Source organism: Pedobacter ginsengiterrae, from assembly GCF_039537385.1.
Taxonomy (GTDB): Bacteria; Bacteroidota; Bacteroidia; order Sphingobacteriales; family Sphingobacteriaceae; genus Pedobacter; species Pedobacter ginsengiterrae.
This window is the reverse complement of record NZ_BAABAK010000015.1, coordinates 230,687-288,357: the sequence shown is the minus strand read 5'-3', so window position 1 is coordinate 288,357 and position 57,671 is coordinate 230,687. Positions and strand designations below refer to the sequence as shown.

Below are 57,671 nucleotides of genomic sequence, written 5' to 3'. Positions count from 1 at the left end.
CGTTTTTAGTAATGTTACCAATGCGCAAAAGGCATTGTTAGGTGTATATTCATCACTTGGCGGAGATCAGGGTTATGGCATTCGATTGAGCATGTATTATCCTTACGATAATGATGAAATGATGGGGCAGGGCGGAACGCCTTATCCAGATAACGAACGTAGGGACATCGCTCACTTTAATGTTCAGCCAGCAAATACGCAGCTTGCAGGTCCGTTTAACCAGTTATATGTAGGTATAGAACGTGCAAATATTTGTATAGATAACATTCCGAAAATGGATGCTTATACAAATGGTAGTACAGCTGATCAAAAAGAACTGAAACGTCTTTATGGTGAAGCTTTGGCTTTAAGAGCTCAGTTTTATTTTGAAGTAATTAGAAATTGGGGCGATGTTCCTGCTCAGTTTACTTCATCTATAAATGTAAGCGATCCTTACAATTCAAGAACCGATAGAGATACAATTTACAATCATATAATTAGAGATTTAGCTGTAGCAGCGCCTTTAGTGCCTTGGCGTACAGAATCATCAGTTACAAGTGATCGACTTAGTCAGGGTGCTATCAGAGCCTTGCGTGCGAGGTATGCATTGTTTAGAGGCGGATATTCTTTGAGACAAGATAAAACAATGAAGCGTAATGCAGATTACAAAACATTTTATCAAATTGCTAAAGATGAGTGCGCAATTATTATGGCAAGAGCTGATCATAAACTTAATCCGAGTTTCCAATCTGTTTTTAAAGATGGTGTTAATGCACACAAATTTGAAGCTAACGGCGAGGTTTTATGGGAAGTTGGTATGACGGGTGGCAGCTCGGGTGTTGGAGATAGTAAATTAGGTTATTATAATGGACCACGTCAGTTTACGGTTGCTACACCAGGAACAACAGCGGTTGGTAATGCAGCCTTAACCATTCTTCCAACTTATTTCTATGCATTTGATGCGAATGATAAACGCCGTGATGTTACTTGTGCGCCTTACGATAATAACCTGGATTTAACCTTACGCCCACGTAGTATGGTTACCATGCTTGATGGTAAATTTAGAAGAGATTGGCAAAGTCCTTCAGTTTTAACAAGTGCTGCACAATATTTTGGTGTTAACTGGCCAGTTATTCGTTTCTCCGATGTTTTATTAATGTTTGCAGAAGCTGATAATGAGCTAAGCTCTGGGCCAACTGCAGCAGCGAAAAGTGCTTTTGAACAAGTTAGAACCCGAGGTTTTGGTGGTACTGCATCTTTAATAGGAACTACACCTTCTGATTATACTGGTTTCTTTAACGCTTTGGTAAAAGAACGTCAATTTGAATTTGGTGGCGAAGGTATTAGAAAGTACGATTTAATCAGATGGAATATGTTGGCTTCTAAAATTGCCGAAACTAAAGCGAATTTAGCATTAATGGCTGCAAAAGCTGCTCCTTATGCTACTTTACCAGCAACGATGTATTACACACCAAATCAAACAACTGTAGTTTGGCTAAATTCATTTTATACTGCATCTCCGGCAGCGCCAACAGGTTCTGCAAGTGTGGCTTGGGTAAACGCAGCAACAATAAACAGCACTTTATTAGCTTATTATGCCGTAGCCTTTACACCAAATAAAAGCGAATTATTGCCATTGCCTCAAACGGTTATCGATGCGAATCCAAAATTGGGTGGTCAGTGGTATGGTTACTAATTGGTGAAATATATTAATACAAACAACTATTTATTTGGAAAGGGCGATAACTTTATCAGCCCTTTCTTTGTTAAAAACTGATTCTGTTATTTATAATATTTGAAGTTGTTTAAATAAAAAACTTAAAATGAAAAGAACACTGCTTTTAGCTTTGGTCGTGTTGTCAGGTATTTTAGCATCATTTACCTTTATCCAAAAGAAATCTACAATTTATATTATCGGCGATTCTACAGCGGCAAATAAACAGCCTAAGGCTTATCCCGAAACTGGTTGGGGAATGGAACTGCAATCTTTTTTTAATTCAGAAATTGTTGTAGATAACAGGGCTTTAAATGGAAGAAGTACCAAATCATTTAAGGCAGAAAAACAATGGCAACCTATTTTGGAAAAGCTTGCACCTGGCGATTACGTACTTATTGAGTTTGGGCATAATGATGAAAAAATAGAGAAGCCAGGCATCGGGACATCATTAGCAGAGTTTAAAACTAATCTCATTAATTACGTTAATGAAACAAGAAGTAAAAAGGCAGTACCTGTTTTACTTACGCCAATTTCCCGAAGAAGTTTTAAGAACGGGGTATTATTAGATTCTCATGGCGATTATCCCAAAGTAACCAGAAAGGTCGCCGATTCTTTAAAGGTTCCCTTGATCGATATGTTGGTTAAAACCGAAAACTTGTTAAATAAACTTGGAGATTTGCCATCAATAAAATTATTTAACTATGTAGATTCGGGAAATGTAAATTATCCCATTGGAAAAAAAGACGATACACATTTAAGTCCAGAAGGAGCAAAGCAAATTGCGGCTTTGGTTGTAGATGGAATTAAAGAGCGTAAACTTGGTATTGCTAAGAAATTGAAGTAAAAACTTTCGTCATGCTAAACCTGTTTCAGCATTATAGTTTATAATATGAATCGTAATTTCGACCGAAGCGGAGAAATTTTTAAATAGCTATTAACCACTTGAAAAATTTCTCCGTTTCGCTTTACTCCAGTCGAAAAGGCGATATAATTTTAAAAAATATACTTCGTGCTCAAGAAATTCGAATCGTTATCGCTAACAATTTCGTTTAATAATTTCTTGTTGCTTTCGGTAAGTTTAGTTGCAACCAACGAACGTATAGAGAACGAACGCAATGCATCTACAACAGAAAGCGTTCCTTCTGCACTGTCTTTTCTGCCTGTAAATGGAAATGCATCAGGACCGCGTTGGCATTGACAATTTATATTTACACGACTTACCTGATTGACTAAAGGATCGATAAGCGATGAAATAACAGCTGCATTATTGCTAAAAATACTTACTTGCTGTCCGTGTGGTGAGCCGATTAAATATTCAATTGGTTCTTCCAAATCATCAAAAGGAACCACTGGAACAATTGGCCCGAACTGCTCTTCTCGATACAATTTCATGTTGCTGTTTACAGGGTAAACAATAGCAGGATAAACAAAAGTTTCTAAGGTTTGCCCTCCGTTTTTATTCACCACTTTTGCGCCATGAGCAACTGCATCATCAATACATTCTTTTAAGTATTCAGGTTTATTTAATTCAGGAAGAGGGGTTAAGGAAACTCCTTTTTCCCAAGGCATACCGAATTTTAATTTCTCAACTTCAGTAGATAAGCGTTTTAAAAACTCTTGTGCTAAACTGCGGTGCACGTAAACAATTTTAATTGCCGTACAACGCTGACCGTTAAAAGAAAGCGAACCTAAAACTGTTTCAGAAACTGCTAAATCTAAATCAGCATCTTTTGTAATGATGGCTGCATTTTTTGCATCTAAACCTAAAATTGCTCGTAAACGATTAACTTTTGGATGTAGTTTTTTTAACTCGTTGGCTACCTTGCTCGAACCAATAAGCGTTAATACATTAATTTTTCCTGATTTCATCAAACCTGGAACAATAGTATTTCCACGGCCATAAATTGTATTTACAACACCTTTTGGAAAGCTAGAACGAAATGCTTCTAACAAAGGATAGTGCAATAAGGTACCGTGTTTTGGTGGTTTGAATAAAAGCGTATTGCCCATTATCAGGGCTGGAATTAATGTTGTAAAAGTTTCGTTTAACGGATAGTTAAATGGCCCCATACAAAGCACAACGCCAAGTGGCGAACGACGAACCTGCGCCACAATACCCTGCTCAATTTCGAAACGTGAAGATTGACGATCAATATCTTTCAAGGCATCGATGGTTGCATAAATGTATTCAACTGTACGATCGAATTCCTTAAGCGAATCGGCATACGACTTGCCAATTTCCCACATAATTAGTTTGGCAACAATTTCTTTTTGCTCAAGCATTTTATGCGTGAAATTTTCTACGCAGGTAATACGGTCGGCAACACTCATGGTTGGCCATTGCCCTCGACCATTGTCGTACGCAGCTACGGCAGCATCTAAGGCCTCAGTAGATTCTTTTTCTGTACAAACAGGGAAACTACCAATGCGCTTTCGTTTCAAGCCATCTGCTGTTTTTACGCATACTGGAGAAAACACTTCATTAAAAGGTCCGCTCCAGGTTTTCATTTCTCCGTTAGAAAGAAATTCCTTTTGATTGATTTCTTCCTTGAGCCTGAATTCCTCAGGAATCTGGCTTTCATCAACGAAAATACCTTCGAGATTTAAAGTTGTGCTCAATTTGGTTTGTTTTAAAGGGTTTATAGTTAGGTAAATCTATAGTCTTAGTATAGATTTATTGTATTAATGTAAACTGATTTAACATTTGGAGCCTGGCGATAAGCCCCAAATGTTTGAAATCTATATTATTTTAGTTCTATTACTTTGTATTTTGGTACTAATGATTTCATTACTGTCCACCCGATTAAGTAGCAAACCGCACATATAGAGAATATGATAAAATATCCTGCCTCTTCGCCTTTAAAGCCCATGAAAACAATTTTGTTTTTACCAGTATAATCGAATAGTAATCCCGATCCCTTATTGATGATGAATGAACCGATCCCGCCAGCCATACCGCCAATTCCAGTAATAGTTGCGATTGCTTTTTTCGGAAACATATCGCCAACAGTAGAAAATATATTTGCCGACCAGGCTTGGTGCGCCGCACCTGCGATACCTATAATAATTACTGGAATCCAATAAGTAATGTGACCTAATGGTTGCGCAGCTAGCGCCAAAAGCGGGAAAAAAGCAAAAATTAACATCGCTCTCATTCTGCCCTCGTAAGGATTCATGCCCTTTTTATCAACGAAGTATGTTGGTAACCAACCGCCAATTATTGATAATAGCGTAATCATATAAAGTACAAATAATGGGAATGCACTCTGAGTAGAGTCCATCCCATAAACAGATTTTAAATAAGCTGGTGTCCAGAATAAGAAAAACCACCAAACGCCATCAGTCATAAATTTTCCGAAAGCAAAAGCCCAGGTTTGTTTAAATTTAAAGCAATCAACAAAAGATACTTTTTCTGTAGTTTCCTCTACATAATCAACAAGTTTTCTATCGTTAATAACATCTTGCTGAATGTAAGCTAATTCTTCAGCGCTAACTCTTTTATGTAGTTCGGGCTTGTTGTAAACGAAAACCCATAAACCCATCCACACAAAACCCAATGCACCAATAATGATAAAGGACATTTCCCAGCCATATGCTTTAGCAATAAAAGGAATTGTAATTGGTGCTGCTAATGCACCAACGGTTGCACCTGCATTAAAAATACTTGTTGCAAAAGCTCTATCTTTTTTAGGGAAATACTCTGCTGTTGCTTTAATTGCAGCTGGGAAATTTCCAGCCTCGCCAACGGCTAAAACAAATCGGGCGAAAATAAATAAGGTAACGCTAACAGAAACTACCATTCCTGTGTTGTTAATTTTTGAAATGATTTCTTTGGCACCTTCAAAGCCTACAAACCAGTTTCCGTTTATTATTCCTGCTGTTGCAATGCCACAGAAAGCGTGTAAACATGCACCAACTGACCAAACGCCAATTGCCCACAAGAAACCCTTTTTTGTATCAAGTTTATCAACCAAACGACCTGCAAAAAGCATCGATATTGCATAGAAAATAGAAAACAAGGCCGTAATATTTCCGTAGTCGTTGTTATCCCAATGGAATTCTGGTTTAATAAAATCAGTCCATGTTAAGGATAGTACTTGTCTGTCTAAATAATTTATCGTAGTAGCAAGAAACAAGAGTAAACATATTGTCCATCTGTATTTGCTTGTTTTGGGTTGGTTCATTTGGTTAGGTTATTAAAATCTTTTACTTACTCTGCTTAATTAAGTCAATTGCCAATTTTGTGTTGTCAAATAATTCGTCATAAAGCCCTTTGCTCATCACATCCTTACTGATTAATTTGCTACCCATTCCAACTGCACAAACCCCCGATTTAAACCAGGTTTTTAAATTTTCCAAGTTAATTTCAACGCCGCCTGTTGGCATAAAAAGCTGTCCTGCAAATAAATCTTTAATTGATGAAATAAACTCTGGGCCTAAAATATTTGCTGGGAAAATTTTAATTAGCATAGCTTTATGTTCTTGCGCAACACTAATTTCAGTTGGCGTCATACATCCAGGAATCCAAAGCATTCCAATTTTATTTGCAATTTCTGCAACCGCAGGATTAACAATTGGTGCAACAATAAAATCAGTGCCAGCTTCAATAAAAGCATTTGCATCAGCAGGTGTTTTTATGGTTCCTATACCTAAATATAAATCAGGCATTTCCGCATCGCGGATTTCTTTCAACTTTTTAAAATTCGGCAATGCCGATTTACCACGGTTGGTATATTCGAAAACACGTACACCTGCTTTGTATAAAGTACGAAGGATTTCCACGCTACCTTCTTCACTATCCTGGTAAAAAAGTGGTAACATACCTTGCTCTAAAATGGCATCTAAAATTTTATGCTTATTGCTTATCATCTTATTATTCTTTTTTCTATTTCGGCAACCGTACTTGTTGTTGCATCACTTGGAATATATAATTTATCGTATGCTGCTGCGGTAGCAAAATTTAAAGTTTCGCTAACAGGTAATCGATTGTAGAAACCGTAAATTAATCCTGCCATAAAACAGTCTCCACTGCCTACTTTATCTAAAATTTCGTCAGAAACATATTCTTCTGAAACCGTTAATTCGTTATTTGTATAAATTGTGGTATAATATCTTATACCTTTTCCATTATCGAAACGGAAAGTATTTGCAACAGCTTTGCATGCTGTAAACAAACTTAATATTTCTTTCGAAGTATCAGTAGCTTGTTGCAGTAACGTTTCCTTTGCGTAGCCTTCTGTTGGTTTTAAATCATCATGAAGCGCTGTTCCAAGCATTTTATTTGCAGCCCAAACATTTCCCATTATTAAGGTGCAATATTTGGCTAATTCGGGTAAAATATTGATAGGCTCTTTCCCGTATTTCCAAAGCTTCGCTCGATAATTAAGATCTAATGACACGGTAATGTTTTTTGAGCTGGCTACTTTTAAAGCCTCTACACAAATATCGGCGATTGATTGATTGATTGCAGGACAGATTGCGCTAAAATGAAACCAACTAACATCTTCAAATACTTCATCCCAGTTTATTTGGCCAACCTTCAAATCTGCATAGGCAGAGTTTGCTCTATCGTAAATTACACCAGCGTTTTTTAAATCTTTTCCTTTCGGAAGATAATATAAACCCAAGCGGTCGCCATGGAACACCATAGGCGTTGTATCAATATCTCTTTTATCGAGATAATCTATAATTTCTCTAGTAACTGAGTTATCGGGCACGGCCGAAAGGTAAGCAGATGGTACATTCCAAAGTGCCAAAGCTGTAGCTACATTTAGTTCTGCACCGCCAACATAAAAGGGTAATTTATTTTCTTTAAGCCATTCGCCATCCATATCTGGGCAAATGCGTAAAAGAATTTCACCGAAGCTTAAAACTTTTTTTCTATTTTCTGATTGTGGTAATATCTGGTTGCTCATTTTTATGTTGAACTGGCATTTTTCTGCTTATTTTTAATTCGAGGCAGAAAACCAAAGGAAAACGATTGAAACGATTTGATTCCAATCATTTTCCATTAAAAAGACCGATTTTGTTAAAATTTAAAGTAATTTTTTGCGTTAAAATACGAAATATCCTGCACAATTTTGCCAATCCATTCTAAGTCGTTCGGCAATTCTCCATTCTCTACGTCATCTCCAAAGAGATTACAAACTATCCTTCTGAAATATTCGTGACGAGGAAAAGAAAGAAAACTGCGAGAATCGGTAAGCATACCTACTAAGCGACTTAAAAGCCCCATGTTTGATAATGCATTCAGCTGTTTTATCATGCCATCTTTTTGATCTAAAAACCACCATGCAGAGCCAAACTGAACTTTTCCAGCTACAGAACCATCGTTGAAATTTCCAATCATAGTTGCGATCAATTCATTATCCGCTGGGTTTAAATTGTAGATAATTGTTTTTGCCAATTTATCCTGTGTATCTAAACGATTTAAAAATTTGGAAAGCATTCTTGCCTGACTAAAATCGCCGATAGAATCCCAACCTGTATCGGGGCCTAGCTGACTTAACATCCTCGTGTTGTTGTTACGTAAGGCACCTAAGTGATATTGCTGAACCCAACCTTTTTCATGATCCCATTCTGCAAAATAAACTAACATTGCAGATTTGAACTTTAGATTTTCCTGATAAGAAATACCTTTTTTATTCCTGATTTTTTCAAAGATCGAAGTAATTTCGGCATCAGTATAATCTTCAGCATAAATTTGTTCTAAACCATGATCAGAAACTGAACAACCATGGGCAGCAAAGTAATCGTGGCGACTTTTTAAAGCATCAAGATAATCTTGAAAATTGCCGATTGTTTTATTTACAACGACTTCTAACTTATTTATGTACTCATTTAAGCCATCAATATCATCGCTGTTCATCGCCTTATCAGGTCGAAATGCAGGTAGCATTTTCAAATTTTTACTTTCAGCAGCTAACTGTTGGTGAAAATTTAAGCTATCTAAAGGATCATCAGTTGTGCAAACAGCTTCTACATTCATTTTCGCTAGTAAGCCACGAACAGAATATTCTGAAGTTTGCAATTTTGATGAACAGTTATCGTAAATTTTTTGTGCTGTTTTACCAGAAAGAATTTCGTTTACATCAAAATAACGCTGTAATTCTAAATGTGTCCAATGGTATAAAGGATTACGAAGTGTATAAGGAACAGTTTGTGCCCATTTTTCAAACTTCTCATAATCTGTTGCATTTCCAGTGATGTATCTTTCATCTACACCATTTGCTCTCATTGCTCTCCATTTGTAATGATCTCCATAAAGCCAAACCTGGCTTATGTTTGAATATTGAACATTGTTTGCAATTTGCTCGGGAATTAAATGATTATGATAATCGATAATCGGCATTGATTTTGCAAATTCATGATAAAGCTTTTGAGCTGTTTTTGTTTGCAAAAGAAAATTTTCGTCTAAGAAAGGTTTCATTCTAAAATGAGGTTTTAGATAGTAGCTTAATAAAGAATTCTATCTGTTAATATTCTATTTGGTTATTCATTACGAAGTATGAAGCAGTCTGTTTTTATGGAAGATTGCTTCATACATCGGCGCTTGCTTACAAACTAACACCACGTTTCCATGGTATAAAATCATCCTGATTAAGCAAAACCGCTTTTGGAATAACTTCACCGCTGGCTGCTTTAATGCAATATTCCAGAATATCTGCTCCCATTTCCTCAATGGTTTTTTCGCCTTCTATAACTGGTCCGCAATTAATGTCGATGATATCGCCCATGCGTTTGGTTAACTTGTTGTTTGTTGCAACTTTAATGGTTGGGCAAACTGGATTCCCTGTTGGAGTACCTAAGCCTGTAGTAAACAAAATCAATGTAGCGCCAGAAGCTGCTTTTCCTGTGGTTGCTTCCACATCATTTCCTGGTGTGCAAACTAAATTTAAGCCTGGTTTTGTAGCAGGTTCGGTGTAATCTAAAACATCTTCTACAGGAGAAGTTCCGCCTTTTTTTGCTGCCCCAGTGCTTTTTATTGCATCGGTAATTAAACCGTCTTTAATATTTCCTGGTGATGGATTCATGAAAAATCCTGAGCCAACATTTTCCGCCGCCTGATTATAAGCAGTCATTAACTGGATAAATTTGCGAGCTGCAGTTTCATCTTTTGTACGATCGATTAATTGTTGTTCGGCACCGCAAAGCTCAGGAAATTCTGCAAGTAAAACGGTTCCGCCTAATGCAACCAATAAATCGGATGTGTAACCAACAGCTGGATTAGCGCTAATGCCACTAAAGCCATCGCTGCCACCACATTTTACGCCTAAAACAAGCTTGCTTAATGGTGCTGGCTGACGCTCGATTTTATTGATTTCAGTTAAACCAATAAATGTTTTACGGATAGCTTCTTTAACTAATTGTTCTTCGCTTTGCGATTGTTGTTGTTCGAAGATAAAGAGCGGTTTATCGAAATTAGGACTGCGGTGTTTTAAGTCGTCCATAAAATCTTGCACCTGCAAATTCTGGCAACCCAAACTTAAAACAGTAACACCAGCTACATTTGGATGATCGGCATACGCCGCCAATAATTTGCTTAAAACTGCTGCATCCTGGCGTGTACCGCCACATCCGCCTTGATGGTTTAAAAACTTAATTCCATCAACATTTTTGAAGATTCTATTTGCAGCTGGATTTGCATTTCCGATGGCGCTTGTATCTGCCTCAGCTAAACTTTCGCCGTTTTTGTATGCATCAACCAGTTGATGTGTATATGATTTGTATTTATCAGTAACTGCATAACCCAACTCATTGTGTAAAGCCTCACGGATTACATCTAAATTTCGGTTTTCGCAAAAAACTGTTGGAATGAAAAGCCAGTAATTTGCAGTTCCAACACGACCATCGTTACGGACATAACCATTGAAAGTTCTGCCTTCGAATTTAGAAACATCTGGTGCGTGCCACTCGTAATTATAGGGGCGAAATTCATACGGATCAGAAGCATGTTTCGTGTTCTCTGTATCCATTAAACCGCCTTTTAATATGAAGTGTTGTGCTTTTCCAACTAACACGCCATACATAATAATGTGATCGCCAGCATTCATATCCTGCATAAAAAATTTATGCTTTGCCTGAATATCATCCTGTAAAGTATATTCATGCCCATCATGAATAATCGTTTCTCCTTTTGCCAAATCCTGTAAGGCAACTAACACATTATCGTTCGGGTGAATTTTTAAAATTCTTGTAACCATTTTTAAATTGTTCTTTCTGTATGCAAGTTACTTAATGTTTCTTCTGCTCCAGCGTTTTGTAGTAAATCAACGTAATTTTTTATTGCAGCATTAAAGCCAGGATAGTTGTTTAAGTTTTTATCCCACAAACGCCTGTCGCCTAAAATATTATCAATTGCAGTTTCAGGATTTTGCCAATAATCGTATAAAATTTCGGCAAATTCATCCTGAACAGGATAAGCCTTACCTTTTACATTTGCAATGTAATTTGCGCCGTCTTTTGTTGTGTTCATAAAGATAATATATGCAGAAAGACCAAGTGCAATAAGTGGTGGCACTTCATTTTTTTGACTATAATATTTTCTGATTAATGGCATATTACGCATTTGCATTTTAGAAGTGAAATTTAGCGTAATTGCTTGCCATTTGTGTTCTAAAGATGGGTTACTGAAACGATCGATTACACTTGAAGCAAAATCAACCGCATCTTGATAAGTAATGTCGTCGTTTTCTAAAGAGTGTGCAATTTCTTGTTGCATCAAGTTGGAAACATAGCTAGCAAAAGCCTCATTCGCCATTGCTTCTTTAACGGTATCAAAACCTGCTAAAATGGCTAAGCCACAGCTTAACGTATGTGTTCCGTTCAATAATCGAAGCTTTAACTCTTTAAATTTATTGATAGATGGAACAATAAAAATTCCTTTGTCTGCTTTTTCAAAAGATAGAATTTCCTTCACTTTTGGATTTGATGATTCGATAGCCCAAAGTCTGAAAGGCTCAGCCATAATCATCAACTCATCTTCGTAACCCAATTGCGTTTGAATTGCTTTTTGTTCTGCTGCAGGAAGTTTGCCTGGAACAATGCGATCGACCAAAGATTTGCAAAAGTGATTCGAGGTTTTTAACCATTGTTCGAAATCCCAGCTTAACTTATTTTGAACCGATAATTTTAATAATATATCTTTTAATTTATCTGCATTATCGCTTATTAATTCAGTTGGTACGATAACCATTCCACTTTCTGCCGAACCATTAAAAGCTTTATATCTTTCGTGTAAAAATGCAAGCAATTTACCTGGATAAGATTGAGGTGGATTATCCGTTATTTTGTCTTCACTTAAAACAATTCCAACCTCAGTTGTATTTGAAATTACAATTTGCAAATCAGGATTGTGTGCTGCTTTTAAAATTTCAGGCCAATCTTGTGCTGCTGATAAAACCCGACTGATTGAAGAATTAATTGCATTTTCTTCAACATTTATGCCGTCTTCAATTCCTTTTACACAAAGAGTATAAAGATTATCTTGTTTAGAAAAAGCATCTGCACCGCCTTGAGAAGTAGATTTTACAACTAAAACGCGGCCGTTAAAAACACCGTTTCTATTGGCTTTATCAATAAAATAATCGGGTAAGCCACGAAGTAAAACACCTGTTCCAAATTGAATTACTCTTTCAGGCAATTCTAAAAGTTCTACCGCAGGTACTTTAACATTTTCCCCATTTATGTTTTTTAAATTTTCTCTGCTTAAAATCATTTGTTTTTCATTTTGCCGTCTGCGACGAGTTTTTAATTATTTTGTACTGTTCATGGTTAACCATTTCGGATATTCTTTTTCGATCAGTTTTTGACCCCAGTTGCCATACCACGCATAGCCATTTCGGCGCTCTGGGCTTAAATCTTCAAGTTTGAGTTTTATGGTATTATCGCGATCTCCAAAAATTGGAATGTTCTTGTTCAAATCATAAAAGCGAGCCCAGGAAGTAGCCGTATTATCAGCAACTAAGCCCGATGAGGTTTTTTCTCTATCAAACCTGTAACCTGTAATTTTATAATCTGCGAACCATTTTACGGCTGCAGTAATCGCATTTTTTATCTCTGCTGATGGTTTATTGAAACGCATCAGGAAACGAACAATATTCGCAGATTCACTTGTACTTAATGAGGCGGGTTCGAAAGCCCTCGCTTTGGCTGGAAGTAGAGAATCTTTATCATATTGCGCACCCCAAATTGTTAGATTTCCATTTTGTTTAACCTGTGTTTTCAAAATGCAATCAACTCCTTTTGCAACTGCTTTTTCGGCTTTTTTAATGTAGTTCGCATTTACAACATCAAAATCATTCGATTTTGTGGCGATGTCTTGAAGAATATTTAAAATATTAATCATCGCATCATCGTTGTAGGTAATTTCAGTACGATAAAGAGCCTTATCAGGATAGTATTGCGGCCAGCCACCATTTGGGTATTGTGCAATTAAAATATAGTCTAAACCTTTTTCAGCAGCAGTTAGATAGGCTTTATTGTTCGTTTTTTTATATGCTTTTACCAGGTAAATAACCTCACGACTTGTTGCTTTGTTATCAAAAGTTGCATGCAAATCGGTTGTTGCTTTTATTTTTTCTTTCAGTTCAGGCGTTAAGGTAGCGCCATAGTTCACAACACTTTTATCTTCGAGTTGCTTTGGCCAGCCACCGTTACTTAATTGATAAGCCAGCATTTTATCAGCAACAGAATCTGTTGGCGTTTGTGCATAACAAGACGTTAGTAATATACTTAACGCAAACAAGAGAAATGTTTTTAATCTGTTCATTGTTGTAGTGGATTACTATTTCTTTACAGGAACCTGTTTAATTAACCAGTTTACTAAATCGTTGGTTGCTTTAAAGTTTTCAAGGTCTTTTGGTAGCTTTCTGCCATCGATATATTCATTGTAAAACCAAGGGTCGCCAACAGCGAAAACTGTTCCTTTGCCATATTTTGCAGTAGCAATAACTACATCACCATTATCTGTCAATGCAGAAACAGCAGGCGCTTTTATGGCAATTGTAGAAATCTCTTTGATATAAACTTTCTTCGCTGTTTTGAAAATGCTGTTTCCCGCAGGAATTTTTATTGCACCTTGTTCAAAGTTTAATCCTTGTACTTTATTGCGGCTATCTTCATTAAAATGGATGCCGAAAGTTTCTGGTAAAACATTAAACTTTGTGATTTCGCAATTACCAACATCATTTAATAATAACACTAAAACGCCACCTGCTTTTACCCATTCGCTAATCTGCTTTGCATGTGCAGCATTCATAAAGTTTGGATTTGCAGTTTCCTTTTCTGTATCTGGATCTACAATGATATAAATGTTCGAGCCCTTTAAATTTGTAGTAGTTGGAGCAATTGAAAGTGTTGAGGTTTTAACGCCCGCATCGTTAAAGACTTTTCCAAACAGAGAGAAGCCGTTATTGTCATCCTCATTCCAAAGGTAATGAAAAGGAATTTTATCGCTGGTAGGGCCATTCATATATTCATTATTGAAAAAGTTATCTACTGTTACGGTTAAACCTTTTCCAGGTTTAGGTAAAGCATCGATTTCCATTTCTGCCGCTGCACAAATAAATGAACCAACGCCTTTCGGATCGTTAGTAATTACTTTTTCACTGATGTAATATTCAAAGCTGCCATCACGATATTTAGGTTTTCCACCTAAACCCGAAACAGAAACCGTTTTAGTTAAATTTACTCTTTCATCGCCTGCCGATTCTATAAATTCTTTCTTTAAACCTGCATAGCCTTTATTTGCAGCTACCATAAAAGATTGTGGTAAATAACCTTTTCTAACGCCTTTAGCCAAGCCATAAACAAACATGCTCGATGCAGAGCTCTCTAAATAATTGCCTTTACGCGTTGACATATCCATAATATCGAACCATACGCCAGATTTCGAGTCCTGATACTTTACTGTTGCAATAGCCGTACGATTTAGAATTGCGATTAATTCTGCTTTTTTTGGATGGTTTTTAGGGAAATTATCCAAAACATCAACAAGAGCCATAATGTACCAACCCATTGCTCTGCCCCAAAAATTAGGTGATTTACCAGTCGTTGGGTCTGCCCATTTCTCCAATCTACTTTCATCGTAACCATGATAAAGTAGGCCTGTTTTTGTATCTCTGGAAACTTTTTCCATCAAAATAAACTGATTGGCAATATCATTAAAAGCCGAATCTTTTTTCATTAAGGCTGCATATTCTGCGTAGAAGGGCTCGCCCATATATAAACCATCCAACCACATTTGGTTCGGATAAATTTTCTTGTGCCAAAAACCACCCGCTTTTGTGCGAGGTTGTTGTTGCAACTGATTGTAAAGGTGAGTAGCTGCAGTTAAATACTTCTGTTGCCCCGTAACTTTATAAAGCAATAATAAAGATCGACCATTTTTTATATTATCGATGTTGAAATCTTCGCTTTTGTAAGTTCTAATACTTCCAGTTTTATCAACATAAGCATCCATAGAAGATTGGATGTATTTGAAATAATCGCCATTGCCAGTATTGCGCCAAACCTGTGCGGCACCTTCTAAAACAACGCCCATATCATAACTCCATCTTGGTCCTTTGGCATCTTTAAGAACTGTTGTATCTTGAAACAGGGTTTCCATTGCAGTTAAGGTTAACTGCTCGGATAATTTTTTTTGTGCAAAAACGCCAGTACATAGAACCGTTAAAACAGTTAATATCGAATTGGCTTGTATGATAAATTTTTTCATATTATTTAGAAATCTCTAATGCCGTTTTATTTACTTCCTCACTAAATACAGATGTTTTTTTTGCTTTAGAAACATCCGTGCCACTTACTTTAATGCCCTTAGTTTTTTCGCCACTAATATTAAAAAGCAACTCGCTCCCGTTTTTATATTTTAAGCCATTGATGCTGATGTTTGTGCCATTTTGAACACTTAAAATCGGATTGGTATCTTCAGTAACTACATTAACATTTTTTAGGGAGATGCCAGAGGCTTCTATAATCTCAATTCCTTTTTTCGATTGAATAGTTATATTTTCTAAATGGATATCTTTAATGTTCATCTCAGGTAATCCTCTAAAAAATATTGCCTTTTCGGCGCCATTGGCAACTACATTTTTAATGTGCATATTTTTAAATTGAGGTGTTGCTTCTGTAACAGGTACCGTTATCGTTTTTATAGCCTCTCTTTTTTCACCAGCTAATGGAACTGGATCTACAGCTGCATAGTACATGTCAAATAGAATAGCTTCACCTGGAATATCGATCATATTAATATTATTTACATAAATATTTTCGACTACACCACCACGACCGCGGGTTGTTTTAAAGCGTAAACCAATATCAGTACCAATAAAAGAGCAATCGTAAACCCAAATATTTCTTGCGCCACCACTCATTTCGCTTCCAATTACGAAGCCACCATGCGCATGGTAAACAACATTATTTCTGATGATCACATTCTCTGTTGGCATACCTCGTTTTCGGCCAGACTCGTCTCTGCCCGATTTAATGCAGATCCCATCATCGCCAACATCGAACGTGCTGCCTTCTATTAATACATTTTTGCAAGATTCTACATCTACACCATCCCCGTTTTGTGCAAACCATGGGTTTTTAACCTGTAGATTTCTCAAAGTTAAATCCTCGCACATTAGTGGATGCAAGTTCCATGCGGGCGAGTTTTGAAAAGTAACACCCTCTAAAAGAACTTTTTTACAGCTGGTTAGAACCAATAAGTTTGGTCTTAAGAAATCTTTAATATCTTCATAATCAGCAGCTGTTTTGCCTGATACAATAACGCCTGCGTTTTTGGTTTTAGAACCTTTTACAGTTTTTGCAGATGGATACCATAATTTGCCGTCTTCACTAACTATCCCGCCACCAGAAACCAATTTCTTCCATTGTGTTTCAGTAAGTTTATCTTTTTTAACCATGCGCCAAGCGCCGCCGTTTCCATCTATAATGCCTGAACCTGTAATGGCTATGTTTTCGAGATTAGTTCCAGAAATAGGACTTTGATTGCGCCAGGCTGGCTGGCCTTCCCAGTTGCCTTCTACTAGTTTATATTGATTGAAATCATCAGTGAATTGAAGGATCGCATCGCGTTTTAAATGTAAGTTAACATTGCTTTTTAATTCAATAGGGCCAGTTAACCATAAACCCGATGGGATTAATACAACACCACCACCTTTTTGACTAACCGTTGCAATTGTTTTATTTATGCTAACTGTGTTTAAAGTTACGCCATCGCCTTTGGCACCGAAATTAACAATGCTTGTAGTATCTTTTTTAAATGTAACCTGCTTAATTACTGGTAAAGTTTGACTTCTTACCATCGAAACACTTACAGAGAGTAAAATTAGAGAGGCTAAAGCTGCTTTACGGGGGTGTAAACGACCTATTAAATGTTTCATTAGTTGCTACGTTAAATTATACTTGGTTATTGTAAAACAAGTGTACGGTCTTTAACGGTAAAATAGAAGAAAAATCTATGCAATCGTTGCCAAAGAAAAAGGCTGTTTCAGAAGTGTTTCTTGTGTTAACCATTTGTTAATTAGCTGTTTATGGTTTTATTTTCCTTCTGGATTCCATCCACGGAAAACGTTTTCCAAAGTGTAGGCTTTATACTCATCATTTGTTAACTGATGCGACCACTTAACTCTTTTCTGACTATTAGCACCTTTGCCAGTACTTTTATATTCAGCATAATAAGCAGTTTGCTCGTTGCTTTCTTTACTCCAATTATTCCATCCTTCAGCATAGATAAGATCAGGCAGTTCGCAATTCAGGTAAACAACTTTCGCATACGGTCGCCATGGCCTGCCCAGGTAGAAACTACTAGCAGGTGCATCACCTTTTATTTTGCAATTGTTTAGCACGTAACCAAATTTCGTTGTATCTGCTGTTGATGCAGCTGTAATATAACCTGCTTTTTTACAGTAAAGTGTACAATTCTCAAACCAGGCAGTTGAAGCACCAAATATAAAATCTACCGTGCCCTCTATATAACAGTTTTTGTAGTATTGGCGATTATTACTTCCGTAAGTATAAAGTGTATCCTGAAAGCCTAAAAACCTGCAATTATTAAAGATTAGTTTGTCGCCTCCAGCCCAAACTGCAACAGCTTGTCCAACAGGGCCCGAGGAGTTTTCGAAAGTTAGGTTTTCTGCAGAAAAGCCCTCGCCATAAATGTAAAAGCTCGATGAACCAGATGTGCCTTTCTCTTCGCCAAAAATATTTTTCTTTTGGTTGTAGTCATCATACGTTAAAATGGTTTTATATAAATCTTCTCCAATAAACTTTACGTTCTTTTTTGAAGCAGCTAAAATCAATTTCTCTTTATAAATACCTTTCTTAATAAAAATTGTAGTGGTTTTGTTTCTAAAATCGGGTACAGCATTAATGGCCTCCTGAACAGTTTTAAAGTTTCCGCTACCGTCGGCACTAACTATAAAATCGGGTTTAATTTCTAATGCATTAGCCGTTAGGCAAATTGTTAGCAGAAATAAAAAGAATGAAATTTTCATATAAGAATTTGGTTAGAAGAAAATAAAATCGGCTGCGAGTTTTTTAATGTTAAACGCAGCCGTGTTTTAATAATATATGATGAACAATTTTAAACATAAAACTTGATGCTAAATATATTATTGAAAAATTAAACATCGCAAACGATAACGGGAACGATTGCACAATAAAGATTGTAATAAATTTAAAAATGGAGTAACCTTGTTGTAACGAATGTGATTAGTTGATAGTTGGATTTTTAAAATCATTACCATGAATAAAAATAGAAGATTTACTTTAATCGGCTTTTGCTTCTTGTGTTTTCTTTCACTATCAGCCTTCTTATTTAAGTCAAGGCCAGTTCATGTTTATCTGATCGGTGATTCTACCGTTGCTGATTACACTCAGGAATCTGATTACCTCCAAAAGAAATATCCCATTACAGGTTGGGGTCAGGTTTTTCAACAATTTCTATATCGCGATAGCCTTAAAAAATTAAATAGATTAATAAAGAGTGATACGGTGCTTGTTATAGATAAAGCTAAAGGCGGTAGAAGTACCAGAACTTTTTTCGAAGAGGGAAGATGGCAAGAGGTTAAAAGTGCTTTGCATAAAAATGATTTGGTTTTAATTCAGTTTGGTCATAATGATGCGGCAAAAGATAAGGCCGAACGATATGTAGATATACCAGGCTATAAAAATTTCCTTCGAATGTATGTTAAAGAAAGTCGGGATAAGGGAGCCTTCCCAGTTTTAATCACTCCAGTTACACGTAACTACCCTTGGAAAGATGGCGTTTTAGGAAGTGCCCATGGTGATTATCCGCAAGCGGTAAAAGATGTTGCAAACGAACTAAATGTTCCTGTTATTGATTTAACTACACTTTCTGCAACATTTTTTACTCAAAAAGGTCAAGACTTTGTTTCTAAAAACTATTTTATGAACCTCGATTCTGGCAAATACGAAGCTTATCCGAAAGGACAGAAAGATAATACACATTTTCAGCCCGAAGGCGCTAAAGCCGTTGCCAGGTTAGTTTATTTAAGTTTGATAGAACTTAATAAAAAGAAATAAATCGCCCGAGTTTTTGCCGACCCAGGCGAAATGTTATCGAATATTATCCTACCATAGTTCTCGAAGTGATTGCAATTCTATTCCATGCATTAATGGTTACTATTGCGATAATTATTTGAGCCAAATAATGCTCATCAAAAAGATTTGCTGCTTTTTGGTAAGTAGCATCAGAAACGTGATTTGTAATTAAGGTTACTTCTTCTGTTAATGTTAAAATCGCTTGCTCTTCTTCTGTATAAAGATTTGTTTCCTTCCAGGCATTTAATAAGTAAATTCTTTGCTCGGTTTCGCCTAACTTACGGGCATCGGTACTGTGCATATTTATGCAAAATGCGCAACCGTTAATTTGTGATGCTCTTAATTTAATTAACTCTTTATGAGTAGGAGTTAAGGAACTTGAAGCTAAATATTTTTCTAAGGCATACATAGCCTGGTAAGCTGCAGGCTCAATTTTTTGAATGTCAATTCTACTTTCCATGTTTTTGTTTTTTATTTGCGATGTAAAGTTCCGCATTCAGAAACTTAAAAAACTTAATGTAGTTTAAGAAAGTAAATCTCTAGAGTTTAATTGTTTTTGCTCATAGTTAGTTCTTTCACTAGCACATTATTTTAATAAATGATTTTTGTTTAGAATAAGTTATAAATGAAATTTATATATTTGAAATTATAAATCAATTTTACCTATATGACTTTAGTTCAACTTGAATATATTGTGGCCGTAGATACTTATAGAAGTTTTGTAACTGCTGCTGATAAGTGTTTTGTAACGCAGCCAACGTTAAGTATGCAGGTGCAAAAACTCGAAGAATTATTAAGTGTAAAAATATTCGATAGAAGCAAACAACCTGTAAGCCCAACAGAAATTGGTTCACAAATTATAGCGCAGGCAAGAGTTATTTTACAAGAAAGCGGAAAAGTAAAAGAGCTGATCAATAGCCAGCAACAAGATGTTTTAGGTGAATTAAGAATTGGCGTTATTCCAACAGTAGCGCCATATTTACTGCCTGAAGTGATATCAGCAATGCTCGAAAAATATCCAGAATTAAAGCTGTTGATTTGGGAATATACTACCGAAGATATTATTCAGCATTTAAAAACAGGCGTTTTAGATTGCGGTATTTTAGCTACGCCATTAACTGACCCGAATATTATCGAAATGCCAATGTATTACGAAAACTTTGTAAGTTACATTAGCAAAAACAGTAAGCTTTATAAAAAGAAGGCAGTTGATGCGGAAGATTTAAACGACGAAAACATTTGGCTTTTAAACGAAGGTCATTGCATGCGAAACCAGGTTTTAAATATTTGTCGTTCTACCAAGAATAACAGATTACAAGGCCTTGAATACAATACAGGTAGCGTAGAAACTTTGGTAAGAATGGTCGATTTAAACGGTGGCGCTACTTTATTACCAGAACTTGCCATTGCCGAATTAAATGCAAAACAAACAAATAAAATAAGGCATTTTAAATCACCTGAGCCTGTTCGCGAAATTAGTTTGGTAACACATAAAAACTTCATCAAAAAAAGAATGCTAAATGCATTAAAAGATGAAATCTTAGAAATTATTCCGAAAGCAATGAAGCAGAGAAAGAAAAAGGACGTGGTCGGTATTTAGTTGCTTATCAAATCAGAATTGATTTTTTCGCTGTCTTTTCCAACATGATCAGCTAGTTTATAACTTTCACTTTGTGGATTTTTATCCTCCATAAAAATTAAAATTATAAGGGAAATTATTGGAATAAAGAAGGATATAAAAAACCAGAACCAAAAATTTCGTCCTGTTCTTTTGGCCAGAAATCCAGCCAAAAGTTGCGGAGATAGTAAAAGACAAATTACAATACTCCCAACTATTATTTCTGGCATTGTATTTAACTTTATTAAAGCTACTAATTAACCTTTTCAGGTTTAATTAATAAGCCATTAATGTCGCCTTCAACCTCTTCTTCTTCCCCTTTTTTCTTTTTCTTGTTGCTTTTCCCACTCAAACGTTCTTCGATAATTTTATCGTACTTAGTTTGTTGGTCGCCTTTTAAAACCTCACGGATCCCTTTAGAAGTTTGGTTTTGAAGTTTATAATATTTGTCGGCATCATCCTCTCTAGAGTTGCCAGCTTGTTGTCTCTTCACCAAATCTGCCTGTTCTTTAGCTTGATTAAAAGTTAAGCTATAAATAATACTTTTTTGAGTATCATTTAACTTTAACTTTTTATCTAAATCTTCTACATTTTTCTTGGCAATTTCAGTAGGAGTAGGCACTTTATTTTGTTGTGCAGTAGCTAAGCTGTTTATGCCTATAACAATTAAGAATAAAAATATAACCTTTTTCATTTGTATAAATAATATATGCGAAGGTATTAATTAATAAGAAAGCCTGCAAATTTGAGTTTGCAGGCTTTAATTATCTTGTTTTATGGTTAATTACAATGCTTTTTTATAAAGCTCTGCAACTGCATCCCAGTTAACTGCATTCCAAATTGCCGCTAAATAATCAGGGCGTTTGTTTTGGTATTTTAAGTAGTAAGCATGTTCCCAAACATCGATACCGAATATTGGAGTACCTTTTACTTCAGCTACATCCATTAAAGGGTTATCTTGGTTTGGAGTAGAAGAAACCTGAAGTTTTTTATCAGCACCAACTGATAACCAAGCCCAACCAGAACCAAAACGAGTTGCACCAGCTTCTTGCATTTTAGTTTTTAAATCAGCAAAAGAACCAAAAGCAGCATTAATTGCTTTAGCTAAATCGCCTGTCGGCTCGCCACCTTTGTTCGGACCTAAAACGTTCCAGAATAAAGAATGGTTATAGTGACCACCACCATTATTTCTAACAGCAGCTGGGTATTTAGAAATGTTTTTTACAATTTCTTCGATGCTTAAATTAGCCTCAGGCTTACCTTCAACAGCTTTATTTAAGTTAGTAACATAAGCTTGATGATGTTTGTCATGGTGGATTTCCATGGTCATTTTATCAATATGCGGTTCTAATGCATCGGTTGCGTAATGTAACGCAGGTAATTCAAAAGCCATAATATTTATATGTTTAAAGTTTAAAAAATGTTTCTTGAAGCAAATATAACATTCAAAGGTTAAGTTTTGTTCATGTTATTATCATCAAATGTTTTTGTTATGTACACACAGTTAATAGTAAGTGACTAATAATTTGTGTTATCGCTTCCTGGCAAAGAAATTTTTCATTAACGCAGCACATTCATCAGCTAAAATACCGCCCTTAAGTTCAGTTTTTGGATGTAATAAATTAGCACCTTTCGATAAAAAACCTCTTTTTTCTTCGCGTGCACCATAAACTATTCTGCTAATCTGAGTCCAGTAACTGGCACCAGCGCACATTACACAAGGCTCAATGGTAACGTACAAAGTACAATCCGTTAAATATTTTCCGCCAATGGTTTGGCTAGCCGAGGTAAAAGCCTGCATTTCCGCATGTGCTGTAACATCATTAAAGCGTTCTGTTAAATTATACCCGCGGCCAATAATTCTGTTTTTAGAAACTACAATTGCGCCAATCGGAATTTCATCCTCAGCCATTGCTTTTTGTGCTTCAGCCAAAGCCAGTTTCATATAATGAATATCCTCCGCGTCTTTATCTTTATTCTCGAAATCGTAAAAACTCATACACAAAGGTAAATTTATAACTGATTTTTGAAGTGCCTCATTTTAATTAGAAAAGCAAATGTCATGCAATTCCGAATCAGCAGTCCCGCCTTACACTTTACTGCGTGCTCGTTTCAGTCGGGTTTAGCATCGAAATGCCTGCAAAACTATTTAAGTTAGCCCCCGCAATAAGCAAATTAAATAAGCTTGCTCCCGTTCGGTACTTTGCCCTGAACTGTAGATAAAACAATATCTCCATTTTCATCAGCAAAGCCAGTTACTAAAAATTCTGACATAAACTTACCAATTTGCTTTTTTGGAAAGTTAACCACGCCAATAATCTGTTTACCAGGTAACTCTTCTTTTGTATATAGCTTTGTAATTTGTGCGCTGCTTGTTTTTACTCCGAACTCACCAAAATCTACTTTTAATTTGTAGGCAGGTTTTTTAGCTTCAGGGAAATCAAAAACTTCTAAAATTGTTCCAGCACGCAATTCTACTTTTTCAAAATCGTTCCAGGTTATTTCTTCCATAATTATAATTTTGGCTAATTTATAAAATTTAGAATAGCAACTTCAACGATTTTGTAACGATTTAAAGCGCAGGAAGGCCAAAGCTCTAATCCTGATTTAGGTATCAATTGGGAAAATAATTACCCGCCGAAACTGAATATTCGCCGTTTATTATTGTGAACAAGGCCCATCAGGAATTTCCTTGCTAATTTTGATGACTTTAGTAACTACCAGTGTCGAATCAAAATCTGCTGCAACTGTTGCTGTATCAGATTTGGCAAAATACCCTTGCAATTCGACATAAACGGGTTCGTAAGGCTTTTCGAAATTTAAGTTGCTGTAAGAAAGCTCTAAATTTTTAACACTATCTACTACCCAGTATTCTCTACCATCTTCGCACAAAGTAAACGATTTCATTTCAGGACCGAAGCTATAAAGGCCTTTAACAGTTTTAAGGTTACTGCTTTCTACGCTTTTATCGGCTCTGTTACAAGCGGTAAGGGCCACACCAAATAGCATAACGAATACGATTGCTTGTTTAAATGATTTCATGTTTTATAGTGTTTGATTAATCTGATCTATCTTTTTAACGCTTAAATTAGATGACAAAGCAGATGCCAAAAATGAGAAAATACCAACAGTTACAAAAACTAAAATGAAATCTTTCCACTTTAAGCCTATGGGATAGGAACTTATAAGTGTATCATCTCCCATTTTAATTAGACCATAATTGTGTTGTAAAAAGTAAAATACCAATCCAATACCTAATCCCAGTACACACCCCGACATGGTAATCATCATGCCTTCTAAAAGAAATATTCGTTTTATTAGTTTTTTACTGGCTCCTAAACTGCTTAGAATAGCAATATCTTTTACCTTATCAATTACAAGCATGGTTAAAGAGCCAATAATATTAAATATAGCAATAATTAAGATAAATGTTAGAATGATATATACCGCCCATTTCTCAGTATTTAAAATATGGTAAAGTGATCTGTTTTGCTCTGCCCTGTTTCTCACTTCGAAGGCTGATCCCGCTTTTTCTGCAACTTCCTGTTGAAATTTATCGATATCAGTGCCTGGCTGTAAGTTTATCTCTATCGACGAAACATTTTTATCTTCTCCCAAAAGTTCCCTGGCAAAATCAAGCGGTACAATAATTCCGTTATCAAACTCTTGCTGAATTTCGAAAACACCACTAACACGAATGCTTTTGTTTGTAAAATCATCAGCTGGGTTTATCGTATTTACAGCAATACTTTTTTTGGGAGAGAAAATCTCTAACTCCGTAAACGGATCGACTGTGTTTACAGCTAAGTAGGTTTGCAAGGCAGAACCAATTACCGAGCTGTAACCACTTTTATTGCTTAATACAAACCTGCCTTCCAGTAAAGTGCTATCAAGCTTGGGGTTTTTTAAGTAATCGTAGCTTACCCCTTTAACCATACCTACAGCCTGTTTATTGTTATACTTTAATAAAGCATTTTCTTGTAAAACCTCTGTTAAAGAATAAACACTTTTGTTCTTTTTTAGCTCTTTAAAATAATCAGTATGCGGATTAAAAGTTTTACCCTTAGCAGGAAGAATAACTAGTTCGGGCGTAACGGTGTTAAACATGTTTAGTATCGTTACCTCAAGGCCGTTAAAAATCGATAGAATGATAATTAAAGCTGCGCTTCCTACCATAACCCCAACCATAGATATGCCTGATATCAGATTAATTGCATTTGTTGTTTTTTTTGCAAACAAATATCTCTTGGCAATATAAAATGGTGTATTCACTTAAGTTAAATATAAAGAAAAAGGAAGCAGGTTTTTAACTTATACAGCTAAAAGAATGGATTGTTTTGTTTTTCCGAACCAATCGTGGTCGATGGACCATGGCCAGGATAAACTTCACAATCATCGGGTAAGGTGAAAATTTTAGTTTCGATGTTGTTAATTAGTTGCTGATGATTTCCTCCAGGTAAATCGGTACGGCCAATACTTCTGTAAAACAAAACATCGCCGCCGATTAAAAATTTATCAGCTTTACTATAAAAACATAAATGTGCAGGCGAATGACCAGGTGCAAAAATTAAATCTAGAGAACTGTTTCCGAAAAATATGGTTCCAGGTTCTTCTAAAAATGTATCTGGTTCGGGCGAAAGTTCGTAGTGTGAAAATCCCATTTGAGGTGCGTAACCAGGCACAGCTTGTAAAATCGGAAGTTCGCCGATATGGAACTGAGGCTTTAATCCCCAGGTATCAAAAACAAATTTATTGCCGAAAACATGATCTAAGTGACAATGAGTATTTAATAGCAAAACAGGTTTAAGCGTTTTTTCCTTAATAAAATTCGCAAGCTCATTTTGTTCCGATCCATCATACATTCCAGGATCAATAATTACGCATTCACTCGTTTCATCATATAAAACGTATGTATTTTCACTATAAGCGTTAAAGGTGAATATTTTTATATTAATCATGATTTAGTAAATAGGATGGGCGAAGTTAATTCTTCCATTTAAAGGTAGATATCATTTTATCGATATCTTTTTTAATAAATTTTACAACGGGTTCTATGGAGTCGTATTGCGGGCGCTCATTAAAATATAATGCACCTCTAAAATAGTGTTTTGCACTATCTGTTAAAAAAAACTGCACAGATGATGCGGTATTACCTTCAATTGCGTAATAAATGCCGTAAATTTTCCGATCTGGATAGTTAATTAATTTCTGGTCGATTGCGCTTGCTTTTATAGTGTGTTTAAAGGCTAGTTTTCTGGCATCTTCGACCATTTCATCATAAGCAGCCCGATTAGTTACATCATAATAAGTTAAGTGTAAATAGGCATTAAATTGAGTGAAATGCATATTAAACCAATCTTTTTTTACATTTCTGCCCTCATCGGCTTCCATGTTTGCGTAAACAGGATACTCGAAACTAAAAGGAGCACTTCCATCAAACTGCTGATATTTTTTTTCTGGATAAATAATGCGGAAATAACCTTTTGGTTTTGGACTGTACTCGTTGTTTTGACAAGCAGTCATAAACAAAGGCAGAATCAGCGGAAGAAAAAATAGATATTTAGATTTCATGTAATTCTGCTTTAATTGTATTGAAATAACGGAAACTAACGTACATTATTCCAAATACACCAGGCTTTTTCTGCTTGCTTGTATAACATTTCCAATCCATTTTTAATAACAGCCCCTTGTGCGGCCGCTTTCGCTAAAAAAGTAGTTTCTAGTGGATTGTAAACTAAATCGTAAGCAAGATATTCTGCATTTAACAAAGAATAATCAATAGCAGGATAAGTATCAACATTTGGCGACATACCTAATGGCGTTGTATTGATTAATAATTTATGCGATTTTAAAATTTCAGGTGTAATTTCTTCGTATAGCATCGCTCCAGATATTGCTTTTCGAACAACAATCTGGTATTCGATGTTTAACTTTTCAAGCACGTACTTAACTGCCTTTGCCGCACCGCCATCGCCAAAAACTAAAGCTTTTTGATGTTCGGGTGTCAATAAAGGTTTCAACGATGCTTCAAACCCAAAAGCATCCGTATTGAAGCCTTTCATATAAGTATCGCCTTCAAAACTTCTGACACAAATACAGTTTACTGCACCAATTTTTTCGGCAGCTTCTTCAATATCATTTAAAAAAGGTAAAACAGCTACTTTATGCGGAATAGTTACGTTTAGTCCGACAATTGAAGGGTTTTGAGCCAGCAAATCTGGTAAGGAATCAATGTCTTCAATAGGGAAAAGTTCGTATTGATGATTGCTTATACCTTCGTTTTGAAACTTTTCAGTAAAGTATTTTTTAGAGAAAGAATGAGAAAGCGGATAACCGATTAAGCCGTAAGTTTTCATTATTAAATAATTTACGTTATAGCAAGGCACGCAGCAGCCTTAATGCGATAAAGAATAACCCAAATTATTAGATTGCTGCGTGTCTCGAAAAAACGAGATTTCCTATTTTCCTAAATTAAGGAAATGATCGAAAGTGTCACCTCTTAAGCCCAAACGAATGGTTTCTAAAGGAATAACTTCTGCAGGCGCAATGTTGCCAAGGTTTACGTTAGTTCCAATTAATTTGATAAACCAAACTTGTTGCTCTTTTTGAGGTGCTTCCCAAATAATGGTTTCTTCAGGGATTTGAGTTAAAATTTCATCAACTAATCCTTCCCTAACTTCACCACTACCACGGTAAATACCAACATTTCCGCCTTCGCGAGCTTCGGCAATTACTTTCCAAGAACCTGCTTCAAGCTCTGCTTTCATTAATTTGATCCATTTGTATGGGGCAAATATTTTAGCAGCATCTTTACTTCCAACCTCTGAAATTACAGTAACTTGTTTAGCAAGTTCGCTGATGTAATTACATTTTAAGTCGTGCTCAATTTCGATAGAACCATCAGAAACTTCTGCGTATTCCATTCCGTATTGGTCTAAAACACGCTGATAATCTGAAAACTGATTACGAATTATGAATGCTTCGAAAAGTGTTCCGCCAAAATAGGTTGGAATACCAGCACTTTTATATAACGCTAATTTTTCTTTTAAGTTTGGGGTAACGTGTGAGGTAGCCCAGCCTAATTTTACAATATCTGTATGTACGCCAGCAACTTCAATAAAATCTTCTACCTGACGAAGGCTTAATCCCTTATCCATAACCATTGTTAAGCCTTTTTGGCGTGGTTTAGCTGGACGTTCGGGAACGTTTAATAATGGGTAATTCATATGTGTACAAAAGTGGAAAAAATTTTGAGAATTATATGTCAAAATTTTCTCACATGCTTTTTACCTGATGTAACGGTTTATAACGTTTATAATTGCACTATTATCTTGTAGTTGTGGCAAGTATTCGAAAAGAATATAATGCTTATCTGGATCGGTTGTTAAAGCGGTTTCCAAATAGCCTAAAGCATCAGCGTAATGGCCTAATGCAAATAAATAAGCCACCATTCGGTAATATAGCTCTGCAGCTTCTGGGTTGTTTTTTATCGCCTCGGCCATGGTTTCCGATGCTTCTAAAAGTTTTCCTTGCTCATATAGAACCGTACTAAAGTCTAACCATGCTTCAATATCTAGAGGATTATATTCCAAAACTTTATCGTAAGCCGCAATAGATTCCTCAATTTGATTCAATTTATAATGAGCATCTGCCATTGCAAACCAAAAATCTGGATTCTCGGCTTCTAAATCGATTGCCTTTTTATAAAAATGTAAAGATTCAAAATAACGTTCTTCGTGGTTTAATGTTACACCAATGCCAAACCATGCATCGGCCATTTTAGGGTCCATTTTAACCGATTTCTTGTAATAAGAACGGGCTTCATCCATTTTTTCAAGCTTTTCAAAGCACTCACCAATTGCACAATAGGTATCGGCATTCGGTTGTTCGTACTCGAAAGTTTGTTTGTAAACATCAATAGCTTCCTCGTATTTATCTAGCTGAACTAAAGCGTTGCCTTTATTAAAATAGGCAGAACTGAAATCTTCCTTAATTAAAATCGCATAATCGTATGCATCAATTGCTTTTTCGAAAAGATTAAGTTTATGGAAACTGTTGCCTAAATTGTACCATGCAGCATAAGAATACGGATCGGTATCGATATACTGTTGATAAAATTTAATGCTTTCTTCCTGTTTATCTAAAACATCATAGCAAAAAGCCAGTTCGTATAAACCATCCTGGTTTTCCATGTTTTGCTCTAAGCTTAACTTAATGTACGTAATAGCGCTTTCGTAATCAGACATGCTTTGATACACATAAGCAATCTGAAGCAAGATTTCGTCAGTGTTTTCTGCTAAACCTAAAGCCTTTTCATAATTTTCGAGTGCCTCGCTATATCGTTCTGTATTTTGGTAAATATTGCCGCGAAGTAAATAAATATCTGCTTCAGAAGGCTCTAACAGCTCGGCCTTTTGCAACGCTAAAAATGCTTGTTCGTTATTGTTCGTTAAAATAAATAAATGCGCTTGTTTAATTAAAAATACCGTTGCGTACGGGTGTTGACTAACAGCATAATCTACAACCTGCAAAGCTTTAACGGGATCATTTTTTTCAATGTAAAAATCTACAATGTATTCAAAAGCGCCTGCATCGAAAAAGTATTGGTCCTTATTGCGGATCATTTCCTCGTAACGTTCAACTGAACGTTGTGCATCTTCGTTGGATTCAAAAAAGAATTCTTCTTCCATATAATATACTATTAAAGAACCGTGCTAATAAGTAGAAAAACACATTATAAGTTTACAATATTTACCAATGTTGTTTTAAAAAAATTATTAACATTGAAATTGTTTTTCGATGTAAATCATTGAAAACTAACAGTATCAATTATTTTCGAGTGTGTGAATAATCAATGCTTTTTTTCTTCATCGCGGTTCCTTTTCCCTTCTTTCACAAAAATAACATAAATTTATTTGATTAATGGTAATTATGAAGTCATGAAAAGAATAGTCGTTTTAGCACTTATTTGTGTTGTTTTTGGTAATAAGCTGAGGGCGCAAAGCACAGAAGAAGACGCTGTAAAAATAGCAGTTAATAATCTTTTTAATGGGATGAAAAACGGCGATAGCACCTTATCAAGATCTGCTTTTGCCAATGGCGGGATATTGCAAACCATTGTTAATAAAGATGGAAAAAATATTGTTCAGGGCGAGCCAGTTCTAGATTTTTTAAAGTTTATAGGTTCGCCCCACCCACAGAAATACGATGAACGCATTGTGTTTACAAAAATTTTAATTGATGGACCGTTGGCCAGCGTTTGGACAGATTACAAGTTTTATATTGATGAAAAATTTAGCCATTGTGGTGTAAACTCTTTTCAGCTGGTAAAGGGAGAAAAAGGTTGGCAAATTGTTTATATCATCGATACTAGAAGAAAAGATAATTGTAAATCTTAGATTTGATTTATTAATAATTAGAGCATATTAAATATTTATGAGAGCAGATATTCAATCCATATTAAAAAGACTAGGAATAGAGCCCAATAACGCTGCTTATAGTACAGGTAGCGAATGGGGTGGTCATTCGGGTTCAAATTCAATTGATAGTTTTTCGCCTGTTGATGGTGAAAAAATTGCATCAGTAAAAGTGGCAAGCCAGGCTGATTATGAAACTGTAATTGCAAACGCACAAGAAGCCTTTATTTTCTGGAGAACAGTTCCATCGCCAAAAAGAGGGGAGATTGTCCGCCAGTTTGGCGATGCTTTACGCCAAAATAAAGAAGCTTTAGGTACATTGGTTTCTTATGAAATGGGTAAAAGTTTGCAAGAGGGATTTGGCGAAGTTCAGGAAATGATCGATATCTGCGATTTTGCAGTTGGATTATCGCGACAGCTTTATGGTTTAACCATGCATAGCGAACGCCCAAGTCACCGAATGTACGAGCAGTGGCACCCACTTGGTATTGTAGGTATAATTTCTGCATTTAATTTTCCAGTAGCAGTATGGAGCTGGAATGCGGCTTTAGCTTGGGTTTGTGGTAATGTTTGTATCTGGAAACCATCAGAAAAAACACCATTAACAGGTATCGCTTGTCAAAAAATAATTGCTGATGTTTTAAAAACAAATGATATTCCTGAAGGCGTATCGAGTTTAATTATCGGAGATAGAGTGATCGGTGAAATGATGACAAACGATGGTCGCGTGCCATTAATCTCAGCTACAGGTTCTACCAGAATGGGTAAAGCTGTAGGTGCTGCAGTTGGTGCTCGTTTGGGTAAAAGTTTATTAGAGCTTGGAGGAAATAATGCCATAATTATTTCTGAGCATGCTGATTTAGATATGAGTTTAATTGGTGCAGTTTTTGGTGCCGTTGGTACTGCCGGACAACGTTGCACATCGACGAGAAGACTAATTATTCATGAAAGTGTTTACGATGCTTTTACTGCAAAGCTGGTAAAAGCTTATGGTCAGTTAAGAATTGGCGATCCACTCGATCAGCATAATCATGTGGGTCCATTGATCGACACCGATGCTGTAGCCGCTTATCTAAATTCTATAGAAAAATGTAAAGCTGAAGGCGGTAATTTTGTAGTTGATGGTGGTGTTTTAGAAGGAGAAAATTATAGTAGTGGTTGTTATGTTAAACCTTGTATTGCCGAGGTTAAAAACGATTATAAAATTGTTCAGCATGAAACATTCGCACCGATATTATATTTAATTAAGTACAAAACTTTAGATGAAGCCATTGCCTTACAAAATGGCGTTCCTCAGGGTTTATCATCAGCAATAATGACCCTTAACTTGAGAGAGGCAGAACAATTCCTTTCTTTTCAGGGGTCTGACTGTGGTATTGCAAACGTAAATATTGGCACATCGGGTGCCGAAATTGGTGGTGCTTTTGGTGGAGAGAAAGAAACTGGTGGCGGTAGAGAAAGCGGTTCGGATGCCTGGAGAGCATACATGCGCAGACAAACAAATACGATAAATTATTCGCACACTTTGCCACTGGCGCAAGGAATAAAGTTTGATCTGTAAAGCAAATAAAATTGTGATTATGAGATACGAGGCAATCTTCTATCCGTAGGATTGCTTCAAGTTTCGTAATGCTGAAAATGAATAAATTAAAATGGAAAATATAGCTGGAAAAAACGCTTTAATAACTGGAGCTGGAAAAGGGATTGGAAAAGCAATTGCCATCGCGTTAGCTAAAGAGGGCGTAAACGTAGGTTTATTGGCAAGAACACAAAGTGATTTAGATAAACTGGCATTAGAATTAAAAGAATTTGGTGTAAAAATAAGTACAGTTACTGCAGATGTTAGCGATATAAATTCAATAAATGTAGCAGTAGAAAAAGTTCAGTCGGAGTTGGGTTTTATTGATATTCTGATCAATAATGCAGGTATTGGTAAGTTTGCTAAATTTTTAGAATTGGAGCCAAACGCATGGGAAGAAATCATTAAAATTAACTTGCTTGGACCATATTACGTTACCAGAGCTGTTGTTCCGCAAATGATTCAAAATCAAACTGGTGATATTATTAACATTTCCAGTTCTTCGGCCTTAAGTCCAGGGGCAGTAACAAGTGCTTATTCTGCATCTAAAGCAGGTTTAATTGCAATGTCTACTTCTTTGATGCAGGAAATGCGTAAACATAATATTCGCGTAACCTCATTAACGCCGAGTACAACAGCAACAGATATGGCAATTGAATTAAAACTTACTGATGGCAATCCTGATAAGGTAATGCAACCAGAAGATTTAGCCGAACTTATTGTTTCTCAATTAAAATTAAGTAGAAGAGTTTTTGTAAAAGACGCAGGTCTTTGGTCTACAAACCCATAATGTAAAAACGGCAGTAGAATCGCTCTGCTGCCGTTTATCATTAACTAAAAATAAACTATGTATGTAGATTATTAGAAAAGTTTTTCTAATAAGTCGATTTTTAAATCATCGTAACGAGATAAGTTGTTTGCATAAAATGCTTTTGGTGCAACCCTAATGCTTGTGCTTGCTGCGGCAAATTCATCCATTTTCATTTTAGCCTCGCTACCTAAGCTTGCAGTATGATTTTCGGTAGTTCCCTCTAAATTTAATATCGAACCATCTTGAGCAGTTGTGTTTAAATTAACGGTATTTGCATTAATATCTGCCGATGCTTTATCTTTCAAAATAATTTCAAGGTTTAACAAATTGAATTTTCCAGCAGTTGTAACACTGGAAGTGTTTGAAGCTTCGATAGATGTAAGATTGTTTATGTGAGCAATAACAGTCAATGCATCCTTAGAAAAAGAACTGATGCGAAGCTCAGAACCTTGTTGTTGTACGAGTGCATTGCTCGAATAATATTTATCGAAAACTTCGATACTTTCCTTAGCATCCTGAACGATTATAAGTTTTACATTTCCGCTAACTGCGATTTTGGTTATATTTTTAACCTGAGTTAAAGCAGTATAGCTAGAATTATTTTCAGTTGCGTTTGCTACTAATGTTGCGCTGCTTAAAGTAACCATTACTAATGCTGCTGCGAATAAATTTTTGATAGAATTTTTCATGACCTTAATATTTTATATGTTATAATTTCTTTTTTAAATCCCTAATTGTTAGGTTGTTTTGAATATAAGACGGCAATAGTTAGGAAACGTTTCAGCAGAAAATGCTGTATTATACCACAACGGTGATATCATAGACGAACGCCCGTAATATCTATACGAAAAAGAAATAAAATTTTGTAACCTCGACGAATACCAATCGGTGATTGAAGTAAAATCGTTCTTTAACATGACCAGGCTTCAAAAGCCTGTTGTTATGTAACAATAATGTTTTTGTTAAATAATGTTAACAGTTTTTAAACTAAGATATTAGTTTTTATATTCGGTACAGAAACTAATCCTATCTATGAAACGAATATTACTCTCAGCGTGCTTTCTAATTTTTTGTTTTCTATCGGCAAAAGCACAAAATCTACACGGTATTAAAGGTCGTGTTATAGATACCGCATCAACAACAATTTTAGGGGGCACGTCAGTTTCCGTTTTAAATGCTAAAGATTCTACGTTAGTAAAATTTACCCGAGCAGCAGAAAACGGGTCATTTGAGTTGCTTAATATAAAAAATGGCAAGTATATCTTACTGGTTTCGTATCCAAAGTATGCAGATTTTGTCGATCATTTTACATTAGACTCTACTAAGAGGGATGTAGATTACGGCAAAATTAACCTTACAGGCAAGGCCAAACTTCTTGCCGATGTAATCATAAAGGGAAACCGATCGGCAATCAAAATAAAAGGCGATACGACCGAATTCGATCCGCAAGCGTACAATATAGAGCCTAATGCAAAAGTTGAAGATTTGATTAAACAGTTTCCAGGTATCGAAATAGACAAAGACGGAAAAATTACCGCACAAGGCCAAAAAAATGTCAAGGTTTTGGTTGATGGAGAAGAATTTTTTGGGGATGACCCAACCTTAGTCACAAAAAATATCAGAGCAGATATGGTTGATAAGGTTCAGCTATATGATAAAAAAAGCGATCAGGCTACTTTTACTGGAGTAGATGACGGCGAGAAAACCAAAACGCTAAATATTAAGTTAAAGGAAAATGCAAAGAATGGGTATTTTGGTAAAGCCATAGCGGGGGTAGGTACCGATGAGTATTATCAGGGCCAGCTCATGTTTAACAAATTTGCAGGTAAGAAAAAATTCTCTGCTTATGGTTTGCTGGGTAACAACGGTAGGGTAGGATTGGGTTGGGAAGATAGCCAGAAACTTGGAACTCAAAGCGGAACTACTGTTAGTGATGATGGTGGTATATATTTTACCAGCAGCGGCGATGAATTTGAAGGTTGGGGCGGCCAATATAATGGGCAAGGTATTCCAGTTGCTAGAACAGGTGGTTTACACTTTGATAATAAATGGAACAGCGATAAGGAAACCTTAAATACAAACTACAAAATAGGCTCATTAAGAGTGTTTGGGGATAGAAATACAATTAGTCAGAACAACTTATCTACAGGTATCTTCAATAATACATCAACTCAAAATTATGATAATGATATTTTCAGACAAAAGCTTGATGCGATGTATGAAATTAAGTTAGATACAACTTTAACCTTAAAAATTAATCTTGATGGAACGTTGAAAAACAGCAAAACTTTTCAAGATTATGTAACAAGCACCGAGGATGAGAAAAGGTTGTTGAATACAAGCACCCGGACTTTAACAAATGATGCTGACGATAAAATATTTAACATAAACGCATTTTTGACTAAAAAATTAAAGAAGAAAGGGCGTACACTTTCTCTAAATTTAAGTCAATCTGTTACTGATAATAAAACAGATGGTTTTTTAAAGTCTAACAATACATTTTATAAAACAAATCCAATAAGAGACAGTATTGTTATCGTTGATCAGCAAAAAATAAATAGTATAGAAAATAGTGTATTCAAGTCTAACCTGGCTTACACCGAGCCGCTATCAAAAACGCTAACGGTTATTGTTAATTATGGTTTGACTTTATCTAGTGGTCGTTCAAACAGAAAGTCCTATAACCAATCTCCTACTGGAAGATATGATGACTTTGATACAGAGTTTAGTAATGATTACCAGCTTGATCAGGTTATAAATCAAGGTGGTGCGATTTTTAATTATAAGAAAGGGAAAAGTGTTTTCAATGCGGGCTCTAAATTTAGTGGCGTTAACTTTAAACAAGAAGATTTATATAATAAAGTTCGATATGATAGAAAATTCGTGAATTATATGCCACAGGCGATGTACCAGTATAATTTTTCTCAGCAGAAATCTTTTCGTATAAATTATAATGGTAGTACGCAGCAGCCAAGTTTAGAGCAAATTCAGCCAATTAGGGTCAACACCGATCCACTAAACATAACCTTAGGAAATCCTGATTTACGACCATCATTTAGGAGCAATATAAGCGCAAACTATAACTCTTACAAAGTCTTGAGCAGCCAATCTATTTATATTAGTGGTTACTATAGTTTTACAAAAAACCCAATTGTAAGTGATGTAACTACCGATACAACTGGTAAAAGTACATTTCTAGCAGTAAATTTACCTGGAAAAACACCTTCTAACTTTAGTGTTTATTCGAGCATTGGTAGAAAAATATTAGGAACTAACTTAGGGGTTGGATTCAACTTGAATGGAAATACATCTTATAACTTTATTAATAGTGTATTGAACCAAACAAAAAATATGACATATTCACCGCAGATTAATATTAATAGATACAAAGACGGTAAATATAATTTTTATGCTTATTTCGGCCCGCAATATACTACAACTGTAGCTTCTGTTCAGCAAGCATTTAATAGTAATGGATGGGGTGCATCCGGATATTTCTCAGGCTCTATTCAATTGCCAGGTAAATTTGAAATTGCATCTGATGGAGAATATACTTATCGCGGAAAAACACAAGCATTTAACGAATCATTTAAGCAGTTTTTGTGGAACGCAACGATCTCTAAAAAATTCTTCAAGGCACAAAATTTAAAAACATCAATTCAAGGATTCGATTTATTGAACCAAAACCAGGGTTTTAACCGTTCAGCAGCAAACGGTAACATTACACAAAGCAGTTACAGAACCATCAGAAGATATTTTATGTTCACAGTAAGCTGGGATTTCACTAAAATGGGCGGCGGCGTTAAACCTCAAAACTAATTATTATGAAAACAACGTTAAAACTTACATTCATTTGCGCAATTATTTTTATTGCTGATAATTGTTTAGCACAAAATGTACACTTTGTAAAGAATGGAATTATCGAATTCGAAAAGCGATCCAACATATATGCGCTTATTAAAAAACGCATAAATAAGAATAACGAAAGTTATATGAATCAGGCTTTTGATAATTATAAAAAAAACAACCCCCAATTTAAAGCTGCAAAAAGTACACTAAAATTTAACACTGATAAAGGACTATATAGGTTCGAAGAGGAATCTACCTCAGGTAACAATAATTGGATTGCAAATAATCCAATTGCTGATTTAAAAAATATTGTTGGTACCGATTTTAAAACCGAAAGCAGCACAACACAAAAAAGTGTTTACGAGGCCACTTACTTAGTTAAAGACAGTGTTCGAAAAATAAACTGGAAAATTACAGATGAAACCCGTGAAATTGCGGGTTACGAATGCCGCAGAGCTAATGCAATTATCATGGATTCTGTATACGTTGTAGCTTATTATGCAAATCAGATCGCTGTTTCGGGTGGTCCAGAATCTTTCGCAGGTTTACCAGGAATGATCCTTGGGCTTGCTTTGCCGCACGAAAACATTACCTGGTTCGCCACAAAAGTTACCGAAGTAACCGTTCCGGAAAAAGAATTGTTACCACCAACTAAAGGTAAGCCAGTTGATAATGCAGGTTTGAAAAAGGTTTTAATGGCTGCAATGAAAGACTGGGGTGAGTGGGCACAACCCGATCTCAAGGCATTTTCGCTATAAACATTTCATTGAAATTATGCTTAATTTTAGCCTGATTTCTCAAAGCTAAATGTATAACGAACTTTTTAACCATATTAACAGATTTATAGATTTGAAGAGCGATGAGCAGGAAATACTTGCCTCGTTATTCAAATCTTTTTCTTTTAAAAAGAAAGCTTTCTTGCTGGAGCAAGGCCAGGTTTGCAGAGCTAATTATTTTGTTGTAAAAGGTTGCATAAGACTTTATTTTATAGATATAAAGGGCGCTGAACAAACTACACAATTTGGCATCGAAAACTGGTGGCTTACCGATCTTACCAGTTTCTTATTTCAAAAGCCTTCCGAGTTTTTTATTCAGGCCGCAGAAAACACGGAAGTAATTGCAATAGACCAACATGACTATGATGAAATGTTCAAAAAAATACCAAAAATTGAAAGGTATTTCAGACTAGTCCTGCAAAAGAATCATCAGGCTTCTCAAAGGCGAATCATGTTTTTATACAGTTTCACAGCCGAGGAAAGGTATCACCATTTTAACGGCTTATTCCCAGAGTTTGTACAACGTGTTCCGCAGTATATGTTAGCCTCTTATTTAGGGTTTACACCAGAGTTTTTAAGTAAAATCAGGGCTAAGAAATAATTAATATCTGCTTAAAAAATCCTGATAAGCTAAAGCAATGCCTTCCTTTAATTCGATTTTATGCTTCCAGCCTAAACTATGAAGTTTTTCTACATCCATTAATTTACGTGGTGTTCCATCTGGTTTACTGGCATCAAAAACCAACTCTCCATCAAAACCAATTACTTCCTTAATTAAAAGTGCTAAATCTTTTATGGTTAAATCATGGCCAACACCAATGTTAATTAAGTTTGGCTCATTATAGGTCTCCATTAAAAAATAACAAGCATCGGCTAAATCATCAGCAAATAAAAATTCACGCATGGGAGCGCCAGAGCCCCAAACCGTTACTTGTTTTTCGTTGTTAATTTTTGCTTCATGCACTTTACGAATTAAGGCAGGTAAAACGTGCGAGTTTTGAGGATGATAATTATCGTTATAACCGTATAAATTTGTCGGCATTACAGAAATAAAATTGCAGCCATACTGGTCGCGATAAGCATCGCACATTTTTATACCGGCAATTTTTGCAATTGCATAGGGTTCGTTAGTTTCTTCTAATAGGCCAGTTAACAGATATTCTTCCTTTAGCGGCTGTGGAGCCATCTTAGGATAAATGCAGCTTGAGCCTAAAAACATTAGCTTTTCTACACCATTTAAATAAGCGTTATGAATTACATGGTTTTGAATGGCCAGGTTTTCAAAAAGAAAATCAGCTCGATAAGTGTTATTGGCAACAATGCCCCCAACTTTGGCAGCTGCCAGAAATACATATTCTGGTTTTTCTGATGCGAAGAAATCGGTTACTGCTTGCTGATTACGAAGATCAAGTTCGGCAGAAGTTCTGGTTAAAAGATTGGTATAACCTTCTTTTTGCAGTTTTCTATAAATGGCTGAGCCAACCATGCCGCGGTGACCTGCGACATATATTTTTGCATTTTTTTTCAATGGGACTTTCTATGTAATATCAAAAATACGAAATGATTTATAAATACAACTAAGAAAAATAATAAGCTGATAATCGATTTAATTGTATTTTTGTCAAAAAAAACTTTTGGGTAAAGATAAATTAAGACGATTTGCAGAAATAGAGACGTTTGCAAACGTATATCAGTTAGAAGAAGGCAAGCCTTTAAAAGGAAATTGGGCTAAGGAACACTTTAAAAATGACAATCCTGTTGTATTAGAATTGGCTTGCGGTAAAGGCGAATACACGGTTAATTTAGCGCAGTTATTTCCTGATAAAAATTTTATTGGTGTAGATTATAAGGGTAACCGAATCTGGCGTGGCGCTAAAACGGGAATTGAGGAAGGCATTAACAATGTTGCTTTTTTAAGAATTCAAATCGAGAATTTATTAGATTATTTTGCTGATGGAGAAATTGATGAAATTTGGATAACCTTTCCAGATCCGCAACCTCAGGATAGCCGCGAAAAAAAACGTTTAACTTTTCCTGCATTTTTAAACAGGTATAAGCAGGCTTTAAAGCAAGGTGGTAAGGTTAATCTTAAAACAGATAACGATCAGCTTTATGCTTACACTTGCGAAAAAGTAGAAGAATTGGGGTTAAAAGTCCATAAAAATACAGATCACCTGTACACATCAGAATTTGCTGACGAAGTTTTATCAATTAAAACTTATTACGAGAAAAAATATTTGCTGCACGATAAAAACATAAACTACATTCAATTTTCATTTGAATAATGAATACTAACTTTTACGAACAGGTTTATGAAATTGCCAGGTTGGTTCCCAAAGGAAGGGTAACCTCTTATGGCGCCATCGCTAAAAGTTTAGGTGCTGCAAAATCTTCCAGAATGGTAGGTCACGCAATGGCTTTTGCAGGTACTGCGCATCCAAAAGTTCCTGCGCACCGAATAGTAAACAGTACTGGTTTGCTAACGGGTAAGTTTCATTTTAGTCCTCCAGAATTAATGGAAGAACTGTTGGCGAAAGAAGGTGTAGAAGTGAAAAATGATAAAGTAGTAAACTTTAAAAAGGTTTTCTGGAATCCAATTGATGAAATTACCTAGTAATTAATGGAGGTGTTTTCTGGTAATCGGTAAGGGTGAAAATGATTAAAATTAAAAGGCCTAAACAGGCAAAATAGATTTCATCAACCAAGTTTCCCTTAAAAAATGTAAATGCCAGAACTACCAATAAAATACTTACGGCTACCTCAACTAATCCGTGCAGTTTTAGATTTACAATTTTAAAAATACCGCCACTAAAATCAGTAATTATGGTTAGTAAAAAGTGGATTACCCCTAAAGCATAACACAAAGTTGCTGCCGAGCTACTAAGTTCGAAAATACTGGGTGATGCCAATAATGCTATAATCAGAACAAAATCTAAAATGGCGTGAAATTTTGAGGTAATAATTTTCATGGCGTTTAGTGGTTTGTTGTATAAACAATTAACTTGTAGAAAAAAGATTTAAAAAATTATAATGGGAAAATTAATAGAACAATTTAATGGCTATCGCGAAAAGATGAACGATAGAATAATGGAAACAGCAAACACCAATATCAAGCGTTTTTTTGCTTTAGATACTACTTCTTATGCTGAGGGTGCTCTGGATGTTAAAACTAAGGAGATGCTGGGCTTAGTAGCCTCGATGGTTTTGCGTTGCGATGACTGTATAAAATATCATTTAGGTAAATGCCACGATGCAGGCGTTAACAGCGATGAAATGAATGAAATATTTATGATTGCTAACCTTGTTGGTGGAAGTATAGTGATACCACATTATAGAAGAGCCGTTGAATATTGGGATGAGTTGAATTCGGCTGAGTAACAGCTGATTCAATTTATTATTTCTTAATCTCGTTATACGCCTTAATCAGTTCAATTACATCGCGACTGTTTAAGGCGGTATTTGCCTCAACTTTTTCTTTCATAGCTGGCTGGTCGCCTAATTTTTGAAGAAGAATGGTTTTTACTTCAGCTTTTCTAAGGTCGTCTGTAATTGCTTTAATTGGGATTTCCTGTAAAGGTCCTGCTCCAGGTTTTTCAATAAAATACCTTACGACGGGAGCCCCTGCAGGTCTGTCTGGCACATTGCTTCTGCCACCACCAATACTTACTCCGCCACCCATTCCCATGCCGCCATAACCACCTGTTCCTGTCCCAATTCCAATTGAAGGCCTGAATCTAACATTCTTTTCTTTAACTGGCGGCATTAACATCTCGCCTCCAAAAGCATATAAATTTACCGTACCCATTTCAATTAATTTAACAAAGCGGTACTCGAAATTCTTTTTGTTAGCAAATCCTTTGCTTAAATAACTATTACCATTCCAAAAAAAATTCTTCACTTCTTTTGCAGGAAGAATTACATCCGTTTTATCATTCTCACTAATAAAAACAGAAAAATAATCAGTTCCTTTTATGGTGCCGCGAATTACATCATCATTATTTTTCACAATAAAATCCTGCGCAGCAACAGAAAAAATGCTTAATAAAAATAAGGCAGTAAAAAAGCTAAGAATCTTCATAGTAAAGGTTAACAATTAGGATAACGCAATTTTAATGCTTTTGGCACATCATTCCTAAAATTTCATGCGTTTTAGTTTCGTCAGATTATTAACTTTGGTTAATTTACTAAGCTGATAAATTCAGTTTATCGGCAATCATTAAATCTGTGTAATCACATGAATAACAAAAAACTTTTTCTTTTAGATGGAATGGCGTTAATGTACAGGGCGCACTTTGCATTAAGTAAAAATCCACGCTTTACCTCAACTGGTATAAATACATCGGCTGTAATGGGCTTTGCCAATACACTACTCGATGTTTTAAAGAAAGAAAAGCCAACACATTTGGCCGTAGTTTTTGATACCGAAGCCCCAACAGAAAGACATACAACCTTTGAAGCATACAAAGCACAACGCCAGGCTATGCCCGAAGATTTAGCGGCTGCAATGCCTTATGTAATTAAGTTGATTACTGGCTTTAATATTCCTGTAATTACATCAGATGGATATGAAGCCGACGATATTATCGGTACGCTTGCAAAGAAAGCAGAGCTAAGAGGCTATCAGGTTTATTGCATGACGCCTGATAAGGATTTTGCGCAATTGGTTTCAGAAAATATTTTCATTTATAAACCTGCCAGAATGGGTAACGATATGGAGATATTGGGCGTTAAGGAAATTCTTGCAAAATGGGAGATCGAGAATGTCCTGCAGGTAATTGATATTTTAGGATTGTGGGGAGATGCAGTAGATAATATTCCAGGAATTCCAGGTATTGGTGAGAAAACTGCAAAGGCTTTAATTAAGCAGTATGGTTCGATGGAAAACATTATTGCCAATTCGCACGAACTTAAAGGTAAACAGCGTGAAAATGTAGAAAACTTTGCTGAACAAGGTTTGCTCTCTAAAAAATTAGCAACCATATTGTTAGATGTTCCTGTTGAACTGGATGAAGCAAATTTAGAACTCTGCGATCCGAGCCGCGATTTATTAGAACCCCTATTTACTGAGTTGGAGTTTAGAACCCTGGGCCGCCGTGTTTTTGGTGATGAATTTTCGGTTACCACTGCAAAATTTCAGGAAGGAACACAAACCGATTTATTCGGTAATCAGCGAGGAGAAGCCATTCAATATACCAATACCCTTGAAGAAGAACCTGCTGAAAAACTTCCTGCCAAAACAATAGAAAATACAGCGCATGATTATCAGCTGATCGAAACAGCTGCGCAAAGGGCCGATTTAATAAAATTGCTTTTAACGCAGGATCGAATTTCCTTTGATACTGAAACTACTGGAACCGATGCAAATACGGCAGACTTGGTTGGCTTGTCGTTTTCAATAAAAGCTGGAACAGGATATTACATTCCAGTTTCCGAAGCTCGTGCAGAAGCACAGGCAATTGTTGACGAATTTAGAGTGGTGCTGGAAAATGAAAAGATTGAAAAAATCGGTCAGAACACCAAATACGATATCCTGGTTTTTAAATGGTATGGTCTACAGGTTAAAGGAAAACTCTTCGACACCATGTTGGCACATTACTTAATCGATCCAGATACCAGGCATGGAATGGACGTTTTATCTGAAAACTATCTTGGTTATTCCCCGATTTCCATTACGAAGTTAATTGGCCCTAAAGGTAAAAATCAGGGTACAATGCGTGATGTACCTGTAATTGATGTTGTAGATTACGCAGCAGAAGATGCAGATGTGACCCTGCAGTTAGCACAGGTTTTTGAACCAAAACTAAAAGAATTAAATGCGGCAAAATTAGCCGAAGAAATAGAGAATCCGTTAGTTTATGTATTAGCCGATATCGAAAAGGAAGGCGTTCGGATAGATATGGATACCCTTAGAGCCTATTCTTTAGAATTACAAACGGAGATTGCAAAAGCAGAGCAAAGTGTTTATGAAAAGGCGGGATTGAAATTTAACCTGGCATCGCCAAAGCAATTAGGCGAGGTGTTATTTGATAAACTTCAACTCGATCCAAAAGCCAAAAAGACTAAAACAGGCCAGTATCAAACAGGTGAAGATGTTTTAACAGCTTTAGCGAGTAAGAGCGATATTGTACAGGATATATTGGATTTTCGTCAAATGCAGAAGCTTAAATCAACTTATGTAGATGCGCTGCCATTAATGGTTAACCCAAAAACCGGCCGTGTTCATACCTCATACAATCAAGCCGTAGCCGCAACTGGCAGATTAAGCTCAAACAATCCGAATCTGCAGAATATTCCAATTCGCACCGAGAGAGGGAGAGAAGTTAGGAAGGCCTTTATCGCGAGAGATGAAAATCATATCTTGTTATCTGCCGATTATTCTCAGATTGAGTTAAGAATTATAGCCGAAATCAGTAAGGAAGAAAATATGCTCGATGCTTTTACAAAGGGTATCGATATCCATACAGCAACTGCAGCAAAGGTTTATGGAATTAGCATCGAAGAAGTAGATGGCACACAAAGAAGGAATGCAAAAGCAGTAAACTTTGGTATTATTTACGGGCAATCAGCTTTCGGCTTATCTCAAAACTTAGGGATTCCGCGTAAGGAAGCAGCAGAAATTATTGAACAGTATTTCGCTCAATATCCTGGAATAAAACGCTACATGAGCGATACCATGAACTTTGCAAGGGAAAACGGCTTTGTAGAAACCATTATGGGTAGAAGACGTTATTTAAGAGATATTAATTCAGCAAATCAAACAGTACGCGGCTTCGCAGAGCGAAATGCAATTAATGCACCAATTCAAGGTTCTGCTGCAGATATGATAAAAATTGCAATGATTAATATTCATAAAGAAATGATTGCCCAGAAACTTCAATCAACCATGACTATGCAGGTGCATGATGAGTTGGTTTTCGATGTTTTAAAATCGGAAAAAGAAGTAATGAAAGCCATCATTCAGGATAAAATGACTAATGCAATTAAACTTACCGTTCCGATTGTGGTAGAGATTGGTGAAGGCGAAAATTGGTTAGCCGCACATTAACTTATGAAAAAGATTCTGATTTTAGCACTCAGTTTGATCTCTTTATCTGCTTTAGCCCAAAAAAGTGATACTTTATACAGCTATACCAATATTGGCGGTAAAGATGTTAAGAAGTTAGAAAAGGCTGTTGCCGTTTATAAAATATATAAGGGTGAAAACTCAAGCTGGATTAAAACAACTTCAGATAAAAATCTTGTTCTCCTTAAAAAGGAAACCTTTGCTGATGAAAAGTTACACATCTTAGATGGCCCTTATTTCGAATATCAGAATGGAAAAACTAGTCTTTCTGGTTTTTATTTAGAAGGTTCGAAAACTGGAATTTGGACAAGGTACTATCCAGAAGGAAATCCTATGGAAGTGCAAACCTTCACCAGTAACCTGTTAAACGGTTCATATTCTTCTTTTTATCTAAATGGGAAGAAAATAGAAGAGGGCACCTATGTTAATGGGAAAATGGAAGGGGATTGGAATCTTTACAACGAAGAAGGCCAACTAAAATCCATTAAGGTTTTTAAAGATGGGGTGCTCAACGAAAATGATGAGCGCCAAAATAAGCTGCTAAATGTAGCGCCACCGAAATTCCCTGGAGGAATGAAAATGTTTTACAATTATTTGGGAAGAAGTATTAGATATCCCAGAGAAGCATTGGAATCTAAAATAATGGGTAAGGTTTACTTTCTGATCACAATTGATAAAGAGGGAAAAGCGAAAGATTTTAAAGTAATATATTCACCAGATCAAAGCTTAACCGATGAAGCCAGAAGAGTGGCCTTAGGTTCGCCAAAATGGATACCTGCAACTGAAGATGGAAAATCAGTTGACATGATTCAAACGCTAAGCATAAATTTTAGCATGAATTAAATCTAATAATTTATTATTCCTATCTTCATTAAATCTTCATCCCAATTAATCAATTTTATATCAACAAATAAACGAGTAAAACAAAAAATTAGGAACATGAAAAAATTATTGAGTTTAATCGCAATCGCAGCATTTGGTTTATCAACAGCATTTGCTCAAACACCTGCAACAACAGCACCAGTTAAAGCTAAAACTGCAGTAAAAAAAGAAGTTAAAACTACTGTAGCTCCTGCAAAAGCTGCAACTAAAATGGAAGCTAAAAAAGTAGAAACTAAAACTACCACAACAGCTTCGAAAATGAAAGCAGACGGAACGCCTGATATGCGTTTTAAAGAAAATAAAGGTAAAGCAGTAACAAAGGTTGCAGGCCCAACTAAAAAAGATGGCACAGCAGATATGCGTTACAAAGCAAATAAAAAGAACTAGGTTTAGGTTTATAATTTGAAAGGTCCCGACGAAAGTTGGGACCTTTTTTATTTTACAACGTTATCGTTTCGCCAATAGCTGGCAAAAGTAAAGTTTTATGCTCCCGCTTAAATTTGTCAGATGCTTCTTCGGTATCAATTTCAATAACTGGAAAAGTATTGTAGTGTACACCAATTACTTGATCACACTCTAAATATTTAGTAGCTACCAAAGCATCATCAACATCCATTGTGTAGTTTCCGCCAATTGGTAAAATAGCATAATCTAAGTTATAAATATCTGCTAAAACCTTCATTTCAATGGTTAAACCAGTATCTCCGGCAAAGTAAATTTGCTTACCATCAACCTCTAAAACAAAGCCAGCTGGATTTCCACCGTAACTTCCATCTGGTAAGCTAGAGGAGTGCGTAGCAACAACCATTCTAACCTTGCCCCAATCGAAGGTAAACTTGCCGAAATTCATCTCATGCAGCTTTTCTACACCCTGCGCTTTTGCCCATGCAGCAACCTCTGGCATAGCAATAACCGTTGCTCCAGTTTGTTTTGCTAACAATGCTAAATCAGCAACATGGTCGCCGTGGCCATGGCTTACTAAAATATAATCGGCCTCAATAGCTTTAATATCTATACGCTTAGCTAAAGGATTATGCGTTATAAACGGATCGAATAAAAGCTTTTTGCTTGTTGTTTCCAGCAGAAAACAAGATTGGCCGTAATAGGTAAACTTCATAATATCGAGATTTTAACTTGTGAAAAGGAATTTTTTTAATGTGTAGGGCTTATTGGCCAAACATGCCGCCTAAACCGCCCAGCATATCTTTCGTGGCCGATTGCATTTCAGTTGCACTAACTTCCTCTGCAGTGGCCAAAGTCTTATTAACAGCCGTTAAAAGTAATTCTTCAAGTTCTTCCTTATCAACTGTTTTTAAGAAATCTTCATCAATCGTAATCGCTGTAATGGCCTTGTTTGCTGTAGCAGTAACTTTTATGGCACCATTTTCCACCTCGCCGAATACCGAAATGGTATCCAAACGTTTCTTGATTTCTTCGGCTTTTTGTTGTGCCGCAAATAACTTATCGAACATAATATTAACTGTTTTATTATAAAACGAAATTAAGGCTATTTGTTTTCAGTTTATGTAATTTTTTTTAGAAAAGCAGGTTCCTGTTACAATAGGTTTCAGCAGTCCCGTGTTTCGCTAAACTCTCCCGAAAATCGGGATTCATATCGCTGCACCCAGGTTTATTGCACTCAGGTTAGTCGTTATATCGAATGTTCCTAAAACCTAATCTTCATCGCTGCCAGGTAAACTTCCGTTGCCATGATATGCACCTTTACGAATAATAGGCATGTTAAAATGTTTATATAAATCATCCAAATGCATTAAACTGCCATTGGTTAAGTTTCCTAAGAAAATAATAACAATGTTTTTATCTAAATCGCGAACATAAATATGACGGAAACCATGCCACCAGCCTGTATGGTAAACCACCTTATCCATTTTATCTCCTTCAAAAAGCCTCCAGCCATAACCGTAGTTAAAATGACCATTTACAGGTTTGTTACGACCAACATAAGAAGAATCTAAACTGTTTTTCGATAAAAGTCTTCCGTTTTTCAGGTATTTATCAAACAATACTAAGTCGTGTACCGTGCTGTAAATTCCTTTATCGCCTACAGGCCCATCTAAAAAGTTTTGTGCGACCGAATATTTCCAGGTTCTGTCATGCCCAACAACATCAACAGGTATTTTCTCATATTCCGAAGTGCTGTAAACATGCGTGTTTTTTAAACCAGCGGGTTTAAAAACGTGTTCCATCATATATTGCGAATAGCGTTGACCAGTAACTTTTTCGATAATTGCACCCAATACCATAAAGTTTGAGTTATTGTAATGAAAGCGATTATCAGGTTTAGTGTATGGGTTCGGTTTTTTCTCGGCAATAACATTCATTACATCCTGATTGGTTACCCCTTTCTTCATCGGACGTTTCTCTTTGCGCCAGATATCGTCAATGAAATAAACATAATTCATCATGCCGCTGCGGTGGCTCAATAAAAGCTTTACCGTAATGCCTTCATAAGGAAAATTAGGGAAGAATTTTTTTACATTATCATCTAATGAAAGCTTTTTTGCTTCAACGAGTTGCATAATTGCTGTTCCGGTAAAGGTTTTGGTAATCGAGGCAAGCTCAAACTCCGAATTTATTTTAAGGCTATCGCGATGTAGGTAATCTGCCCACCCTATAGCTTTTTCATATAGAATTTTCCCATCCTTCGCAACAAGCATATTGCCGTTAAAGCCATATTTTTTGTGCAAATTATCTACAAAATCAGCGATCCATTTATCGCCTTTGGCTGGGTTGTAAGCAATTAATAAACTGTCTGCTTTGTCGTCTTCTTTAACACGAACTTTTGCATCAGCAGCTTTTTTTTCTTCAGATTTTTCGCTGTTACAAGCAGTTAAGAGGGTTATGGAGATGGCAAATGCAGAAACTATATATCGAAAATTCATTTATTCAGGTAGTATGGAATTTAAAACCCGAAAATTAAAGAATTTTGAATGGTTAAAGGCAAAGAGTTTTAAACATTCTTACAGTTGCGATTATACCAACACTCAAATAAATGCCCTTTTGTGCCATAAACAGGGTCGTTGTCTGGTTTTTCTACTTTAGCAATATCCTCATCAGCCTCTGGCCGTTCATTAGCTTCTCCGTATTTTATATTATAGGCCGAACCTTTAGGATATGCGCCTACAACGGTAAAATCCTCACTGGCCCTAAGCTTCTTATGTGCAACACCAGCTGGAATAACAACCACATCTCCCTTGTCTAATTCTATGCAAACCCCATGTTCGCCACCGAACTGAACATCGGCATTTCCACAAAATACGCCCATAACTTCGTGCGTATTGCTATGATAATGATGATAATCAAAAATGCCATCTATCCAGGCATTCGAATAGCCATTCTGTGCAAAAACAGTTTTGATCACTTCCGCATGATCGTCTGGATGGATTAAAAAAGCCCCTTTATAAATCATTAATGGATAAACCGCATTGTTTGGGAAATTTCCGTTTTCTTCAATAACGTGCGAAACTAAATATGCTTCCTGAATGAGCTTTTCTTTATCCATAATTAAGGTCTTTATTAGTTAACAAAGTATTTGGCAAAGGGTTTCGGCCATAAGTAAAAATACTAAATTTTAAACTTCATTTTACCAACGCAAAAAGCCATTCCAAAGGAATGGCTTTTTGCTTCAGTAAAAATATTATTTCTTAAAAACTTCTCTTTTCGCTCTAACGTATTGATTTGGCCATTCCGTTTCATCACCCAAGATCTGGGCAGCATGAGTTGGGAAATAAGCATCGCGAAGCGATTCTCGTGCAATGAAAATCAAATCAGCCTTTTCTTGTTGCAAAATTTCTTCCGCCTGGTGTGCATCTACAATAACACCTACTGCACCTGTGTAAATGCCAATTTCATTTCTAATTTTATCGGCAAACGGAACCTGGTAATTTGGCCCTGCAGGGATAAAAGCATCGGGAACATTTCCACCTGATGAGGTATCAATTAAATCTACGCCTCTATCTTTTAAAACGGCAGCTAATTGAAGTGAATCGTTTTCGTTCCAGCCACCTTCGGTCCAGTCGGTAGCCGAAATACGCACAAATATTGGGAGGTTTTCAGGCCAAACCGACTGAACGGCTTCTACCACATCAATAACCAAACGAATTCGGTTCTCGAAACTTCCACCGTACACATCGCTACGCTTATTGCTTAGCGGACTGAAAAATTCATGCAGCAAATAACCATGCGCTGCATGTACTTCTACCACTTTATAACCTGCATCTAAAGCACGTTTTGCAGCGGCTCTGAAAGCAAAAACAATATCCTGAATTTCAGAAATACTTAATTCATGTGGCTCAACTTGTCCTTGTTTAAAAGGAATTGCTGATGGGCCAACTGGTTTCCAGCTATTATCTCCCTGAGGAATTTGTTCGCCACCATTCCAGGGTACATCACAACTGGCCTTTCTGCCTGCATGTGCAAGTTGAATGCCTGCAATTGCGCCATTTGCATGGATAAAAGAAACAATTTGTTTTAGTTTTTCTACGTGTTCATCTTTCCAAATGCCTAAGTCGGCATAAGTAATTCTACCTTCGGGCGTTACAGCCGAAGCTTCCTGGATAATTAATCCAGCACCACCAACAGCACGGCTGCCGAGATGTACCAAATGCCAGTCGTTGGCAAAACCATCAACAGCAGAATATTGGCACATTGGTGAGATAACGATTCTGTTTTTTAATGTTACATCCTTTATTGTAAAAGGAGAAAATAATTTAGACATGACTGATTTTTTGTGATGTATGAATTAATGTTAGTCTGAACTTGTTGAAAACATTTGGCAAGCTCATAATGACAAACGAAAGTAATTAACTAAAATTTAAAATCCTGCGCTTTTAAGTTCTGTATTAATAAACTCAATTTCTTCAGCAGTTAACTTTACATTTATAGCCTCTGCATTTTGCACAGATTGTTTTGCATTTCTTGCACCCGCTAAAGCAATTGTAATCCCTGGGCGCTCAACAGTCCAACGTAAAACCAGCTGTGATAAAGTTGCATTTTTCTCCTCAGCTAAAGGCTTAATTTTAGCTAAAAAGGCATTCGTTTTTTCGATGCTTTCTGGTTTAAAGAATGGATTTCCCTGACGGTGGTCGCCTTCTTCGAATTTGTAATCTTTGGTCATTTTACCCGTTAGCAAACCTCGCTCCATCGGACTATAAGCTAAAATTGATTTGTTATTTTCAATGCAATATGGTACAATTTCGTTTTCTACACCACGATTGACCATGCTAAACGGAATCTGGTTTGAAATAATGTTTAAGGTTTCATTAGCTTCTTTTACCTGGGCAACATCATAATTGCAAACACCTGCGTATCGAACTTTTCCTTGTTCTATTAATCTGCCAACGGCTTCGAAGGTTTCGCTGATTGGCGTTGTCGATTCGGGCCAGTGAATTTGATATAAATCGATATAATCAGTTCCTAATCGCTTTAAAGATTGCTCGCATTCGTAAATTACACTTTCCTTACCCGCGTATTTATAAATGTCGATTTCCTTACCATCGTTGTTTTTACTTTTGAAACCAAAATCGCCCTTTGCTAAATCCCAACGCATCCCAAACTTGGTTACAAGTTGAATTTTATCTCTCGAAATTCCTTTAACTGCATCACCAACAATTTCTTCACTATCGCCTTGTCCGTAAATAGGGGCGGTATCAATAGAGGTTACGCCTAAATCATAACCAGCTTTTATAGCATTAATTGCATCATTTCGGTCTGTGCTTCCCCACATCCAGCCACCTGCAGCCCAGGCACCAAAAGTGATTACCGAGAGTTCTAAATCTGAATCTCCAATTTTTCTGTATTCCATAATTATTTTTTTAAAAGATGATCAACCGCATAACTATTTTGCGGTAGGTACGCTAATAACACCGATGTAAAGGCAACGTGAATGAGCTGTGATGGCAATGCTTCCCAATTTTCGATCATGGTTGTGCCAAAAATTAATGCAAGTGAAACTGCTCCTGCAAGTAATAATCCTTGTCTGGTAAACAAACCAAGTAAAATCATTAAACCAGCGGCAAATTCCAGAATTGGTAAAGCATAACTAAAAGGTAAAACCAAAAATTCTGGTATAAAAGATTTAGCAAATTGCCCTATCATCCAATTACTGAAGCCATCAAGTTTTGGTAAACGAACAAGGCCATGCCCGACAAAACTTAATCCAATGGCTAATCTGCTAAGTAAATACGCCCATTTTACATCCATAATTTTATGTTATCATACAAACATACAATCCTTGTATTAAGGATGTTTTAATGCAACAAACATTAAACTGATATTTTACAGAGGCGTTATAAAAACCGCTATTTAAAAAAATATCTACGGAATAATTTGGAGATTATAAAAATACAACATACTTTAGTGTATTATTTAACTAATACAGTAAGTATGATACAAATTAACAATCTGAATTTTGGTTACAGCAAGCATAAGCCATTATTTAAAAATATGAGTATGCGTTTAAGCAACGGTCATATTTACGGTTTGCTTGGAAAAAACGGTGCAGGGAAATCAACCTTGTTAAAAAATTTAGCTGGTTTGGTGTATGCACAAAGTGGCTCGCTGGATGTAATGGGTTTTAATCCTGCAAAGCGACAACCAGAATTATTAGAGCAAATTTGCTTTATTCCAGAGGAGTTTTATTTGCCATCGGTTAAAATTGATTCGTATGTTAAGGCAAACGCACCGTTTTATAAAAATTTTAACCACAGCTATTTCTCCGAATTATTAAAGGAATTTGATATTCCCGCAAGTAATAAACTAATCAATATGAGCTATGGCCAGAAAAAGAAATTTATTATTGCTTTTGGCTTAGCTACCCAGGCCAGGTTAATTATAATGGATGAACCTACTAATGGTTTGGATATCCCTTCGAAAGCACAGTTCAGAAAAATTATGGCTTCTGCCCTAACAGAAGAACGTTGCATTATTATTTCTACCCATCAGGTTAGGGATTTAGATAACCTGATCGATACGGTGATTATGCTTGATGAAAATGATGTGGCCCTTAAAGCATCTGTAGAGGAAATAACCGAAAAATTAACTTTCAAAAAAGTTAAGGAATTGGATGAAAGCATTATTTATGCTGAGCCATCATTATCGGGTTACAATGCAGTAATGCCAAATTTCCATAATGAAGATAGTAAGCTTGATATGGAGCTATTATTCAATGCCATTCTTGCAGAGAAAATTAAATTTAAACCCCTTTTTAACTAAAGCTATGAACAACACATTTAATATAAATCGATTTGGCTTATTGCTAAAAAGACAATGGTTAGATTTTGGGAAAATTTATTTGATCAGTTTAGTTGTAGTTATTGGGGTGATCATCGGATTTTATGCTTACAGCGCTCCATTGCCCTCAAAAGCTAATAATTTTGATTACGACTCGAATTTAGATATGCGGTTTCGTTATCCGTTATTTTTAATAATAGGTTTTCTATTTATCAGTATTGTAGCCAGCAGCTATTTTTCTTTACTCGGTCAAAAATCGAGAGCCATATTAGAGTTAATGACCCCAGCTTCTACTTTTGAAAAATTTCTGACAGGTGTTTTTTACACAGCTATATTAAGCTTAATAAGCTATCTGATTCTGTTTTACATAACCGATTTGGCATTCGTCAAATATATAAATGCACATTCAGCCGAATTTAAAATTAATGGCGATAGTAAAAAAGCGATTCAACCCGTTGAGAGTATTGCCGCTCAAATTTTTGATGATGTGAATTACAGAGCCTTTTTGAGAAGTTTTTTAGCAATACCTTTTCTTGTGACGAGTGTGTTTCTTTTGGGCTCAATTTATTTTAACAGGTTTCACTACATTAAAACAGCAGTATCGGTTATGGTTTTTCAGGAATAGCAACATACTTAGTTGTTAAAGCTGCTGGCCTGCTAACCGAAGGCATGGTTAATGTTGGTCCAGGTAAGCATCAATCAGATAAAGACATGGCATTTTTGCTAATCTTTCTAATTACGGCGCTCTTAACATTAATTTTCTGGGCGATAGCTTATGTGCGCCTTAAAGAAAAAGAGGTTTAATTTTTTAATAGGTACAGATATGGAATTTAGAGATAACAAGGCAATATACCTTCAGATAGCAGATTATGTTTGCGAACATATTTTGTTGGAAAAATGGAAAGCCGACGAGAAAGTGCCATCAGTTAGAGAGCTTGCCGTAGAGATGGAAGTGAACCCTAATACAGTAATGCGCACTTATGAGTTTTTGCAAAATAAAAATATCATCAATAACAAAAGAGGCATTGGTTTTTTTATTGCCGATGATGCTATAGAAAATGTAAAAAGCTATCGTAAAATACAGTTTATAGATGAGGAATTACCTGTGGTATTCCGAAACATCTATTTGCTAAATATTGGTTTTGATGAACTTGAAACCAATTATAAAACATTTGTTAAAGAAAATTTTAACGCTTAAAACCATGAAAACAAGTAATAAATTATTAATTGCATTAGCAATTTCATTGATCCTAATTCCGATTATAGTTATTGCGATAACTGTGAAAATGAATTACACCGATAAAAAGAATGCGTTAAAAGAAAATAAAAACGAAGCGCATTTTAATACCCCATCTGAAGGATACTTAAGTGAAAAAATAAGTAAATCTTTTACCGCAGTTGAGATCTTAGATGGTAGAGGATTGGAATTGGATATCGTTTTGATAAAGGACGACAACACAGGCGTAAAAATATCAGAAGAATTTAAAAACTTAATCAGCTATGATGTTAATGATCTTGGAGTTCTTCAAATCTCTTTTAAAAGTGCCGTTGAACAAAAATATAGAAGAGCTCAATTATACATTTATGCACCAAATATTGTTGACTTTAGTGCTTCTAAGGGAAACAGTTTAAGTTTGTGGATTAGTAATAGGGATTCACTTAACTTAAAGGCTTCAAGAATTGGGTCAGTATGGTTAAATTCCGACTCCAAATTGAACAGCCTATCAATGCTCGCAGATAGTGTTCAACAATTCTCTATGGATAAAAAAACAATTAGCTCGCTTGATTTAACTCTTAAAAACGCTGATTTCAAGACTGAAGCATCATCATTTAGATCATTAAAGATTAATGCAGTTGGTACTTCAAATATTGAGATTGATGGTGATGAATCTAAGAAAGACAAATATATTATCGATGACTTAGCAATTAAAACTGAAGGAAAATCGAATATAAATTTAACTAATATAAAGGTTAATAAAGCTTCGGGTTCACTCTCAGATTCTACAAAAGTAAATATGCCTGTTTATGTTTTAAAAACGATGTTTAAAAACTAGTTAGCCATCTTTTCAGTTTTTATTCTAATGATAGAACCCAGGTTTCTGATTAAAGAGCCTGGGTTTTATTGTTTTCTAATTAAAATTAGGCATGGTTTTTTCGTCTTTAAAAAGGCGAATAAGATAAATTAAAGACTAATTTTGGCCGATTAGCAAATTGCATTACATCAGAAGATTTAACCATGAGAATATTTTTCGTTTTACTTACCCTTTCGTTTTTATCATTAACAACTGTATTTGCCCAGAAAATTGATACACTTTCTATTAATCTGGAAAATGTAAAGTATCCTTACCCAATTAAATATTTACCGATAACAGTGGAGGGCCAGGATGTGAGAATGGCCTATATGGATGTGGCGCCAAGCATCACGCCAAATGGAAGAACAGTTATGCTTTTTCACGGTAAAAACTTTGGAGGCTACTATTGGGGGCATGTAATTCAAGCGCTTACATCAGCTGGTTTCAGGGTTATTGCACCCGACCAGATTGGTTTTGGTCGCTCTTCAAAACCAATTATTAATTACAGTTTTAAACAACTGGCCGAATGGAATAAAAAATTATTAGATACTTTGGGCATTCAAAAAACTTCGATTTTAGGGCATAGTATGGGCGGTATGCTTGCTACTCGATTTGCATTAATGTATCCAGAAAGAATGGACAAACTTTTGCTGGAGAACCCGATAGGTTTAGAAGATTATAAAACTTTTGTGCCAGTGTCAACAGTTGAAGAACAGTACCAGCGTGAGCTTAAAAATACAGCAGAAAGCATTCGTCAGTATTACAAAAGTTCATATTTTACCGTTTGGAAACCCGATTACGAATATCTTGTCAATATTGGTGCTGGAGTAACTTTTAGTGCCGATTTTCCAAAATATGCAAAGGTGGCAGCGTTAACTTATAATATGATTTATGAACAGCCAGTTGTTGATGAATTTAAAGATTTGAAAGTTCCAACTATTCTCTTTATCGGCAAGGAAGATAAAACAATAGTTGGGAAAGGGCTTTTAAATGCCGATCAGCAGGCAATTCATGGTCTTTATCGATTCTTAGGAAAAAACACCGCTTTGAGGATTCCAGGTTCTAAAATTGTTGAGTTCGAAGCCTGCGGTCATATCCCACACATAGAAATCAGAACGGAGTTTTTAGTCGCTTTAACAGGAAGTTTGTAGCGTTTTTTTGCCAGCGGTTAGACTAAAAGGTAAAGGCAGTTAATTAGCTGCTTTACCTGAAATTTTGTTAATACCCTCCATATCGAAATCGATATCCTGATCTACTGCTTTCATTTTACCATACAATTCTATACGGATGTGACTAGATAAAATCAAACCTGTTTTAAGGTCAATCTGTGCGTCGCCAATGTTCATGCCCTTTAAATCGGTTTGCATTTTATTGCCCATACTATCGAAATCGCCTTTCGAAATTAGAGTAGCTCTAATTGCTAATATCGCAATACCATCCTTAATTTCCTTTAATGTGTAAGTCGTGATTGATTCGATAGGCATGGTAATTTTCATCTTCGAATTCACAATCCAGCTATCCCCAACCTTAATTGCTTTCTCGGGATAAATCCGCATCGAGGATTCTAAGGTTTGCCTGATCACTTCACTATTAAACTGCTTGCTGAGTGAAAGTTTAATTTGCTTAATCTGGGCAGTATCGGTAGATATTTTTACTGCCATACGATCTACCATGGATTCAACTCCTGAAACCGATTTTATCGAGCCATTAGGCGATAATACCATATCAAAGCTCGAGTTTTTTAATCCAGCAAATGGATTTTGCTTACCAACCTCTTCCTTATCCGAATCGAGAATTAGTTCATTTCCCATACCTATCGATTTGATGGTAATTCGTTTGTACGTAACCTTTATATTTTTATCCAAACCCTTCGTTCCTGTAATGTCGAAACTATAATCTGTGCTTACATTTTGTACATAGTTTAAACTTTTCCCACTTACTTTCTGATTTATAATCTGATCTGAGTTGATGGAATAATCATATTTCTTTCCAACGGGATAATCTTGTTTTAAGAGGTAGGTTTTCTGTGCGAAAGTGCTTAAGAAAACTGAAAAACAAAGAAAAGAGATTAAGAATTTCATTATCTATTAATTTAATTTTTAATATTAACCAGCAGGCTTTTGTGCGAAAATACGACTTAATTGAAAATATAAGTCTGGATGTTTTTCTTTTAACAATTCGGGTTTTTCGAAAAAGTATTCAGAAACCACAGCAAAAAATTCTGCCTGATTGGTGATTGCGTATGGATTGATATCAGATTTGTTATCTTCTATTTTTTCAATTTCCTCATGCATCATTTTTACCCAGGGCAATGTATACTCATGGCCGATCAAATTTTCAGGAACACCATCGGTAGCACCATCCGATTTATCTAAAAGATGTACAAACTCGTGGATTGCAGTATTTTCCTTGCCTGCACTTTTCGAAAAACCATGACGTAAGGCCGAGCGGGATAAAATCATTTGTCCGTTCATATAACCACTGCCTACCATACCCATAATATTTCTTTCGCCTCCTTCAAATTGAAAATCATTATTAAAGGTGTCAGGATAAAGCAAAACGCTTGATAGGTTTTTATATTGCCAGTCTTTAAAGCCAAAAATGGGAATTACAGCGCTTGATGCTATTAATAACTCATCAAGAGTGGTCATTTCTACACCAACGCCTTCAATTTTTACCGTACTGAAAAATTCAGCAACTTTTTGCTCAAACCTAAGTTTATCGCTAGAATCTAAGTGATGATAATAACTTACATAATCATCTAAAATTTTCTTATCAACATCTGTAAGCGGATCGACAAGCGGTTTCTTTTTTCTGAAAATAAAGTATAATGCCAATAAAAATATTGGAATGAGGTAGGCAAATGGTAACGAATTCATAGTATAGTATTACAGGAATTTTAGGGCTTAGCTTTCTAAAATTTTCAATTGGGTAATAACGTTTTCACGCGTAACGGGATAAGGCTTATCACTTGTTAAAGATTCATAAACCGCATCAAAGAGTGGCAGGTAACTTCCAATTTCTGATGGGATAATGGTTTCGGTTTTATTTCCTTCATTATCTATAGTCGTTAGCAAACCTTCTTTG

59 protein-coding genes (2 of these 59 running past the window's edge) are annotated in these 57,671 nt (G+C 35.9%); 21 read left to right on the top strand and 38 right to left on the bottom strand.

Going from position 1 to position 57,671, the window contains the following annotated elements:
* Both ABD692_RS14355 and ABD692_RS14350 read left to right on the top strand, forming a co-directional pair.
* Positions 1-1,675 carry the 3' portion of a RagB/SusD family nutrient uptake outer membrane protein gene (locus tag ABD692_RS14355; protein WP_344768074.1) on the top strand. Its footprint begins 119 nt before the window's first position, so only the last 1,675 of its 1,794 coding nucleotides appear in the window; its start codon lies beyond the left edge, outside the window; it ends in the stop codon at positions 1,673-1,675.
* Between the two features lie 127 nt (positions 1,676-1,802).
* A complete protein-coding gene (locus tag ABD692_RS14350; protein ID WP_344768072.1) occupies positions 1,803-2,540 on the top strand; it encodes a rhamnogalacturonan acetylesterase in 738 nt (245 codons plus the stop codon).
* A gap of 149 nt (positions 2,541-2,689) precedes the next feature.
* On the opposite strand, the gene ABD692_RS14345 is transcribed toward ABD692_RS14350, so the two are convergent.
* The 11 genes from ABD692_RS14345 to ABD692_RS14295 form a co-directional block, all read right to left on the bottom strand.
* Complete coding sequence (locus tag ABD692_RS14345; RefSeq protein WP_344768070.1) at positions 2,690-4,315, bottom strand: NADP-dependent glyceraldehyde-3-phosphate dehydrogenase; 1,626 nt, start codon at positions 4,313-4,315, stop codon at positions 2,690-2,692.
* A 125-nt stretch (positions 4,316-4,440) separates the two neighbouring features.
* Positions 4,441-5,880, bottom strand: a complete 1,440-nt coding sequence (locus ABD692_RS14340) for an MFS transporter (RefSeq protein WP_344768068.1) — start codon at positions 5,878-5,880, stop codon at positions 4,441-4,443.
* 22 nt (positions 5,881-5,902) lie between these two features.
* Entirely contained in the window at positions 5,903-6,565 is a 663-nt protein-coding gene (locus tag ABD692_RS14335; protein WP_316755157.1) for a bifunctional 4-hydroxy-2-oxoglutarate aldolase/2-dehydro-3-deoxy-phosphogluconate aldolase, read from the bottom strand.
* Positions 6,562-7,611 carry a PfkB family carbohydrate kinase gene (locus ABD692_RS14330; protein WP_344768065.1) on the bottom strand — a complete coding sequence of 350 codons (1,050 nt, stop codon included), beginning with the start codon at positions 7,609-7,611 and terminating at the stop codon, positions 6,562-6,564. The genes ABD692_RS14335 and ABD692_RS14330 overlap by 4 nt, the downstream gene beginning before the upstream one ends.
* A gap of 113 nt (positions 7,612-7,724) precedes the next feature.
* The gene (uxaC, locus tag ABD692_RS14325; protein WP_344768064.1) at positions 7,725-9,125 is read right to left on the bottom strand and encodes a glucuronate isomerase; all 1,401 of its coding nucleotides are present in this window, start codon (positions 9,123-9,125) and stop codon (positions 7,725-7,727) included.
* A gap of 127 nt (positions 9,126-9,252) precedes the next feature.
* Positions 9,253-10,899 carry a UxaA family hydrolase gene (locus ABD692_RS14320; RefSeq protein ID WP_344768062.1) on the bottom strand — a complete coding sequence of 549 codons (1,647 nt, stop codon included), beginning with the start codon at positions 10,897-10,899 and terminating at the stop codon, positions 9,253-9,255.
* Positions 10,900-10,901: 2 nt separating this feature from the next.
* Positions 10,902-12,413 (bottom strand): tagaturonate reductase, encoded by a 1,512-nt coding sequence (locus ABD692_RS14315; RefSeq protein WP_344768060.1) that lies wholly within the window; start codon positions 12,411-12,413, stop codon positions 10,902-10,904.
* A gap of 36 nt (positions 12,414-12,449) precedes the next feature.
* Positions 12,450-13,466 carry a pectate lyase gene (gene pelA / locus ABD692_RS14310; protein ID WP_344768058.1) on the bottom strand — a complete coding sequence of 339 codons (1,017 nt, stop codon included), beginning with the start codon at positions 13,464-13,466 and terminating at the stop codon, positions 12,450-12,452.
* Between the two features lie 15 nt (positions 13,467-13,481).
* A complete protein-coding gene (locus ABD692_RS14305) occupies positions 13,482-15,413 on the bottom strand; it encodes a glycoside hydrolase family 88 protein (RefSeq protein ID WP_344768056.1) in 1,932 nt (643 codons plus the stop codon).
* Between the two features lies 1 nt (position 15,414).
* Positions 15,415-17,085: a glycoside hydrolase family 28 protein gene (locus ABD692_RS14300; RefSeq protein ID WP_344768054.1), complete on the bottom strand. Its 1,671-nt coding sequence runs from the start codon at positions 17,083-17,085 to the stop codon at positions 15,415-15,417.
* Between the two features lie 156 nt (positions 17,086-17,241).
* Entirely contained in the window at positions 17,242-18,198 is a 957-nt protein-coding gene (locus tag ABD692_RS14295) for a pectinesterase family protein (RefSeq protein ID WP_344768052.1), read from the bottom strand.
* A gap of 250 nt (positions 18,199-18,448) precedes the next feature.
* Between ABD692_RS14295 and ABD692_RS14290 the strand changes: the two genes are divergently transcribed.
* Positions 18,449-19,249 carry a rhamnogalacturonan acetylesterase gene (locus ABD692_RS14290; protein WP_344768050.1) on the top strand — a complete coding sequence of 267 codons (801 nt, stop codon included), beginning with the start codon at positions 18,449-18,451 and terminating at the stop codon, positions 19,247-19,249.
* A 43-nt stretch (positions 19,250-19,292) separates the two neighbouring features.
* Here the strand turns inward: ABD692_RS14290 and ABD692_RS14285 are convergent, their stop codons facing one another.
* A complete protein-coding gene (locus tag ABD692_RS14285) occupies positions 19,293-19,727 on the bottom strand; it encodes a carboxymuconolactone decarboxylase family protein (RefSeq protein WP_344768048.1) in 435 nt (144 codons plus the stop codon).
* A gap of 207 nt (positions 19,728-19,934) precedes the next feature.
* Here ABD692_RS14285 and ABD692_RS14280 point away from each other — a divergent pair, with 207 nt between their 5' ends.
* Positions 19,935-20,867 (top strand): hydrogen peroxide-inducible genes activator, encoded by a 933-nt coding sequence (locus ABD692_RS14280; protein WP_316755179.1) that lies wholly within the window; start codon positions 19,935-19,937, stop codon positions 20,865-20,867.
* Here ABD692_RS14280 and ABD692_RS14275 read toward each other — a convergent pair.
* The 12 genes from ABD692_RS14275 to ABD692_RS14220 form a co-directional block, all read right to left on the bottom strand.
* Positions 20,864-21,115, bottom strand: coding sequence for a hypothetical protein (locus tag ABD692_RS14275; protein WP_344768045.1), 252 nt, complete (start codon positions 21,113-21,115; stop codon positions 20,864-20,866). The genes ABD692_RS14280 and ABD692_RS14275 overlap by 4 nt on opposite strands.
* Positions 21,116-21,138: 23 nt before the next feature.
* Positions 21,139-21,579 carry a hypothetical protein gene (locus ABD692_RS14270; protein WP_344768044.1) on the bottom strand — a complete coding sequence of 147 codons (441 nt, stop codon included), beginning with the start codon at positions 21,577-21,579 and terminating at the stop codon, positions 21,139-21,141.
* A 90-nt stretch (positions 21,580-21,669) separates the two neighbouring features.
* Positions 21,670-22,278: a superoxide dismutase gene (locus ABD692_RS14265; protein ID WP_344768042.1), complete on the bottom strand. Its 609-nt coding sequence runs from the start codon at positions 22,276-22,278 to the stop codon at positions 21,670-21,672.
* Between the two features lie 138 nt (positions 22,279-22,416).
* Entirely contained in the window at positions 22,417-22,884 is a 468-nt protein-coding gene (locus tag ABD692_RS14260) for a nucleoside deaminase (RefSeq protein ID WP_316755185.1), read from the bottom strand.
* Between the two features lie 176 nt (positions 22,885-23,060).
* Complete coding sequence (locus ABD692_RS14255; protein WP_316755186.1) at positions 23,061-23,396, bottom strand: tRNA-binding protein; 336 nt, start codon at positions 23,394-23,396, stop codon at positions 23,061-23,063.
* A gap of 150 nt (positions 23,397-23,546) precedes the next feature.
* Positions 23,547-23,927 carry a hypothetical protein gene (locus ABD692_RS14250; protein WP_316755188.1) on the bottom strand — a complete coding sequence of 127 codons (381 nt, stop codon included), beginning with the start codon at positions 23,925-23,927 and terminating at the stop codon, positions 23,547-23,549.
* 3 nt (positions 23,928-23,930) lie between these two features.
* Positions 23,931-25,157: an ABC transporter permease gene (locus ABD692_RS14245; RefSeq protein WP_316755191.1), complete on the bottom strand. Its 1,227-nt coding sequence runs from the start codon at positions 25,155-25,157 to the stop codon at positions 23,931-23,933.
* A 47-nt stretch (positions 25,158-25,204) separates the two neighbouring features.
* Complete coding sequence (locus ABD692_RS14240; RefSeq protein WP_344768039.1) at positions 25,205-25,843, bottom strand: MBL fold metallo-hydrolase; 639 nt, start codon at positions 25,841-25,843, stop codon at positions 25,205-25,207.
* A 25-nt stretch (positions 25,844-25,868) separates the two neighbouring features.
* Entirely contained in the window at positions 25,869-26,456 is a 588-nt protein-coding gene (gene gldD / locus ABD692_RS14235; RefSeq protein ID WP_344768037.1) for a gliding motility lipoprotein GldD, read from the bottom strand.
* Between the two features lie 35 nt (positions 26,457-26,491).
* Entirely contained in the window at positions 26,492-27,241 is a 750-nt protein-coding gene (locus ABD692_RS14230; protein ID WP_344768035.1) for a shikimate dehydrogenase family protein, read from the bottom strand.
* A gap of 102 nt (positions 27,242-27,343) precedes the next feature.
* Positions 27,344-28,111, bottom strand: a complete 768-nt coding sequence (locus tag ABD692_RS14225; RefSeq protein ID WP_316755200.1) for a phosphosulfolactate synthase — start codon at positions 28,109-28,111, stop codon at positions 27,344-27,346.
* Positions 28,112-28,171: 60 nt separating this feature from the next.
* Positions 28,172-29,575, bottom strand: coding sequence for a tetratricopeptide repeat protein (locus tag ABD692_RS14220; protein ID WP_344768032.1), 1,404 nt, complete (start codon positions 29,573-29,575; stop codon positions 28,172-28,174).
* Between the two features lie 249 nt (positions 29,576-29,824).
* On the opposite strand from ABD692_RS14220, the gene ABD692_RS14215 reads away from it, so the two are divergent.
* From ABD692_RS14215 to ABD692_RS14205, 3 genes are all read left to right on the top strand, one after another.
* Entirely contained in the window at positions 29,825-30,283 is a 459-nt protein-coding gene (locus ABD692_RS14215) for a beta/alpha barrel domain-containing protein (RefSeq protein WP_344768030.1), read from the top strand.
* A gap of 37 nt (positions 30,284-30,320) precedes the next feature.
* Positions 30,321-31,862: an L-piperidine-6-carboxylate dehydrogenase gene (amaB, locus tag ABD692_RS14210; RefSeq protein ID WP_344768028.1), complete on the top strand. Its 1,542-nt coding sequence runs from the start codon at positions 30,321-30,323 to the stop codon at positions 31,860-31,862.
* 91 nt (positions 31,863-31,953) lie between these two features.
* Complete coding sequence (locus ABD692_RS14205; RefSeq protein WP_344768026.1) at positions 31,954-32,670, top strand: 3-ketoacyl-ACP reductase; 717 nt, start codon at positions 31,954-31,956, stop codon at positions 32,668-32,670.
* 71 nt (positions 32,671-32,741) lie between these two features.
* Here ABD692_RS14205 and ABD692_RS14200 read toward each other — a convergent pair whose 3' ends face one another.
* Positions 32,742-33,380: a GIN domain-containing protein gene (locus ABD692_RS14200; RefSeq protein WP_344768024.1), complete on the bottom strand. Its 639-nt coding sequence runs from the start codon at positions 33,378-33,380 to the stop codon at positions 32,742-32,744.
* 343 nt (positions 33,381-33,723) lie between these two features.
* On the opposite strand from ABD692_RS14200, the gene ABD692_RS14195 reads away from it, so the two are divergent.
* From ABD692_RS14195 to ABD692_RS14185, 3 genes are read left to right on the top strand one after another with little or no spacing between them, the layout of a single operon-like run.
* Positions 33,724-36,510, top strand: a complete 2,787-nt coding sequence (locus ABD692_RS14195) for an outer membrane beta-barrel protein (protein ID WP_316755213.1) — start codon at positions 33,724-33,726, stop codon at positions 36,508-36,510.
* A 5-nt stretch (positions 36,511-36,515) separates the two neighbouring features.
* Entirely contained in the window at positions 36,516-37,298 is a 783-nt protein-coding gene (locus ABD692_RS14190; RefSeq protein ID WP_344768022.1) for a GLPGLI family protein, read from the top strand.
* 49 nt (positions 37,299-37,347) lie between these two features.
* Entirely contained in the window at positions 37,348-37,917 is a 570-nt protein-coding gene (locus ABD692_RS14185) for a Crp/Fnr family transcriptional regulator (RefSeq protein ID WP_344768020.1), read from the top strand.
* Here the strand turns inward: ABD692_RS14185 and fcl are convergent, their stop codons facing one another.
* The gene (gene fcl / locus ABD692_RS14180; RefSeq protein ID WP_344768018.1) at positions 37,918-38,844 is read right to left on the bottom strand and encodes a GDP-L-fucose synthase; all 927 of its coding nucleotides are present in this window, start codon (positions 38,842-38,844) and stop codon (positions 37,918-37,920) included.
* A 106-nt stretch (positions 38,845-38,950) separates the two neighbouring features.
* Here fcl and trmB point away from each other — a divergent pair, with 106 nt between their 5' ends.
* Together trmB and ABD692_RS14170 are read left to right on the top strand one after the other, a co-directional pair.
* A complete protein-coding gene (trmB, locus tag ABD692_RS14175; protein WP_344768016.1) occupies positions 38,951-39,601 on the top strand; it encodes a tRNA (guanosine(46)-N7)-methyltransferase TrmB in 651 nt (216 codons plus the stop codon).
* Complete coding sequence (locus ABD692_RS14170) at positions 39,601-39,930, top strand: MGMT family protein (RefSeq protein ID WP_344768014.1); 330 nt, start codon at positions 39,601-39,603, stop codon at positions 39,928-39,930. The genes trmB and ABD692_RS14170 overlap by 1 nt, the downstream gene beginning before the upstream one ends.
* Here ABD692_RS14170 and ABD692_RS14165 read toward each other — a convergent pair.
* On the bottom strand, positions 39,923-40,285 hold the full coding sequence (locus tag ABD692_RS14165) for a hypothetical protein (protein ID WP_344768012.1): 363 nt from the start codon (positions 40,283-40,285) through the stop codon (positions 39,923-39,925). The genes ABD692_RS14170 and ABD692_RS14165 overlap by 8 nt on opposite strands.
* Positions 40,286-40,346: 61 nt before the next feature.
* On the opposite strand from ABD692_RS14165, the gene ABD692_RS14160 reads away from it, so the two are divergent.
* Positions 40,347-40,694: a carboxymuconolactone decarboxylase family protein gene (locus ABD692_RS14160; protein WP_316755227.1), complete on the top strand. Its 348-nt coding sequence runs from the start codon at positions 40,347-40,349 to the stop codon at positions 40,692-40,694.
* A 16-nt stretch (positions 40,695-40,710) separates the two neighbouring features.
* On the opposite strand, the gene ABD692_RS14155 is transcribed toward ABD692_RS14160, so the two are convergent.
* Positions 40,711-41,394 carry a hypothetical protein gene (locus ABD692_RS14155; RefSeq protein ID WP_344768010.1) on the bottom strand — a complete coding sequence of 228 codons (684 nt, stop codon included), beginning with the start codon at positions 41,392-41,394 and terminating at the stop codon, positions 40,711-40,713.
* Positions 41,395-41,550: 156 nt separating this feature from the next.
* On the opposite strand from ABD692_RS14155, the gene polA reads away from it, so the two are divergent.
* The 3 genes from polA to ABD692_RS14140 all read left to right on the top strand — a co-directional run bounded on the left by polA (position 41,551) and on the right by ABD692_RS14140 (position 45,648).
* Complete coding sequence (gene polA, locus ABD692_RS14150; protein ID WP_344768008.1) at positions 41,551-44,361, top strand: DNA polymerase I; 2,811 nt, start codon at positions 41,551-41,553, stop codon at positions 44,359-44,361.
* A gap of 3 nt (positions 44,362-44,364) precedes the next feature.
* Entirely contained in the window at positions 44,365-45,222 is an 858-nt protein-coding gene (locus ABD692_RS14145) for an energy transducer TonB (RefSeq protein ID WP_344768006.1), read from the top strand.
* A gap of 96 nt (positions 45,223-45,318) precedes the next feature.
* A complete protein-coding gene (locus tag ABD692_RS14140; protein ID WP_316755234.1) occupies positions 45,319-45,648 on the top strand; it encodes a hypothetical protein in 330 nt (109 codons plus the stop codon).
* Between the two features lie 52 nt (positions 45,649-45,700).
* Here ABD692_RS14140 and ABD692_RS14135 read toward each other — a convergent pair whose 3' ends face one another.
* The 7 genes from ABD692_RS14135 to ABD692_RS14105 form a co-directional block, all read right to left on the bottom strand.
* Positions 45,701-46,378, bottom strand: a complete 678-nt coding sequence (locus ABD692_RS14135; RefSeq protein ID WP_344768004.1) for a metal-dependent hydrolase — start codon at positions 46,376-46,378, stop codon at positions 45,701-45,703.
* Between the two features lie 49 nt (positions 46,379-46,427).
* Positions 46,428-46,733, bottom strand: a complete 306-nt coding sequence (locus ABD692_RS14130) for a YbaB/EbfC family nucleoid-associated protein (RefSeq protein WP_316755237.1) — start codon at positions 46,731-46,733, stop codon at positions 46,428-46,430.
* A 201-nt stretch (positions 46,734-46,934) separates the two neighbouring features.
* Complete coding sequence (locus ABD692_RS14125; protein ID WP_344768000.1) at positions 46,935-48,164, bottom strand: serine hydrolase domain-containing protein; 1,230 nt, start codon at positions 48,162-48,164, stop codon at positions 46,935-46,937.
* Positions 48,165-48,232: 68 nt separating this feature from the next.
* Positions 48,233-48,784 carry a cupin domain-containing protein gene (locus ABD692_RS14120; RefSeq protein ID WP_316755242.1) on the bottom strand — a complete coding sequence of 184 codons (552 nt, stop codon included), beginning with the start codon at positions 48,782-48,784 and terminating at the stop codon, positions 48,233-48,235.
* A 135-nt stretch (positions 48,785-48,919) separates the two neighbouring features.
* Entirely contained in the window at positions 48,920-49,999 is a 1,080-nt protein-coding gene (gene namA / locus ABD692_RS14115; protein WP_316755244.1) for an NADPH dehydrogenase NamA, read from the bottom strand.
* A 96-nt stretch (positions 50,000-50,095) separates the two neighbouring features.
* The gene (locus tag ABD692_RS14110) at positions 50,096-51,085 is read right to left on the bottom strand and encodes an aldo/keto reductase (RefSeq protein ID WP_344767996.1); all 990 of its coding nucleotides are present in this window, start codon (positions 51,083-51,085) and stop codon (positions 50,096-50,098) included.
* A gap of 2 nt (positions 51,086-51,087) precedes the next feature.
* The gene (locus ABD692_RS14105; RefSeq protein WP_344767994.1) at positions 51,088-51,483 is read right to left on the bottom strand and encodes a DoxX family protein; all 396 of its coding nucleotides are present in this window, start codon (positions 51,481-51,483) and stop codon (positions 51,088-51,090) included.
* Positions 51,484-51,666: 183 nt separating this feature from the next.
* On the opposite strand from ABD692_RS14105, the gene ABD692_RS14100 reads away from it, so the two are divergent.
* From ABD692_RS14100 to ABD692_RS14080, 5 genes are all read left to right on the top strand, one after another.
* Positions 51,667-52,494: an ABC transporter ATP-binding protein gene (locus ABD692_RS14100; RefSeq protein ID WP_316755252.1), complete on the top strand. Its 828-nt coding sequence runs from the start codon at positions 51,667-51,669 to the stop codon at positions 52,492-52,494.
* A 4-nt stretch (positions 52,495-52,498) separates the two neighbouring features.
* Entirely contained in the window at positions 52,499-53,137 is a 639-nt protein-coding gene (locus ABD692_RS14095; protein WP_344767990.1) for a hypothetical protein, read from the top strand.
* A gap of 198 nt (positions 53,138-53,335) precedes the next feature.
* The gene (locus ABD692_RS14090) at positions 53,336-53,710 is read left to right on the top strand and encodes a GntR family transcriptional regulator (RefSeq protein WP_344767988.1); all 375 of its coding nucleotides are present in this window, start codon (positions 53,336-53,338) and stop codon (positions 53,708-53,710) included.
* Between the two features lie 4 nt (positions 53,711-53,714).
* On the top strand, positions 53,715-54,566 hold the full coding sequence (locus ABD692_RS14085; protein WP_344767986.1) for a hypothetical protein: 852 nt from the start codon (positions 53,715-53,717) through the stop codon (positions 54,564-54,566).
* Positions 54,567-54,748: 182 nt separating this feature from the next.
* Positions 54,749-55,735 (top strand): alpha/beta fold hydrolase, encoded by a 987-nt coding sequence (locus ABD692_RS14080; protein WP_344767984.1) that lies wholly within the window; start codon positions 54,749-54,751, stop codon positions 55,733-55,735.
* 39 nt (positions 55,736-55,774) lie between these two features.
* Here the strand turns inward: ABD692_RS14080 and ABD692_RS14075 are convergent, their stop codons facing one another.
* The 3 genes in view from ABD692_RS14075 to ABD692_RS14065 are tightly spaced (at most 27 nt apart) and all read right to left on the bottom strand, a layout consistent with a single transcriptional unit that may run on beyond the window.
* On the bottom strand, positions 55,775-56,665 hold the full coding sequence (locus tag ABD692_RS14075) for a DUF6263 family protein (protein ID WP_344767982.1): 891 nt from the start codon (positions 56,663-56,665) through the stop codon (positions 55,775-55,777).
* A 24-nt stretch (positions 56,666-56,689) separates the two neighbouring features.
* A complete protein-coding gene (locus ABD692_RS14070) occupies positions 56,690-57,463 on the bottom strand; it encodes a M90 family metallopeptidase (protein WP_344767980.1) in 774 nt (257 codons plus the stop codon).
* A gap of 27 nt (positions 57,464-57,490) precedes the next feature.
* Positions 57,491-57,671, bottom strand: partial view of a Gfo/Idh/MocA family oxidoreductase gene (locus ABD692_RS14065; RefSeq protein WP_344767978.1) — the final stretch only. It continues 845 nt past the right edge of the window; only the last 181 of its 1,026 coding nucleotides appear in the window; its start codon lies off the right edge, out of view; its stop codon occupies positions 57,491-57,493.

Coding starts and splice junctions, on each gene's coding strand:
- uxaC (WP_344768064.1), bottom strand. CDS start 9,125: ATGAAACCTTTCTTAGACGAAAATTTTCTTTTGCAAACAAAAACAGCT.
- ABD692_RS14160 (WP_316755227.1), top strand. CDS start 40,347: ATGGGAAAATTAATAGAACAATTTAATGGCTATCGCGAAAAGATGAAC.
- ABD692_RS14080 (WP_344767984.1), top strand. CDS start 54,749: ATGAGAATATTTTTCGTTTTACTTACCCTTTCGTTTTTATCATTAACA.
- ABD692_RS14330 (WP_344768065.1), bottom strand. CDS start 7,611: ATGAGCAACCAGATATTACCACAATCAGAAAATAGAAAAAAAGTTTTA.
- ABD692_RS14240 (WP_344768039.1), bottom strand. CDS start 25,843: ATGATTAATATAAAAATATTCACCTTTAACGCTTATAGTGAAAATACA.
- ABD692_RS14125 (WP_344768000.1), bottom strand. CDS start 48,164: ATGAATTTTCGATATATAGTTTCTGCATTTGCCATCTCCATAACCCTC.
- ABD692_RS14200 (WP_344768024.1), bottom strand. CDS start 33,380: ATGAAAAATTCTATCAAAAATTTATTCGCAGCAGCATTAGTAATGGTT.
- namA (WP_316755244.1), bottom strand. CDS start 49,999: ATGTCTAAATTATTTTCTCCTTTTACAATAAAGGATGTAACATTAAAA.
- ABD692_RS14340 (WP_344768068.1), bottom strand. CDS start 5,880: ATGAACCAACCCAAAACAAGCAAATACAGATGGACAATATGTTTACTC.
- ABD692_RS14275 (WP_344768045.1), bottom strand. CDS start 21,115: ATGCCAGAAATAATAGTTGGGAGTATTGTAATTTGTCTTTTACTATCT.
- ABD692_RS14300 (WP_344768054.1), bottom strand. CDS start 17,085: ATGAAACATTTAATAGGTCGTTTACACCCCCGTAAAGCAGCTTTAGCC.
- ABD692_RS14070 (WP_344767980.1), bottom strand. CDS start 57,463: ATGAATTCGTTACCATTTGCCTACCTCATTCCAATATTTTTATTGGCA.
- ABD692_RS14295 (WP_344768052.1), bottom strand. CDS start 18,198: ATGAAAATTTCATTCTTTTTATTTCTGCTAACAATTTGCCTAACGGCT.
- ABD692_RS14110 (WP_344767996.1), bottom strand. CDS start 51,085: ATGGAATACAGAAAAATTGGAGATTCAGATTTAGAACTCTCGGTAATC.
- ABD692_RS14100 (WP_316755252.1), top strand. CDS start 51,667: ATGATACAAATTAACAATCTGAATTTTGGTTACAGCAAGCATAAGCCA.
- ABD692_RS14215 (WP_344768030.1), top strand. CDS start 29,825: ATGAAAAGAATAGTCGTTTTAGCACTTATTTGTGTTGTTTTTGGTAAT.
- ABD692_RS14230 (WP_344768035.1), bottom strand. CDS start 27,241: ATGAAAACTTACGGCTTAATCGGTTATCCGCTTTCTCATTCTTTCTCT.
- ABD692_RS14085 (WP_344767986.1), top strand. CDS start 53,715: ATGAAAACAAGTAATAAATTATTAATTGCATTAGCAATTTCATTGATC.
- ABD692_RS14220 (WP_344768032.1), bottom strand. CDS start 29,575: ATGGAAGAAGAATTCTTTTTTGAATCCAACGAAGATGCACAACGTTCA.
- pelA (WP_344768058.1), bottom strand. CDS start 13,466: ATGAACAGATTAAAAACATTTCTCTTGTTTGCGTTAAGTATATTACTA.
- ABD692_RS14190 (WP_344768022.1), top strand. CDS start 36,516: ATGAAAACAACGTTAAAACTTACATTCATTTGCGCAATTATTTTTATT.
- ABD692_RS14105 (WP_344767994.1), bottom strand. CDS start 51,483: ATGGATGTAAAATGGGCGTATTTACTTAGCAGATTAGCCATTGGATTA.
- ABD692_RS14095 (WP_344767990.1), top strand. CDS start 52,499: ATGAACAACACATTTAATATAAATCGATTTGGCTTATTGCTAAAAAGA.
- ABD692_RS14185 (WP_344768020.1), top strand. CDS start 37,348: ATGTATAACGAACTTTTTAACCATATTAACAGATTTATAGATTTGAAG.
- ABD692_RS14075 (WP_344767982.1), bottom strand. CDS start 56,665: ATGAAATTCTTAATCTCTTTTCTTTGTTTTTCAGTTTTCTTAAGCACT.
- ABD692_RS14130 (WP_316755237.1), bottom strand. CDS start 46,733: ATGTTCGATAAGTTATTTGCGGCACAACAAAAAGCCGAAGAAATCAAG.
- ABD692_RS14320 (WP_344768062.1), bottom strand. CDS start 10,899: ATGGTTACAAGAATTTTAAAAATTCACCCGAACGATAATGTGTTAGTT.
- ABD692_RS14165 (WP_344768012.1), bottom strand. CDS start 40,285: ATGAAAATTATTACCTCAAAATTTCACGCCATTTTAGATTTTGTTCTG.
- ABD692_RS14280 (WP_316755179.1), top strand. CDS start 19,935: ATGACTTTAGTTCAACTTGAATATATTGTGGCCGTAGATACTTATAGA.
- ABD692_RS14205 (WP_344768026.1), top strand. CDS start 31,954: ATGGAAAATATAGCTGGAAAAAACGCTTTAATAACTGGAGCTGGAAAA.
- ABD692_RS14350 (WP_344768072.1), top strand. CDS start 1,803: ATGAAAAGAACACTGCTTTTAGCTTTGGTCGTGTTGTCAGGTATTTTA.
- ABD692_RS14270 (WP_344768044.1), bottom strand. CDS start 21,579: ATGAAAAAGGTTATATTTTTATTCTTAATTGTTATAGGCATAAACAGC.
- ABD692_RS14145 (WP_344768006.1), top strand. CDS start 44,365: ATGAAAAAGATTCTGATTTTAGCACTCAGTTTGATCTCTTTATCTGCT.
- ABD692_RS14260 (WP_316755185.1), bottom strand. CDS start 22,884: ATGAGTTTTTACGATTTCGAGAATAAAGATAAAGACGCGGAGGATATT.
- ABD692_RS14195 (WP_316755213.1), top strand. CDS start 33,724: ATGAAACGAATATTACTCTCAGCGTGCTTTCTAATTTTTTGTTTTCTA.
- ABD692_RS14250 (WP_316755188.1), bottom strand. CDS start 23,927: ATGAAATCATTTAAACAAGCAATCGTATTCGTTATGCTATTTGGTGTG.
- ABD692_RS14140 (WP_316755234.1), top strand. CDS start 45,319: ATGAAAAAATTATTGAGTTTAATCGCAATCGCAGCATTTGGTTTATCA.
- ABD692_RS14135 (WP_344768004.1), bottom strand. CDS start 46,378: ATGAAGTTTACCTATTACGGCCAATCTTGTTTTCTGCTGGAAACAACA.
- ABD692_RS14255 (WP_316755186.1), bottom strand. CDS start 23,396: ATGGAAGAAATAACCTGGAACGATTTTGAAAAAGTAGAATTGCGTGCT.
- ABD692_RS14315 (WP_344768060.1), bottom strand. CDS start 12,413: ATGATTTTAAGCAGAGAAAATTTAAAAAACATAAATGGGGAAAATGTT.
- ABD692_RS14090 (WP_344767988.1), top strand. CDS start 53,336: ATGGAATTTAGAGATAACAAGGCAATATACCTTCAGATAGCAGATTAT.
- ABD692_RS14285 (WP_344768048.1), bottom strand. CDS start 19,727: ATGGAAAGTAGAATTGACATTCAAAAAATTGAGCCTGCAGCTTACCAG.
- ABD692_RS14170 (WP_344768014.1), top strand. CDS start 39,601: ATGAATACTAACTTTTACGAACAGGTTTATGAAATTGCCAGGTTGGTT.
- ABD692_RS14265 (WP_344768042.1), bottom strand. CDS start 22,278: ATGGCTTTTGAATTACCTGCGTTACATTACGCAACCGATGCATTAGAA.
- ABD692_RS14155 (WP_344768010.1), bottom strand. CDS start 41,394: ATGAAGATTCTTAGCTTTTTTACTGCCTTATTTTTATTAAGCATTTTT.
- gldD (WP_344768037.1), bottom strand. CDS start 26,456: ATGAAATCTAAATATCTATTTTTTCTTCCGCTGATTCTGCCTTTGTTT.
- ABD692_RS14120 (WP_316755242.1), bottom strand. CDS start 48,784: ATGGATAAAGAAAAGCTCATTCAGGAAGCATATTTAGTTTCGCACGTT.
- ABD692_RS14305 (WP_344768056.1), bottom strand. CDS start 15,413: ATGAAAAAATTTATCATACAAGCCAATTCGATATTAACTGTTTTAACG.
- ABD692_RS14335 (WP_316755157.1), bottom strand. CDS start 6,565: ATGATAAGCAATAAGCATAAAATTTTAGATGCCATTTTAGAGCAAGGT.
- amaB (WP_344768028.1), top strand. CDS start 30,321: ATGAGAGCAGATATTCAATCCATATTAAAAAGACTAGGAATAGAGCCC.
- ABD692_RS14290 (WP_344768050.1), top strand. CDS start 18,449: ATGAATAAAAATAGAAGATTTACTTTAATCGGCTTTTGCTTCTTGTGT.
- polA (WP_344768008.1), top strand. CDS start 41,551: ATGAATAACAAAAAACTTTTTCTTTTAGATGGAATGGCGTTAATGTAC.
- ABD692_RS14225 (WP_316755200.1), bottom strand. CDS start 28,111: ATGAATTACCCATTATTAAACGTTCCCGAACGTCCAGCTAAACCACGC.